54 protein-coding genes, 1 tRNA gene and 1 riboswitch (1 of these 56 cut by a window edge) are annotated in these 56,556 nt (G+C 63.4%); of the genes, 35 read left to right on the top strand and 20 right to left on the bottom strand.

Going from position 1 to position 56,556, the window contains the following annotated elements; translation table 11 throughout:
* Positions 1 to 732, bottom strand: partial view of a sensor histidine kinase gene (locus GGQ74_RS15055; RefSeq protein ID WP_167942412.1) — the 5' portion only. It extends 669 nt beyond the left edge of the window; the window shows 732 of its 1,401 coding nt (coding positions 1–732); the start codon lies at positions 730 to 732; its stop codon lies beyond the left edge, outside the window.
* 209 nt (positions 733 to 941) lie between these two features.
* Positions 942 to 1,018, top strand: a riboswitch (cyclic di-GMP riboswitch).
* Between the two features lie 152 nt (positions 1,019 to 1,170).
* Here GGQ74_RS15055 and GGQ74_RS15050 point away from each other — a divergent pair.
* Entirely contained in the window at positions 1,171 to 1,668 is a 498-nt protein-coding gene (locus GGQ74_RS15050; protein ID WP_209280222.1) for a chemotaxis protein CheX, read from the top strand.
* Between the two features lie 17 nt (positions 1,669 to 1,685).
* On the opposite strand, the gene GGQ74_RS15045 is transcribed toward GGQ74_RS15050, so the two are convergent.
* The 5 genes from GGQ74_RS15045 to GGQ74_RS15025 all read right to left on the bottom strand — a co-directional run bounded on the left by GGQ74_RS15045 (position 1,686) and on the right by GGQ74_RS15025 (position 4,585).
* The gene (locus GGQ74_RS15045; RefSeq protein WP_167942411.1) at positions 1,686 to 2,411 is read right to left on the bottom strand and encodes an MgtC/SapB family protein; all 726 of its coding nucleotides are present in this window, start codon (positions 2,409 to 2,411) and stop codon (positions 1,686 to 1,688) included.
* A 217-nt stretch (positions 2,412 to 2,628) separates the two neighbouring features.
* Positions 2,629 to 3,354 carry a M48 family metallopeptidase gene (locus tag GGQ74_RS15040; RefSeq protein ID WP_167942410.1) on the bottom strand — a complete coding sequence of 242 codons (726 nt, stop codon included), beginning with the start codon at positions 3,352 to 3,354 and terminating at the stop codon, positions 2,629 to 2,631.
* A gap of 9 nt (positions 3,355 to 3,363) precedes the next feature.
* The gene (locus GGQ74_RS15035; RefSeq protein WP_209280221.1) at positions 3,364 to 3,858 is read right to left on the bottom strand and encodes a YchJ family protein; all 495 of its coding nucleotides are present in this window, start codon (positions 3,856 to 3,858) and stop codon (positions 3,364 to 3,366) included.
* Complete coding sequence (locus GGQ74_RS15030; RefSeq protein ID WP_167942409.1) at positions 3,855 to 4,142, bottom strand: hypothetical protein; 288 nt, start codon at positions 4,140 to 4,142, stop codon at positions 3,855 to 3,857. Before GGQ74_RS15030 ends, GGQ74_RS15035 begins: the two co-directional genes overlap by 4 nt.
* A 26-nt stretch (positions 4,143 to 4,168) precedes the next feature.
* A complete protein-coding gene (locus GGQ74_RS15025) occupies positions 4,169 to 4,585 on the bottom strand; it encodes a NifB/NifX family molybdenum-iron cluster-binding protein (RefSeq protein ID WP_167942408.1) in 417 nt (138 codons plus the stop codon).
* 65 nt (positions 4,586 to 4,650) lie between these two features.
* Here GGQ74_RS15025 and arfB point away from each other — a divergent pair, with 65 nt between their 5' ends.
* The gene (gene arfB, locus GGQ74_RS15020; RefSeq protein ID WP_167942407.1) at positions 4,651 to 5,073 is read left to right on the top strand and encodes an alternative ribosome rescue aminoacyl-tRNA hydrolase ArfB; all 423 of its coding nucleotides are present in this window, start codon (positions 4,651 to 4,653) and stop codon (positions 5,071 to 5,073) included.
* Between the two features lie 182 nt (positions 5,074 to 5,255).
* On the opposite strand, the gene pheS is transcribed toward arfB, so the two are convergent.
* The 6 genes from pheS to GGQ74_RS14990 form a co-directional block, all read right to left on the bottom strand.
* Complete coding sequence (gene pheS, locus GGQ74_RS15015; RefSeq protein WP_167942406.1) at positions 5,256 to 6,308, bottom strand: phenylalanine--tRNA ligase subunit alpha; 1,053 nt, start codon at positions 6,306 to 6,308, stop codon at positions 5,256 to 5,258.
* Positions 6,309 to 6,310: 2 nt separating this feature from the next.
* A complete protein-coding gene (gene rplT, locus GGQ74_RS15010; protein ID WP_167942405.1) occupies positions 6,311 to 6,664 on the bottom strand; it encodes a 50S ribosomal protein L20 in 354 nt (117 codons plus the stop codon).
* Positions 6,665 to 6,754: 90 nt separating this feature from the next.
* A complete protein-coding gene (gene rpmI, locus GGQ74_RS15005) occupies positions 6,755 to 6,958 on the bottom strand; it encodes a 50S ribosomal protein L35 (protein ID WP_167942404.1) in 204 nt (67 codons plus the stop codon).
* Positions 6,959 to 7,087: 129 nt separating this feature from the next.
* Positions 7,088 to 7,615 carry a translation initiation factor IF-3 gene (infC, locus tag GGQ74_RS15000; protein WP_342448632.1) on the bottom strand — a complete coding sequence of 176 codons (528 nt, stop codon included), beginning with the start codon at positions 7,613 to 7,615 and terminating at the stop codon, positions 7,088 to 7,090.
* Positions 7,584 to 9,512, bottom strand: a complete 1,929-nt coding sequence (thrS, locus tag GGQ74_RS14995) for a threonine--tRNA ligase (protein WP_167942434.1) — start codon at positions 9,510 to 9,512, stop codon at positions 7,584 to 7,586. Before thrS ends, infC begins: the two co-directional genes overlap by 32 nt.
* A gap of 127 nt (positions 9,513 to 9,639) precedes the next feature.
* Positions 9,640 to 9,714, bottom strand: a tRNA-Val gene (locus tag GGQ74_RS14990).
* 361 nt (positions 9,715 to 10,075) lie between these two features.
* Between GGQ74_RS14990 and GGQ74_RS14985 the strand changes: the two genes are divergently transcribed.
* Complete coding sequence (locus tag GGQ74_RS14985) at positions 10,076 to 10,759, top strand: glycosyltransferase family 2 protein (RefSeq protein ID WP_167942403.1); 684 nt, start codon at positions 10,076 to 10,078, stop codon at positions 10,757 to 10,759.
* Here GGQ74_RS14985 and GGQ74_RS14980 read toward each other — a convergent pair.
* Positions 10,756 to 12,150 carry a two-component system sensor histidine kinase NtrB gene (locus GGQ74_RS14980; protein WP_167942402.1) on the bottom strand — a complete coding sequence of 465 codons (1,395 nt, stop codon included), beginning with the start codon at positions 12,148 to 12,150 and terminating at the stop codon, positions 10,756 to 10,758. The genes GGQ74_RS14985 and GGQ74_RS14980 overlap by 4 nt on opposite strands.
* A gap of 182 nt (positions 12,151 to 12,332) precedes the next feature.
* Between GGQ74_RS14980 and GGQ74_RS14975 the strand changes: the two genes are divergently transcribed.
* The 11 genes from GGQ74_RS14975 to GGQ74_RS14925 all read left to right on the top strand — a co-directional run bounded on the left by GGQ74_RS14975 (position 12,333) and on the right by GGQ74_RS14925 (position 28,842).
* Complete coding sequence (locus tag GGQ74_RS14975; RefSeq protein WP_209280220.1) at positions 12,333 to 12,605, top strand: hypothetical protein; 273 nt, start codon at positions 12,333 to 12,335, stop codon at positions 12,603 to 12,605.
* Positions 12,606 to 12,682: 77 nt separating this feature from the next.
* A complete protein-coding gene (locus GGQ74_RS14970; RefSeq protein WP_167942401.1) occupies positions 12,683 to 16,303 on the top strand; it encodes a sensor domain-containing protein in 3,621 nt (1,206 codons plus the stop codon).
* 182 nt (positions 16,304 to 16,485) lie between these two features.
* Positions 16,486 to 20,082, top strand: a complete 3,597-nt coding sequence (locus GGQ74_RS14965) for a bifunctional diguanylate cyclase/phosphodiesterase (protein WP_167942400.1) — start codon at positions 16,486 to 16,488, stop codon at positions 20,080 to 20,082.
* Between the two features lie 376 nt (positions 20,083 to 20,458).
* Complete coding sequence (locus GGQ74_RS14960; RefSeq protein ID WP_167942399.1) at positions 20,459 to 22,015, top strand: ABC transporter substrate-binding protein; 1,557 nt, start codon at positions 20,459 to 20,461, stop codon at positions 22,013 to 22,015.
* Between the two features lie 196 nt (positions 22,016 to 22,211).
* Positions 22,212 to 23,189, top strand: coding sequence for an ABC transporter permease (locus GGQ74_RS14955; protein WP_167942398.1), 978 nt, complete (start codon positions 22,212 to 22,214; stop codon positions 23,187 to 23,189).
* Between the two features lies 1 nt (position 23,190).
* The gene (locus tag GGQ74_RS14950) at positions 23,191 to 24,108 is read left to right on the top strand and encodes an ABC transporter permease (protein ID WP_167942397.1); all 918 of its coding nucleotides are present in this window, start codon (positions 23,191 to 23,193) and stop codon (positions 24,106 to 24,108) included.
* Positions 24,109 to 24,190: 82 nt separating this feature from the next.
* Complete coding sequence (locus GGQ74_RS14945) at positions 24,191 to 25,108, top strand: ABC transporter ATP-binding protein (RefSeq protein ID WP_167942431.1); 918 nt, start codon at positions 24,191 to 24,193, stop codon at positions 25,106 to 25,108.
* A 97-nt stretch (positions 25,109 to 25,205) separates the two neighbouring features.
* A complete protein-coding gene (locus GGQ74_RS14940; RefSeq protein ID WP_167942430.1) occupies positions 25,206 to 26,156 on the top strand; it encodes an ABC transporter ATP-binding protein in 951 nt (316 codons plus the stop codon).
* Positions 26,157 to 26,250: 94 nt separating this feature from the next.
* Positions 26,251 to 26,565 (top strand): GIY-YIG nuclease family protein, encoded by a 315-nt coding sequence (locus GGQ74_RS14935; protein ID WP_167942396.1) that lies wholly within the window; start codon positions 26,251 to 26,253, stop codon positions 26,563 to 26,565.
* 3 nt (positions 26,566 to 26,568) lie between these two features.
* Positions 26,569 to 28,170, top strand: a complete 1,602-nt coding sequence (locus GGQ74_RS14930; protein ID WP_167942395.1) for a peptide chain release factor 3 — start codon at positions 26,569 to 26,571, stop codon at positions 28,168 to 28,170.
* Positions 28,171 to 28,233: 63 nt separating this feature from the next.
* Positions 28,234 to 28,842: a 3'-5' exonuclease gene (locus tag GGQ74_RS14925; protein ID WP_167942394.1), complete on the top strand. Its 609-nt coding sequence runs from the start codon at positions 28,234 to 28,236 to the stop codon at positions 28,840 to 28,842.
* A gap of 385 nt (positions 28,843 to 29,227) precedes the next feature.
* Here GGQ74_RS14925 and hemC read toward each other — a convergent pair whose 3' ends face one another.
* From hemC to GGQ74_RS14910, 3 genes are all read right to left on the bottom strand, one after another.
* Positions 29,228 to 30,151 carry a hydroxymethylbilane synthase gene (gene hemC, locus GGQ74_RS14920; RefSeq protein ID WP_167942393.1) on the bottom strand — a complete coding sequence of 308 codons (924 nt, stop codon included), beginning with the start codon at positions 30,149 to 30,151 and terminating at the stop codon, positions 29,228 to 29,230.
* Positions 30,152 to 30,238: 87 nt separating this feature from the next.
* Positions 30,239 to 30,469: an FmdB family zinc ribbon protein gene (locus GGQ74_RS14915; RefSeq protein ID WP_167942392.1), complete on the bottom strand. Its 231-nt coding sequence runs from the start codon at positions 30,467 to 30,469 to the stop codon at positions 30,239 to 30,241.
* Between the two features lie 33 nt (positions 30,470 to 30,502).
* Positions 30,503 to 31,120 carry a D-sedoheptulose 7-phosphate isomerase gene (locus GGQ74_RS14910; protein ID WP_167942391.1) on the bottom strand — a complete coding sequence of 206 codons (618 nt, stop codon included), beginning with the start codon at positions 31,118 to 31,120 and terminating at the stop codon, positions 30,503 to 30,505.
* A 360-nt stretch (positions 31,121 to 31,480) separates the two neighbouring features.
* On the opposite strand from GGQ74_RS14910, the gene GGQ74_RS14905 reads away from it, so the two are divergent.
* The 5 genes from GGQ74_RS14905 (at position 31,481) to GGQ74_RS14885 (ending at position 36,331) form a co-directional block, all read left to right on the top strand.
* Entirely contained in the window at positions 31,481 to 32,644 is a 1,164-nt protein-coding gene (locus GGQ74_RS14905) for an ABC transporter substrate-binding protein (protein ID WP_167942390.1), read from the top strand.
* A gap of 151 nt (positions 32,645 to 32,795) precedes the next feature.
* The gene (locus tag GGQ74_RS14900; protein ID WP_167942389.1) at positions 32,796 to 33,722 is read left to right on the top strand and encodes an ABC transporter permease subunit; all 927 of its coding nucleotides are present in this window, start codon (positions 32,796 to 32,798) and stop codon (positions 33,720 to 33,722) included.
* Between the two features lie 24 nt (positions 33,723 to 33,746).
* Positions 33,747 to 34,823 (top strand): branched-chain amino acid ABC transporter permease, encoded by a 1,077-nt coding sequence (locus tag GGQ74_RS14895; protein ID WP_167942388.1) that lies wholly within the window; start codon positions 33,747 to 33,749, stop codon positions 34,821 to 34,823.
* A 15-nt stretch (positions 34,824 to 34,838) separates the two neighbouring features.
* Positions 34,839 to 35,606 carry an ABC transporter ATP-binding protein gene (locus GGQ74_RS14890; protein WP_167942387.1) on the top strand — a complete coding sequence of 256 codons (768 nt, stop codon included), beginning with the start codon at positions 34,839 to 34,841 and terminating at the stop codon, positions 35,604 to 35,606.
* Positions 35,606 to 36,331, top strand: coding sequence for an ABC transporter ATP-binding protein (locus tag GGQ74_RS14885; protein ID WP_167942386.1), 726 nt, complete (start codon positions 35,606 to 35,608; stop codon positions 36,329 to 36,331). The genes GGQ74_RS14890 and GGQ74_RS14885 overlap by 1 nt, the downstream gene beginning before the upstream one ends.
* A 91-nt stretch (positions 36,332 to 36,422) precedes the next feature.
* Here the strand turns inward: GGQ74_RS14885 and GGQ74_RS14880 are convergent, their stop codons facing one another.
* Both GGQ74_RS14880 and GGQ74_RS14875 read right to left on the bottom strand, forming a co-directional pair.
* Positions 36,423 to 36,941, bottom strand: a complete 519-nt coding sequence (locus tag GGQ74_RS14880; protein WP_167942385.1) for a hypothetical protein — start codon at positions 36,939 to 36,941, stop codon at positions 36,423 to 36,425.
* A gap of 219 nt (positions 36,942 to 37,160) precedes the next feature.
* Positions 37,161 to 37,622 (bottom strand): hypothetical protein, encoded by a 462-nt coding sequence (locus GGQ74_RS14875; protein WP_167942384.1) that lies wholly within the window; start codon positions 37,620 to 37,622, stop codon positions 37,161 to 37,163.
* Positions 37,623 to 37,784: 162 nt separating this feature from the next.
* On the opposite strand from GGQ74_RS14875, the gene GGQ74_RS14870 reads away from it, so the two are divergent.
* On the top strand, positions 37,785 to 40,406 hold the full coding sequence (locus GGQ74_RS14870; protein WP_167942383.1) for a bacteriohemerythrin: 2,622 nt from the start codon (positions 37,785 to 37,787) through the stop codon (positions 40,404 to 40,406).
* A 6-nt stretch (positions 40,407 to 40,412) separates the two neighbouring features.
* Here GGQ74_RS14870 and GGQ74_RS14865 read toward each other — a convergent pair whose 3' ends face one another.
* Positions 40,413 to 41,258, bottom strand: coding sequence for a class I SAM-dependent methyltransferase (locus GGQ74_RS14865; protein WP_167942382.1), 846 nt, complete (start codon positions 41,256 to 41,258; stop codon positions 40,413 to 40,415).
* A 151-nt stretch (positions 41,259 to 41,409) separates the two neighbouring features.
* Positions 41,410 to 42,477 carry a nicotinate-nucleotide--dimethylbenzimidazole phosphoribosyltransferase gene (cobT, locus tag GGQ74_RS14860; protein ID WP_167942381.1) on the bottom strand — a complete coding sequence of 356 codons (1,068 nt, stop codon included), beginning with the start codon at positions 42,475 to 42,477 and terminating at the stop codon, positions 41,410 to 41,412.
* Positions 42,478 to 42,779: 302 nt separating this feature from the next.
* On the opposite strand from cobT, the gene htpX reads away from it, so the two are divergent.
* The 15 genes from htpX to GGQ74_RS14785 all read left to right on the top strand — a co-directional run bounded on the left by htpX (position 42,780) and on the right by GGQ74_RS14785 (position 56,554).
* Positions 42,780 to 43,637: a zinc metalloprotease HtpX gene (gene htpX, locus GGQ74_RS14855; RefSeq protein ID WP_167942380.1), complete on the top strand. Its 858-nt coding sequence runs from the start codon at positions 42,780 to 42,782 to the stop codon at positions 43,635 to 43,637.
* Between the two features lie 4 nt (positions 43,638 to 43,641).
* Positions 43,642 to 45,021, top strand: a complete 1,380-nt coding sequence (locus GGQ74_RS14850; RefSeq protein WP_167942379.1) for a trypsin-like peptidase domain-containing protein — start codon at positions 43,642 to 43,644, stop codon at positions 45,019 to 45,021.
* A gap of 219 nt (positions 45,022 to 45,240) precedes the next feature.
* A complete protein-coding gene (locus tag GGQ74_RS14845) occupies positions 45,241 to 45,429 on the top strand; it encodes a ferredoxin (RefSeq protein ID WP_167942378.1) in 189 nt (62 codons plus the stop codon).
* A 227-nt stretch (positions 45,430 to 45,656) separates the two neighbouring features.
* Positions 45,657 to 46,493: a YkgJ family cysteine cluster protein gene (locus GGQ74_RS14840; RefSeq protein ID WP_167942377.1), complete on the top strand. Its 837-nt coding sequence runs from the start codon at positions 45,657 to 45,659 to the stop codon at positions 46,491 to 46,493.
* On the top strand, positions 46,494 to 46,862 hold the full coding sequence (locus tag GGQ74_RS14835; RefSeq protein WP_167942376.1) for a hypothetical protein: 369 nt from the start codon (positions 46,494 to 46,496) through the stop codon (positions 46,860 to 46,862).
* Between the two features lie 39 nt (positions 46,863 to 46,901).
* Positions 46,902 to 47,528: a tetratricopeptide repeat protein gene (locus GGQ74_RS14830; RefSeq protein WP_167942375.1), complete on the top strand. Its 627-nt coding sequence runs from the start codon at positions 46,902 to 46,904 to the stop codon at positions 47,526 to 47,528.
* An 11-nt stretch (positions 47,529 to 47,539) separates the two neighbouring features.
* Positions 47,540 to 48,253 carry a DVU0298 family protein gene (locus tag GGQ74_RS14825; RefSeq protein ID WP_167942374.1) on the top strand — a complete coding sequence of 238 codons (714 nt, stop codon included), beginning with the start codon at positions 47,540 to 47,542 and terminating at the stop codon, positions 48,251 to 48,253.
* A 19-nt stretch (positions 48,254 to 48,272) separates the two neighbouring features.
* A complete protein-coding gene (locus GGQ74_RS14820; protein WP_167942373.1) occupies positions 48,273 to 48,542 on the top strand; it encodes a hypothetical protein in 270 nt (89 codons plus the stop codon).
* Positions 48,543 to 49,091: 549 nt separating this feature from the next.
* Positions 49,092 to 49,439 (top strand): DVU0772 family protein, encoded by a 348-nt coding sequence (locus GGQ74_RS14815; protein ID WP_167942372.1) that lies wholly within the window; start codon positions 49,092 to 49,094, stop codon positions 49,437 to 49,439.
* Positions 49,440 to 50,087: 648 nt separating this feature from the next.
* Entirely contained in the window at positions 50,088 to 51,401 is a 1,314-nt protein-coding gene (gene dsrA / locus GGQ74_RS14810; protein ID WP_167942371.1) for a dissimilatory-type sulfite reductase subunit alpha, read from the top strand.
* 12 nt (positions 51,402 to 51,413) lie between these two features.
* The gene (dsrB, locus tag GGQ74_RS14805; RefSeq protein ID WP_167942370.1) at positions 51,414 to 52,559 is read left to right on the top strand and encodes a dissimilatory-type sulfite reductase subunit beta; all 1,146 of its coding nucleotides are present in this window, start codon (positions 51,414 to 51,416) and stop codon (positions 52,557 to 52,559) included.
* A 76-nt stretch (positions 52,560 to 52,635) separates the two neighbouring features.
* Positions 52,636 to 52,866 carry a dissimilatory sulfite reductase D family protein gene (locus GGQ74_RS14800; RefSeq protein ID WP_167942429.1) on the top strand — a complete coding sequence of 77 codons (231 nt, stop codon included), beginning with the start codon at positions 52,636 to 52,638 and terminating at the stop codon, positions 52,864 to 52,866.
* A 161-nt stretch (positions 52,867 to 53,027) separates the two neighbouring features.
* Complete coding sequence (locus tag GGQ74_RS14795; protein ID WP_245168327.1) at positions 53,028 to 54,413, top strand: cobyrinic acid a,c-diamide synthase CobB; 1,386 nt, start codon at positions 53,028 to 53,030, stop codon at positions 54,411 to 54,413.
* A gap of 30 nt (positions 54,414 to 54,443) precedes the next feature.
* Positions 54,444 to 55,175, top strand: a complete 732-nt coding sequence (locus GGQ74_RS14790) for a metallophosphoesterase family protein (protein WP_167942368.1) — start codon at positions 54,444 to 54,446, stop codon at positions 55,173 to 55,175.
* A 2-nt stretch (positions 55,176 to 55,177) separates the two neighbouring features.
* The gene (locus GGQ74_RS14785; protein ID WP_167942367.1) at positions 55,178 to 56,554 is read left to right on the top strand and encodes a protein kinase domain-containing protein; all 1,377 of its coding nucleotides are present in this window, start codon (positions 55,178 to 55,180) and stop codon (positions 56,552 to 56,554) included.
* Positions 56,555 to 56,556: the final 2 nt, after the last annotated feature.

The following is a 56,556-nucleotide window of genomic DNA, read 5'->3' as shown; positions in this document are numbered from 1 at the left end:
CTCGCCAAGGGGCCGCGTGAGCGCCTCGCCGCCCTCGTCGCACAGCGCGCCGAGGGTGTCGATGCTGCGCTTGAGCCGCCCAAAAAAGAGCTTGAAATACATGTTGGGAACGATGACATTATGCCCGATGTCCTTGACCAAATTCCGAATGAAGGCCAAATGCCGCCTGTTCGCGCCGTGGATCATGCGCAGATGCTGCTGGAAGCCGATGCGGTTGGCGAACTTTTCCCAGAACAGGCGGTCCCGATCGGTGAACGTGCCGCCGTGGCGAATCTCGATGTATCCGATCACGTCGTCGCGGGGGACGAAGGGCAACTGGTCGATGAAGCGATGGTTGCCACGAATGGGGCAGCAAAACCGCCCGTTAACATCCACGGGCTCGGAAGGCAGGGCGTCCCCGTCAAAGGGCGGCGACGCCGAAGGCGCGGTGCTGTGCACGCAGCGCAGGACGGATTCGGGGGATAGGAGATACAGTGACGCGTCGAGACCGAAGATGACCTTGGGAACGCTGACGCAGACCGCGTGAAAATCGCTTTCGCGCTCGAATTCCTGCACGAGATCGAAAAAGATGTTCAGGGCGCTGCTTTTGGAGGCCTCGAACTCGTAGCGGCTGTAGTCGCAGACCTTGCGCAGGATGCGGGTACGAATGCGGCGCACGATCTCCGAGCCGGACTCCCCGGCGTCAGCCCAGTCCTCCGGCGCCGGACATGCGCGATTGCGATCTTTGGACATGACGCTCCCATGGCAATGCTTCGGTTGTCATGCAAAACGGAACACGGTCCACTATCGCACATTGTCGCACATACCGACGAAAATTCAAGACCCTCCGAGCCACTCGCTACGTGTTCCGCTCGCCTTGGCGCACCCCGTGCAACAGGGCCAACCGGGTACGCCATACAAACGTGTTGACGACTGCATACCGAAATGCATAGGTTGCCCCTCGCAGACAACGCCAAACCCGCCGCGAGGCGGGGACGGAAAGCCACGGGCCTCCACAGGAGGCAGCCGGGTTGCCTTCGCGGAACGCACACGCCCAATGGGCAAAAGCGTCCCGCACCGCACGCCCACCCGAAACGGCCACCCGGCCGTTTTTTTCTTGCCCGCCGTCACGTCGCGTTGCTTCAGAAAAAATCTGCCCGATACCACGGGCATCGCGAAGGATTCATGAATATGCAGCGTATTGACGTGAACATCGTCAACCCGTTCCTTGCGAGCGTGATCGACGTCCTCGGGACCATGGCCAAGGTTCAGGCCCGGCCCGGAAAGCCCTTCATCAAGAAAGATAGCACCGCCAATGGAGACGTGACGGGACTCATTCCGCTTACCGGAGAGCGCCCCGGAACCGTCGCCGTGACCTTCGCCAGAAGGGCGGCGCTCGAAATCGCGGGAAGAATGCTGGGGGAAACGTTCGACGAGATATCGGAAGACGTGCGCGACGCGGTGGGCGAAATCACGAACATGATCTCCGGTCAGGCCAGACAGGGACTGGCCGCTCAGGGCAGTTCCTACCGCGCGGGCATCCCCACCGTGCTTTCCGGACCGGGACACCCCATCACGCATTGCGCGGACGGGCCCATCCTCGGGCTCAGCTTCGCCACCATGTTTGGCGACGTCACCGTCGAGGTCTGCTTCGGCGAGACAACGACGGACGCGAGACTGCGCGCCTGACGAACCGAGCTCCCGAATCAGGGAACGTCGGCCTCCTCCCACGACAGGGACTCCAGCCCCTCAAGGTGCAGCAGATCGCCCATGATCTGCGCACGCGGAATGTCATCCTTGGACAGCAGGCGCAGCCTGTAGGTCGCCAGCCCGTCCTTCACATCCTTATGGCAGTTCACGGTATGAATCTGCACGCCGTACATTTCGAGCACGTTGCGCAAATGCTTGAGCGTGGTCAGCGGGCAATGGCAAGTCACGGTGAGCAGCGAATAGAGATCCTGATGGATGGTACGCGTCAGCTTGTGCCCAAGGCCGGACAGCAAAACAAGACTGATCAGCGTGACCATCACCGAGGGCATGATGAACCCGGCACCCACGCACAGGCCGATGCCCGTGACCATCCACAGGCTGGCCGCCGTGGTCAGCCCACGCACGGTGCCCCGGCCCTTGATGATGGCACCAGCGCCAAGGAAGCCCATACTGGCGATGGCGTAGGACGCGATGCGCGAAGGGTCCAGCCGGACGACACTCATCTGGCTCAAATGCCGATACATGACCTCCATCTCCATGGAGAGCTGCATCATGAGGCATGCGCCAAGGGCGACGAGGATGTTCGTCCTAAAACCGGCGGCCTGACCGTGCGCCTCGCGCTCCCAGCCAATGGCCCCGCCAAGGGCGCCCGCCACGGCGATCTTCACCAGCGAATCGCCCCACGCGGGCAGATGAAGTATGATATCGTTCAGAATAACCATCGGACTCCACTCTCCGCCTCAACGCCACTGTCTTCGGCGCTGTTGATGTCGTTCCAGTAAGCCCATCACTATTCCAGGCACTTGCGCTTTGCAAGGGCCGCATATCCTTTTGCCCATTTTCGACGTGGCATTGCGTCGCACTTCCGACGAAGCGCCAGTGGCCATGCACTCCGTAAACGGATACGCGAGCGTCGACCAAGGCGACTTTTCCGTCGCTTCAGAGTCCGAGCCACACGGGAACACGCCGGCCGGAGCGCGACAATTCGGCGTCCAGTTCGGCCCAGCGCGGTTCGAACCGCGCGACCAAACGCCAGAAATTCTGCGAATGGTCCATGTGTCGGATGTGGCAAAGCTCGTGAACCAGCACATAGCGCGCCAGTTCCGGCGACAGGAAGAGGATGTTGAAATTGAGGCTTATGGTCCCGCGACCGGAGCAACTGCCCCAGCGGGTCTTCTGGCCGCGCACCTGCGCGCGCTCGAAGGGCAAGTCCAATTCGGCGGACAATTCGCGCAGCCAAGGAACCAGCACCGCGCGGGCCTGGTCCTGAAGCCATGCCCGCACGAGACGCGGACCGTCTTCCCCACTCCCGTTGACCAAAAGCAGGCGACGGGGCCCGGCCTGCGTCAGCCGGGCCGACGTGCCGGGGCGCGCCAGCGTCTCAAGGGACCAGCGCTCCCCGCACGCGGCGAGATCGAGGGATTGCGGAATCATCGGAGCTTCGCCGGGGACGATGCCCCGGCGTTCGAGACTCCGAAAGACCCGCTCGATCCACTCGGCCCGACCCTCGATGATAGCAGGAATGCGCGAATGGTCGAAGCCTTCCGGCACCACGATTTCAAGCCCGCGACGAGCCGTCACCCGCAAGGTGACCCGCCGTGCGCGACGGCTTTCGCGCACGCTATGGGCCGGTGGCCAGCCACCCGCGGGCGACGCGTCACTCATCGCCCACCGCTAGCGGCCGCAGCACTTCTTGTACTTACGCCCACTGCCGCAGGGGCAGGGATCGTTGCGGCCGATCTTCGGCTCCTCGCGGCGCACGGTGGGATTGCCGCGCACGCGGCCATCGGCATATACCCACAGGCCGTTCTCGCGGTGGAACTGGCTCAGTTCGGAATGCTGCTGACGCACACCCTTCTGCTCGAAGGTGGCGGTGAAATCGACCTCGCCGGTCTCGTCATTCTCGCCACCGCCCATCACGCCATGCACTTCGAGGCCCAGCCATGTGCTGGTCTCGGCCCACTGCTTCACAGCTTCGGGATCGTGCAGATGCCTCTTCTTCTCGGAAAGGGTGTCATGCAGATAATCCAACGCGCCGACGCTAAACGCGGTGTAGCGGGCACGCATGAGCGCCTCGGCCGTGGGCGCGGGTGTCGCTCCGGTGATGTGGGGTTCGCAGCACTCGGCGTAAGCGCGGCCCGAACCGCAGGGACAATTCTCAATGCTCATGTATCGTTTCCTTGCTCTGGGGAAGCCCCGGCTCCGGCATGGCAGCGCACGACCTCGGCGGCCAGCGTCTCCATGCCCGCCTTGTCTATGGGCTGTTTGTCTGTAAGAAAAACGACGATGAACGTTCCACCGTCGCTGGTCAAGGTCACCTTGGTCTCGGACGTGTACTCGGCCACGGCCCGCTCCAGCCGCTCCACGAGATGCACGAGTCCGGCGACGTTCGTCTCGTCGGACACCTCAAGCCGGAAAAAGGCCAGCTTCGCGTCCAGCGGATACCGCTTCACGCGGATCTCGGCTGCGCAAGGCATGATCAGGCGAGCGGTTCGAGGGACACGGGCTCATGGGAATGATGACAACCATGGCCATCTTCGTCATGATGGGCGCAGATTTCCGCGTTGTCCTCGACCTCTCCGGCCAGCCAGCGCAACAGAATGTCGTCGATGCCGCCGTCGCAACCACGGATGACCTGCACGCCCACACCGGCAAGCCGGTCCACGGCACCCTGGCCCATGTTGCCCGCGAGCATCACGCTCACGCCGTCCGCTGCCAGAAGCTCGGCCACATTGGACTTGCAGCCGCAGCCCTCGGGGGCGTCCATGCGCACCCGCGCGACTTCGCAGCGTGTTGCATCGTCGATGGTGACGACGGTGAAATATTCGCAATGACCGAAATGGCTGTCCACGACGGCTCCGCCGTTGACCGTTTTGGTGGGGAACGCGATCTTCATGTTCTCTCTCCTGAATTTCCCGAATTCGTGCGGGCAGCCCGCACGACGAACAAGGTAGATATGGCGTGCCCAAAGTCAACAACAATTGCGAGCTTCCCGATAGGGAACTGAACTTCGAGACCTCCCGCTCCGGCGGCCCCGGCGGCCAACATGTCAACAAGGTCGAGACGCGCGTCACCGTCGTCTTCGACGTGGCTGGCTCGCCAAGCCTCACCGACGCACAGAAGGCCCGCATCATGACCGCGCTGGCCTCACGCATCGACACCCGCGGCGTGTTGCGCGTCAGCGCGGACGACAGCCGCAGCCAATCGACCAACAAGGCGCTGGCCGTGGAGCGCCTTGTGGAACTCCTGCGGCAGGCGCTCATCGTGCACAAGAAGCGCCGCCCCACGCGCCCCACCCTCGCCTCGACCAAGCGCCGCGTTTCCGAAAAGAAACGTCGCGGCGACACCAAACGCCTGCGCGGCAAGGTCAGCGGCGACGACTAGAACCCCTGCCCGACGGCCACATCCCGACAACACCGCACGCCCGACCCGGCGCATCCCGCGCCGCGCCACACACTCCCAACCGGGATCTTTCCGGGATGCGACCCAGACCGCATAAAAAAGGCCCCGCGACGAATCGCGGGGCCTTCTGCCATTTTATGGATATGTCCGGTGTGGTGTCTTACCTAGCAGAACTGACGCAGGAAGCGCGTATCGTTCTCGAAGAACATGCGCAGGTCGCCAATGCCGTACTTGAGCATGGCGACTCGCTCGATGCCGAGTCCGAAAGCGAAACCGGTGTAGACTTCGGGGTCGTATCCCACGGCCTTGAAGACCTGCGGATCGACCATGCCGCACCCGAGGATCTCAACCCAGCCGGTCTGCTTGCAGACACGGCAGGGCTCGCCGTTCACCTCGCCCTTTCCACCGCACATCACGCAGCTGATATCAACCTCTGCGCTGGGCTCGGTGAAGGGGAAGAAGCTCGGGCGGAAGCGGACCCGGGTATCGGTTCCGAACACCTGGCGCACGAACGACGTCAGCGTGCCGCGAAGATCGGCCATGCTCACGTTGTGATCCACCAGAAGTCCTTCGATCTGATGGAACATGGGCGTGTGCGTAAGGTCGGAATCGCGGCGGTAGACCTTGCCCGGAGCAATGACCGCGACAGGCGGCTTGCGACCGAGCATGGTTCTGACCTGCAGCGGCGAGGTATGCGTGCGCAGCAGCACCTGATCCGTGATGTACAGGGTATCCTGCATATCGCGGGCGGGGTGCTCGGGCGGCAGGTTCAGAGCCTCGAAGTTGTAGAAGTCGGTTTCGACTTCGGGACCGGTGACCACCTCGAATCCCAGGCTGCCGAACACGGAGCAAATTTCCTCCATGACCAGCGTGATGGGATGCAGGGACCCTACTTCGGGCGTACGCCCCGGCATGGAGGGATCGAACAGCGACAGGGCCGCGTCTTCCTTCTCCTGTGCCAGTGAGGCCTCGCGGGCGGCGAAGAGTTCGGTCAGCTCGTTCTTGACGAGATTGCCGACCTTGCCAACCTCGGGGCGGTCTTCCTCGGACAGGTCGCGCAGGCCTGAAAGCAGGGTGGCCAACTGGCCCTTGCGGCCGAGGAACTTCACACGAAGTTCCTCCAGAGCATCAACGGAACCGGCCTGTCCCAGCTCCTCGCGGAAGGCGGGGACGATGGCACCCAGTTCGTCTATGAGCTTCTTTCCTGCGTCAGACATGGCTAGTCGAGCTTGCTTTTGGCGATCTCGGCGACCTTTGCGAAGGCAGCCTTCTCACGGACGGCCATATCGGCCAGCACCTTGCGGTTCAGCTCGACGCCGGCCAGCTTCAGGCCGTGCATGAACTTGCTGTAGGACATGCCGTGCTCGCGCGCGGCAGCGTTGATACGCATGATCCACAGCTTGCGGAACTCGCGCTTGCGGACCTTACGGTCACGGAAGGCGTAGACGAGCGCGCGCTCAACGGTCTCGCGGGCTGTGGTGTACAGCAGGCTGCGGGCACCACGGTAGCCCTTCGCCATCTTCAAATATTTCTTGTGACGCCTTTTGGCGGTGACGCCTCTCTTAACTCTCATCGTTCGTTTCCTCCTTTACCCCGCCCCCAAGGTTGCCCCGGTTTGGCAGGGAGAACGACATTCTATGGATGGTTGGGAACTCGCGTCTGCTTACTTGCAGAGCGCGGGGATCATGCGCTTCACTGCGCGCTCGTTGGTCTTGTCGACCAGAGCGCCCTGACCGAGGCGGCGCTTACGATTGGCGCTCTTCTTGGTCAGGATGTGGCGCAGGCCCTGCTTGCGACGACGGATCTTGCCGGAGCCGGTCGCACGAAAGCGCTTGGCGGCGCTGCGGTTCGTCTTGATCTTGGGCATTGCTGTCTCCTTGCTGTGGAATGCGCAAACAGCGGCCCCCCATGGCAAGGGGGCCGCCGACGCTGTTTCCGTTCCGGACATATCGCTTGACCGCAACTGGTGCGGCCATGGCGTCTTGCTCGCGGAGGATTACTGCTTCTTGGCAACCGGTGCAAGCAAAAGGCTCATGGTTCTGCCCTCGGCCCGGGCCTGCTGCTCGACTTTGGCAATGTCGGCAACGGCTTCGACCACTCGGTCCAGAACAATCATGCCACGATCCTTGTGCACGATCTCGCGCCCACGGAAGAAAATGGTCACCTTGCAGCGGTCACCATCCTCCAGAAAGCGGCGAACATGCTTGAGCTTGGTGTTGAAATCGTGATCGTCCGTCTTGGGGCGCATCTTGATTTCCTTGATCTGGACAACGGCCTGCTTCTTACGGGCAGCCTGAAGTTTCTTCTGCTGCTCGTACTTGTACTTGCCGAAGTCCATGATCTTGCAGACCGGGGGTTTGGCGTTGGGCGCCACTTCCACCAGATCCAGCCCAAGCTCGTGGGCCATCCGCAGGGCCTCGTCAGTAGAAACGACGCCGACCTGCTCTCCTTCCGCTCCGATCACAAGCACTTCGCGTGCGCGAATCTGCCTATTACACCGGGCACGAATAGCTGCTGAAGCTATAGCTCATTCCTCCGCGTTTGAACGGTTCCCGGCAATCTTCGAGAACCATGTTTACAGTCTCCTCCAGGGTCTTCAGCCCCAGATTCTCGCCCCTCAGGCGCACGTTGACGCCTTGGGCCTCGACCTCCTTGTCTCCCACGACAAGCAGGTACGGAACTTTCTCAAGCTGCGCTTCGCGCACCTTGTAGCCGAGCTTCTCGTTGCGCAGGTCGGCTTCGACCCGAATGCCATGCTCCCGCAGGAACAGGCGCGCCTTCTCGGCAAATTCGTGCTGGGCATCGGTAACGGTCAGGATTCGGGCCTGTACGGGTGCCAGCCACGTGGGGAACGCACCGGCGAAGTGCTCGGTGAGCACGCCGATGAAACGCTCCACGGAACCCATGATGGCTCTGTGGACCATCACCGGGCGGTGACGCTCACCATCTTCGCCGATGTAAACCATGTCAAAACGTTCTGGCAAGGTGAAATCGACCTGGATGGTGGAGCACTGCCACTCGCGACCGAGGCAATCATGCAGTTTCACGTCGATTTTCGGGCCGTAGAACGCACCATCGCCTTCGTTGACCTCATAGGGCAGACCCATGCTTTCCATGGCATCCACCAGAGCGACGGTCGCGCGCTCCCAGTCCTCGTCGGAGCCGATGGACTTCTCAGGACGGGTGGACAGCTCCATGGTGTACTCGAAGCCGAACAGGCCCATGAGGTCCTGAATCCAGCGCATGACGCCCTTGATCTCGTCCTGGAGCTGGTCCGGACGGCAGATGATGTGAGCATCGTCCTGCGTGAACTGGCGGACGCGAAGCAGGCCGTGCAGCACGCCCGACTTCTCGTGGCGGTGCACCACGCCGAACTCGAAATAGCGCTTGGGCAGATCGCGATAACTGCGCAGATGCGAATTGTAGATAAGCATGTGCGCTACGCAGTTCATGGGCTTCACGCCATAGGGCTGCTCGTCGATCTCCGTGAAGTACATGTTCTCGCGGTAGTTGTCGTAGTGGCCGGAGGCCTCCCACAGCTCGCGCTTGAGAATCTGCGGGGTACGCACGATGTCGTAGTCTCGCCGCAGCATCTCGCGGTTCACGAAGTCTTCGAGGATGGTGCGCAGCAGGGCACCCTTGGGATGCCAGTAGGCCATGCCCGCGCCGCCGCGCTCCTGGAAGCTGAACAGGTCCAGCTGGGGGCCGAGCTTGCGATGGTCACGCTTCTTGGCCTCCTCGATGCGGTCGAGGTGCTCCTTGAGCTCCTTGGCAGTGGCGAACGCCGTGCCGTAGATGCGCTGGAGCATCTTGTTCTTCTCGTCGCCGCGCCAGTAGGCGCCAGCCACGCTGGTCAGCTTGAAGGCCTTGAGGAATCCGGTGGACGGAACGTGGGGACCGCGGCACAGGTCGACAAAGCCGCCCTGCGTGTACACGGAGAACTCGTCTCCGCCCAGATCGTCCATGATTTCGCCCTTGTAGGTCTCGCCCATGGAATCAAAGAGCGCACGGGCCTCGGCCTTGCTCATCTCCTTGCGGACGAAGGGAGCGTCGGCGGCGACGATCTTTTCGATCTCGGCCTCGATGGCCGTAAGATCCTCGGGGGTGAAGGGACGTTCGAAATCGAAATCGTAGTAGAAGCCATTCTCGATGGCCGGGCCAATGGTGACCTTGGCGGAAGGAAAGAGACGCTTCACGGCCTCGGCCATGATGTGCGCCGCGCTGTGCCTGATGACGGCGAGTCCCTCGGGGGTGTCGTCATAAACGGGAGTGAGCTCGGTGCAAGTCTCGCTAATAGTTCGGCTCAGATCCAGAAGAGTTTCGCCGCATCTGCATGCCACAACCTTCTTGAACTTCTTGCCGGAAAGCGCCTTCTTGAGGATCTCGCCGCAAGCCATACCTGCCTGTGCGTCCACAGCCATGTCGGCAACCGCAACCTGCACGTCGTTACTCCTTTGTTTCGGGGTTCCCGCCTACAATGCGAACCACCCCATGTGCATAGACCTTTAATAAAAAAGGGAGGCCATAGGCCTCCCTGTAGATTCGAAGTGGTAGGCCCGAGCAGATTTGAACTGCTGACCCCTTGCGCGTCAAGCAAGTGCTCTCCCCCTGAGCTACGGGCCTACTTCGTCGCGGACGCCGATGACGTCGTCGCGAAAACGGTGTCTACAGATTTCACCCCTCACCGTCAAGCGGTTTCTAAAATTTCGTTCACATTTTTTTCGCGGACAGCGGGAATATCCGGGCTTTTCAATCTCAACATACCGAATTCAATGACTTTACCTGTTCAAGCCTTCGCAAGACACTTCTTGAGGTAGCCATCACGTCACCGCCCTCCCCATCGAATCCGTCATTGAAATGCCCGGCATCCGCCAGTATTCACCCTTGCGCCGCGCATCCCTCGTCCGACACGTCACACCCCATCCCGTCTTGACTCTCGGACGCACGATGGCACACTAACGATAGACAATTCTGAGGACCAGCCATGCAGCAGCCCATCACATTCTCCATCATCACCCCAAGCGGCGGACGCCGTCCGCAGGCGCTGCGCCTCGCCATGGGCAGCGTGGCCGAAGCCCTCACCCGGCTACGCGAAGCGATCGGCCCGTCCATTCATATCGAAATGCTCGTCGGCTTCGACGGCATGCGCGGCCCGCGCCTCGGGCCCGACGGCGGCCCGCCCCCGGACTTCGTGCGCTTCTTCGACCTGCCTCGCGACGGCGACTACGGCAACGCCGTGCGCAATACGCTGCTTCGGGCCGCGCGCGGGGGCCACGTCCTGTTTCTCGACGACGACAACGCCCTGACGCCGGAAGCGCTCTGCATCTACCACGCCCACCTCGACCACGAGATGATCGTCGCGCGCATCGACACCTCCCGCGCCTTCGCGGATGTCCCGCTGCTGCCGCGTGTGGGCGACGACCGCGAGCTCGTGCGCCCCACGAACATCGACCCGCTGTGCGTGTGCGTATCGCGCGAGTTGGCGGTGGTGCGTTGCGGCGGCTGGACCAGCAGGGGCGGCTACGAGGCTGACTACACGAACATTTTCCACTATTGGCGCAGGGCGAAATCCCGCCGCGTCCTCGACGCCGTGGTTGGCGTGTACGACGCGGGGCGCGGGCTGGACACGGAAGGCGTCAACTGGCGGCAGGCGGCTTCGCCCGACTAGAGATGACACTCGTCGGGTTCGAGAATGGGCAGAAGCACCGTGAAGCGCGCTCCTTGCCCTGGCCGCGTCTCAACCTGAAACTGTCCGCCGTGATTGCGCACAATGATAAAATAGGCGACCGACAGCCCCATCCCGGTCCCCTCTCCGGGCGGCTTGGTCGTGTAGAACGGCTCGAAAACGCGCCGCTGCACCTCCGGGGGCATGCCCGGACCGTTGTCCTCAACCTCCAGAAAGCCCCATTCGCCGCGCCGTCCCGTACGCAGGACGATGCGCGGATTCGCGGTCCCCGCGTCCGTCATGGCCTGTGCCGCGTTCTTGAGCAGGCCGAACACCACCTGTTCGAGTTCCGAACGATGGCAACACACGGGCGGCGGAGGGTCGGCGAACTCCCTGACGATCTCAATGGCCAGAAAGTCGTAGCCGCGCCGCAAGCTGTAATCGCCCGAAGCCAATTCCACAGCTCCCGCAACCACGGCATTGAGATCACACGGCACGGGGGACGAATCGCTACGCCGGGCGAAATCGAGCATATTGGACACGATGCGCGCGGCACGCAGGGCCGATTCGCGAATGCCGTCGAGCATGCGCAGCACGCCGCGCTCTTCGAGATACCCCCGCACGCTCTCCACCGGGACACCCAGCCGCTCGGCGACCTCGGCATTGGTGCCCATGAGCGGATCGAGCCGCCGCATGATATTCTGGGCACCCTGCACAATGCCACTCAAGGGGTTGTTGATCTCGTGGGCCATGCCCGATGCCAGCCCGCCCACGGAAATCATCTTTTCGGTCTGCGCCATCATGGACTCCAGCCGCACCTGCTCCGTCACATCGTCCACGCGCAGGACGGCCCCGCCCTCACCACCGGCCAGCGGGAAGCTCTCAGCCACCAGATGGCGCGGTGCCACGCCTCCCGAGGATTCCAGCCGCACGGACGGCGGACGACGCCCCGACAGGGCCAAGGCGAGTTGCTCGCGGCATGGTTCCAGCACCGCGAAGGCCTCGAACACATCCGCCCCGAGCGCCTCCTCGTCCCGCTCGGCCATGGCGAGGGCCACCGTGTTGACGGCAACCACTCGCCCATCCGCGTCGATGGCGATGACAGCGCAGGCCATGGAATCCATGACACTGCGCAGGCGCGCCCCAAGAATCCACGCCTGTCGCTCACTCGTCCTGAGGGCCGCGAAGTTTCGCCGTATCATGCCATAGAGCAAAAGCGCCGTGACCAGCACGAACAGCCAGCCCTTCCACGTCTGGATGACCAGCGCGATCCGAGGATCAGGCACCAGCATTTCCAGCGCCCAGTCCGAGAACAATATCCATGCGAAGCCGAACACGGCGTACACCAGCACCGTGACCAGCGCTCGGTCCACCCGTATGCGCTTCACCGGCATGCGACCTCCCCGCGTCTTCGCCATTTTCATACACATACCATGCGGCATTGATCCGAACAGATCAAGGCCGCACCAACTCCCGCCCCGCACGGTTTTTTGCGGGGGCCTCTGGACAACGTACGCCCAAGGCATTAGGTCTACGTGAAATCAGTCACAAATCCTCACACACAAGGAGTTCCGATATGGAAGACGAAATCCGCACAGACCGGAAGTGCCCGCACTGCGGACAGCTGCTTGAGCCGTGGATGGGGCCGCCGGAAACGGGCTGGGGCATCCTGCTCGTCTGCAACAACAACCAGTGCCCGCTCTTTCTCGACTCCAACAATACCGTGGCCGAATTCAATCCCGAGTCAAAGCTCGGATTCCGCTACGCCGAGGACCCGGCGAACAACTACACGTCATTCAATCTCGCCACCTATTGCGGATCATCCTACATGGATATGTGCAAAAAGTAGCCCCGATCTTGTCTTCACCAAAAAGCCCCGCCTGCCGGGGCTTTTTTTTTGCCTCCGCCTGTACTATGTTTCGCGCGATGCGCCACCGCGACTCCACCCTCCGCCAGATTCTTCTCGGCAGGGGCTTCAGACGGCGCATTGCATACGCAGCAATCATCGCCATCCTCTGCGCTGGTCTGGCCTGCGCCCTCGTCTACGCAAACATCCTCGCAACCCGTAGCCAGCGGGCGGCCTACACCACCCAGCTCAGCCAGCAGGCGGCCACCATCCGCGAAACCATCGCCTCGCGCCTCGGCACCATCGCCACGGCCACACAGGTCTTCGCGAGCGACCTACTCCCCCGATTCGAGAAGGGACGCATGCCGGAGACCGGAGCCCGCGCCAATCTCGCCCGACTGTCCATGATCTTTCCGGCCATTCGGGCCGTTTCCTATACGCGGCTGCACGACGGCGCGCTGCTCCTGCATGCGGCCGAAGGCTTCGACACACCCGCCCTGCGAAGCCTCGTGGGCGCGGAGGCAGCCCACCTCCCGGCCGACACACGGCTCTCCCCGGGCACACGCCTTGGGGACACGATGGTCATGGCGCTGACCGTTCCGGTCCGCGCGGACAGTGAACTGACCGGCATCCTGTGCTGCGTCATCGACTGCTCGCGCCTGGCCTTCGAGACCTCACCACTCAACGACCCCAAGCAGCACCGGTTCTGCACCGTCATCGACGGGCAGGGAACCATCATCGACTGCTTCATCGACGCCCTGTGCGGCACGAATCTCATGGAACCCACCAGCGCCATGCCGCCGCACATCCGCGAACTGACCCGACGCGTCGTAAAAATCCCGAACGGCAGCGACGTCTTCGATCTGCCGAAAGGTGTCTCGCACCACTCACCGGCCCGGCTGCTGGCGTGGGACTCCCTCGCCCTTGGCGGGCAGCGCATCGTCGTCGCCTGCACTGCTCCCGAAAGCATCGCCGCCATTCCGCTCACGCGCCAGCGCGTCCTCTACGCGGGCATCGGCGCCATGCTACTGACCGCGCTGGCCATTCTGGTCATCATCGGAACCGCGCGCAGGACGCGCCACTTCAGACGCGCCGCCTACCGCCGCATGCTCGAAGTCATCGACGTGGTCCCAGACCCCACCTTCGCGGTGGATACGCGAGGCACGGTCATCGCATGGAACCCGGCCATGGCCGCGCTGACCGGCATCCCGAGCGAAGAGATACTGGGCAGGGGCGAAGGGGAACACGCGCGCCTCTTCCACGGCGAGCGACGCCCCATGCTCGTGGACCTCATCGGCCACGGCCCGCGCGAGGTGGAGCGCCTCTACGACACGGTGGAACGCGTGGGCGACGTGGTGCAGGTGGAGACGTTCGTCCCAAGCCTGCGCAACGGACGCGGCGCACATGTTGCCGGAACAGCCTCCCTGCTGCGCGACGACGATGGCGCGGTCATCGGTGCCATCGAAACCGTCCGCGACGTCACACGCCTCAAGCGTGCGGAACGGCGACTGCGCGCCAGCGAAGAACGCTACGCGCTGGCAGTCGCTGGCGCCAACGACTGCATCTGGGATCTGAACCTGCGCACGGACAGCCTCTACGTCTCCACGCGCTGGGCCGACATCCTCGGCATCCCCCCCTCACAGGCCCCTACGGGCCTGGACGACTGGCACGCACGCCTGCATCCGGCGGACAGCCCCGCCGTGACCGAGGCGTTCGAATCAGTCATCCGTGGGGAAATGACGCATTTCGACATCGAATACCGCATGCGCCATCAGGACGGCAGCTACCGCTGGGTGCTCACCCGCGGTGCAGGGCTAAAGGACATCGACGGCACGGTCTGCCGGATAACCGGCGCGCTGACCGACATCACCGAACGCAAGCACGAGGAGGCCATCTCCTCCATCCTGCTCGCCATTTCCGGCGCGGTGCATGCCTCGCGCGACCTGAACGAACTCTATGCCACGGTGCACTCCATCCTGCTGCGACACATCGACGCCACAAATTTCTACATCGCCACCGTCGATCGCCACCGCGCATGCCTGGACTTTCCCTATTTTCGCGACGAGCGCGAAGGCACCAGCGCCGAGAGCATCCCTCTCGACGAAGCGGATTCCCCCGGTCTGACCATGGAGATCATCCGCAATGGCTGCCCGCGTTTCCTCGACCGCGCAGGCATCGACGCCATCGGCGGCATCGGCCCGCAGGCCCAGCAATGGCTCGGCACGCCGCTCGTCATCGCAGACACCGTCATGGGAGCCATGGCCGTCCAGCACTACGCGGACCCACACCACTACACCCGGCGCGACCTCGATCTGCTCGTCTCGGTCTCGGCACAGGTGGCCATGGCCATTGAGCGCAAGATGAACGAGGAGGAGCTGTCCCATCAGGCGCGCCACGACGCCCTCACCGGGCTGGCCAACCGCGCGCTGTTCACCGAACGGCTGGAGCAGGCCATCGCGCGCGCCCGCCGCAGGGAGAACTACCGCTTCGCCGTGCTCATGCTGGACCTCGATGACTTCAAGCTCGTCAACGACTGCCACGGCCACCAGACCGGAGACGCGCTGCTTCTGCACCTCGCAGGCACGCTCCCCCGCATGCTGCGCGCCACGGACACCATGGCCCGCCTCGGCGGCGACGAATTCGCCGTGCTCATCGAGGAGTTCAACCAACCCCGCGAGGTGGTGCGCATCATCAGACGCTTGCAGGAAGCCACAGGCGAACCCGTGGCGCTCTCCGGCGAGGAGGTCCTGCCCTCCACCAGCATCGGCGTGGTGATCAACGGCAGGGACTACGCGGACACGCAATCTATCATGCGCGACGCCGACATTGCCATGTATCAGGCCAAGCAGCGCGGCAAGGGCCGCTTCCGCGTCTTCAGCAGCTCCATGCGCGCACAGGCGACGCAGCAGCTTGATCTGCGAAACAGCCTGAGCCGGGCCGTGCGCAACGGCGAATTCACCCTCGTCTATCAGCCCATATTCCGCGCGTGGGATCAGGCCCTCGTCGGCTTCGAGGCGCTCCTGCGCTGGCGGCATCCGCTACGCGGCTTCGTCAGCCCGGCAGAATTCATTCCCGTGGCAGAGGAAACGGCCCTCATCCTCCCCATCGGGCGCTTTGCGCTGGAAGAGGCCTGCGCGGCCATGGCCCGCTGGCGCGCGGCACATCCCTGCTGCCGCGACCTGACCATGGGCGTGAACCTGTCGGCCAGACAGACGGTACAGACCAATCTGACGAACATCGTCCGGCGCACCCTCGGCAAAACCGCGCTGCCGCCGTCCTGCCTGAAGCTCGAAATCACGGAAACCGCAGTCATGGAGGCTCCCACGGTCTCACAGGCCAACCTGCGCAAACTGCGCGGACTCGGCGTGAGTCTGGCCATCGACGACTTCGGCATCGGCCACTCGTCGCTGGCCTACATCTCGAACCTGCCCGTACAGACAGTGAAGATCGACCACACCTTCACCTCGCGCCTCGGGCGGGACGTCGAGACCCGCGAGGTCATCCGCGCCATCATCACGCTGGCCCACTCGGTGGGCCTGAACGTGGTGGCCGAAGGCGTGGAGGACGAAAGCCAGCTTGCCATGCTCAGGGGCCTCGGCTGCGAATACATCCAGGGCTTCCTCCTCGGCCGCCCCATGCCCGAGGACGACATCACCGCCCTGCTGCGTTCGCTGGACGACGCAATCGCGCACGACGCCTGAACGCACCGATTCCAGAAATTCGTCTTCCACCGGGCACATCGGCGCGCAACCCACCATCGCCTCGTTGCATCCTCCAAGGAAAACAGGACCATCCATATTGTTTTCCCCGTACATTTTCCGTACGGTACTCGCCACCAATGCAACACTTGCGACATCACGGCACGATGGCGTCCCGCTGGCCAATGCATCCCGCCCTCGCGGCGGTGGGAGTGCTTGTCGTCGTCCTTGTTTTCACCATCGCCACATCATTCATCGAACGCTGCGCATTCAACAGACACGAAAAGTCCTTCAACAGCCAGCAACGCACCCAGACCACGCTTGCCCGCCACGGCCTTACCGAACGCATCGAATCGCTTCGACGTGGTTTCGCGTCGCTCGTCCCACCGGGCCATGCGCACTCGGACGCCACACCAGCCCTGCGGGATCATCTCCGCCAGTTCCTTGTTGCCACCCCCTTCGTGCACAGCGTGGGCTTCTTCGCCTCGCAGGCCGGGCCGACCATCGAGGAAACGGCCAATACGCCAGAGGGTACATCCGCCAGCGCCCTCGCCCGGGACTGGGCACACAAGTACTGGGCCAACACGCTCGAAGCGACAACACAGCCTTTCGTCCCGCCGTTCGTTCTCTGCGAATCGCGCCAGCTCTTCGGACTGCTCCAGCCCGTTGGCCCACAGGCCCATCCCGAGGGCATCGTCGTCATGGTCTGCGACCTCGCCGCCTTCACCGAGCCCTTCATCGCCCCCCTGCGTTCGGGACAGTACGGTGCAGGCTTCCTGCTCGACGACAACGGCAACGTGGTCTTCGACCACGAAACGGCGATCATCGGCAGCAACATCTTCGACGGCATGCACGCCTCCTTCCCGGACCTGCAACGCGTGGACAGACGCCTCGTCAGCGAGCCTTCGGGGACCGACGCCTACACCTTCACACTCGAACGCGGCGGCAAAACGGCGCGCAAGCTCATCGCGTGGGATTCGCTGCCCTTCGGCCAACGCAGGCTCGTCATCGCGCTCTCCGCACCGGATCAGGAAATCGCGACCATCCTCGCGGACCTGCACAACCAGCAGGCCCTCGCATGGGGATCGCTGATTGCGGGACTCGTGGCCGTCGCCCTGCTCATGGCGCACAAAAACGCCGACCGCCAGAACCGCAAGGCCAGAAAGCGCCTCGCCAGCATCATCGAGAACCTGCCCGACGCGACCTTCGTCGTGGACGCAACGGGCCGCGTCCTCGCCTGGAACAGGGCCATCGAGGACATGACCGGCGTACTCAAGGAGGACATGCTCGGCAGGGGAGACCACGCCTACGCCGTGCCCTTCTACGGCAAGCGCCGCCCCATCCTGCTCGATTACCTGCACAGCGATGTGCCCATCGACGCGCAAGACTACGCACACATCGAGCGCGACGGAAACGTCCTGCGCTGCGAGCTGCACGTGCCGCAACTCGGCGGCGAGCGCGGCGCACACCTGTGGATAACGGCCTCCCCGCTGGTCGATGACAACGGCGACATCATCGGCGCCATCGAATCCATCCGTGACATCACCGACCGCCGCGAAGCGGAACTGCGCCTTGAGCGTAGCGAGGAACGCTACGCGCTGGCCGTGGCAGGGGCCAACGACGGCATCTGGGACTGGGACGTCGATACCGACACCGTCTATTTCTCGCCGCGCTGGAAGGCCATCATCGGCTACGAGGACCACGAGATCGGCAACGACGTCGCAGAATGGCACCGGCGCATCCACCCGGACGACAAGGGCCGCGTCCTCGCCGCGAACGAACGCGTCATCCACGGCGAGCCGAACTGCTTCGAAGTCGAATACCGCCTGCGCCACAAAGACGGCAGCTACCGCTGGGTGCTCGGCCGCGGCACCGGCGCTCGCGACGCCAGCGGACGCATACGGCGGCTGGCCGGGGCACATACGGACATTACGGTCCGCAAGCACAACGAGAACGTCAATTCCGTGCTCTTCCGCATCTCCAACGCCGTGAGCACCACGCGCGACCTCGACGACCTGTTCGCCTCCATCCACGCCACGCTTCGCGAATACATCTACGCCGACAACCTCATCATCGCCCTCATCGACGAGGAGCGGGACCGCCTGCACTTCCGCTACCTGCACGACGAGGTGGAAAAGCACCTCGACGCGCTGGAAGGCATTTCCCACGACGACATCGGCGGCATGAACATGGCCGTTCTGCGCGAGGGCAGGCCGCTCTTGCTGCACCGTGAAGACCAGCTCGCGGTGGACGTCATCGGCACGCCCTCCGCGGTCTGGCTCGGCGTGCCCCTGCGCGTGGACGGCAAAGTCATCGGCGTCATGTCCACGCAGGACTACGCAGACCCGCACCGCTTCTCGCAGCTCGACATCGACCTCATGGTCTCCGTGTCCGAGCAGGCGGCCATGGCCATCGAGCGCAAACGCAACGAGGAGGCGCTGGCACGGCTGGCCCTGCACGATCCGCTGACCGGCCTGCCAAACCGCAACCTCTTCAACGACCGGCTCGACCGGGCATACCAACGCGCCCGCCGCAGCGACGCGCACCAGTTCGCCGTCCTGCTCTTCGACCTCGACCGCTTCAAGAACGTCAACGACAGCCACGGGCATCAAACCGGCGACAAACTCCTCGAGGCTGTGGCGGAACGGCTGAAGCCCGTGTTGCGCACCACGGACACCATGGCCCGCCTCGGCGGAGACGAATTCGCCGTGCTACTTGAGGAATTCAACTCCCCGCGCGAGGTCATCCGCATCGTTACCCGCATCCAGCGAGAACTGGAGCGCCCCCTGCGCGTCGACGCGACGGAGCTCGCCATCTCCGCCAGCATCGGCATCGTCCTGCGGGGCAAGGACTACTCCTGCCCGCGCGACATCCTGCGCGACGCGGACATCGCCATGTACGAGGCCAAGGCCGCCGGAAAGGGCACCTTCAGCGTCTTCAACGAGGAGATGCACGCACGCACCGTGGAAATTCTCTCCATCGAGACAGACCTGCGCCGCGCCCTGCGCGAAAGGGAACTGACCGTTCACTACCAGCCGCTGTACCGCGCCAGTAATCTTGAACTCGTCGGCTTCGAAGCGCTGGCCCGCTGGCGCCACCCGCAGCGGGGCATGCTGCTGCCGGGGCGGTTCATCGAAATCGCCGAGGACTGCGGACTGGTGGGGCAAGTGGACCGCTTCGTCATGCAGCGCGCCTGCGCCGACATGGCCCGGCTCATCAGTGCGGGCCTCATCGCCGGCGACGTCAGCGTCAGCGTGAACATCTCGGCCAGCCAACTGCGCAGTTCCGATCTCGCGCGGCACGTGGGGGACACGCTGACCGGCTCCGGCCTGCCCGGACACCGTCTCAACCTCGAGCTCACCGAAACCACAGCCATGAAAGACCCTGCCGCATCGCTGGCCATGTTCCGCCGCATCAAGGCCCTCGGCGTGGGCCTCATGCTCGACGACTTCGGCACCGGACACTCGTCGATGTCGTACCTCCAGCGCTTGCCCATCGACGTCATCAAGATCGACCGCACCTTCACCACCAACATCTGCTCCAACTGCGAGAACAAGGGCATCGTGCGCGCCATGACCGCACTCGCCGCCACCATGGGCATCCGCGTCATCGCCGAAGGCGTGGAGACCGAGCCGCAGCTCGAAACGTTGCGCTCGCTCGGCTGCGACGTGGTGCAGGGCTATCTCATCGCCCATCCCATGGAAATCGACGACCTACTAGCCATGCTCGCCAAATCCGCCATGCGCGGCAGCTCCGTCGAGAGCACCGTTATTCGCAACTGACCTCCCTCCTGCCGTCCCCTCGTCTCTGCGACAACGAATCCTCACATCGCGACAACTGTGATTCTCAACGTCTGCACACGCAACGTCCCGATTACACTTTCACATTGTCAATTCGCAAATCTGAATGTAAGAGTTTCAAACGCCATTATTCCGCGCGGTTCCGCCTCCGGAACCACGCGAAGGGACACAGACGGAGCCGACGTCGGGGAGCGTCGGCATGTCTTCCGTCTCCATCACACTCGGTTTTTCGCGCCGCACGTACGGCTTTGCAGCGAAAAAACGCATCCCATCGGATGCGCCAGAGGTCGCCGGGCGGATGTCCGCCATGCGGCCCACAACGGTTTGTGTTACCCAACAATCCACTCGGAGGTGCTTGATGAAACGCTTTCTTGTCTCCTTCATGTGCGCCGTCATGCTTCTGGGCTTCGGCTCCATGGCATCGGCGAAAACGCTGAAGGTCGCCTTCAACGCGGACCCCGTGTCCCTGGACCCGCACGTCCAGCTGTCCGGCGGCATGCTCCAGTACTCCCACATCGTCTACGATCCGCTCATCCGCTGGACCAAGGACATGACCTTCGAGCCTAGGCTCGCTCTCAAGTGGGAACGCATCGATCCGCTGACCATGCGCTTCTACCTGCGCAAGGGCGTGAAGTTCCACTCCGGCAATCCCTTCACCGCCAAGGACGTGAAGTGGACCTTCCATCGCCTGCAGAAGAGCCAGGACTTCAAGGGCCTCTTCGAGCCCTTCGCCGATGTGGTCGTTGTTGACGACTTCACCGTCGATATCAAGACCAAGAAGCCCTACCCCCTGCTGCTGAACATGGCCACCTACATCTTCCCGATGGACAGCGTGTTCTACACCGGCATGGATGAGGCCACCGGCCAGCCCAAGGACGCCATCATCAAGGTTGGCCCCTCCTTCGCCCTGACCCACGAGTCCGGCACCGGCAAGTACATGGTGACCTACCGCGAGCACGGCGTGCGCATGGAGTTCACCGCGTTCCCCGAGTACTGGGACAAGAATTCCGGCAACGTCGACAAGATCGTCCTGACCCCCATCAAGGAAGACGCCACCCGCGTGGCCGCCCTGCTCTCCGGCGACGTCGATTTCATCAATCCCGTTCCTCCGCAGGACTTCGACCGTATTGATGCCGATCCCAAGGTCAACCTGATCACCATGCCCGGCTCGCGCATCATCACCCTGCAGCTGAACCAGCAGCGCCGCGCCGAGTTCGCCGACAAGCGTGTGCGTCAGGCCATTGTCTACGCCACCAACAACGAAGGCATCGCCAAGAAGATCATGAAGGGTCGCGCCGTGGCCGCTGGCCAGCAGGCCCCCCACGGCTACGTGAGCTTCCAGGAAGACCTCACCCCCCGCTTCGACCTCGAAAAGGCCAAGCAGCTCATGAAGGAAGCCGGCTTCGAGAAGGGCTTCACCTGCACCATGATCGCCCCCAACAACCGCTACGTGAACGACGAGAAGGTTGCCCAGGCGTTCGTGGCCATGATGTCCAAGATCAACATCCGCGTTGAGCTCAAGACCATGCCCAAGGCCCAGTACTGGGATCAGTTCGACGCCAAGGTTGCCGACATTCAGATGGTTGGCTGGCACCCCGACACCGAGGACTCCAGCAACTACACCGAGTACCTGCTGATGTGCCCCAATGTCGAGTCCGGCATGGGCCAGTACAACAGCGGCAACTACTGCAACAAGGAAGTCGACCAGCTGATCACCGATGCCATGAGCGAGACCAATCCCGCCAAGCGCACCGAAATGATCCAGAAGGCCGAGCGCATCATCTACGAGGATGCCGCCTATGTGCCTCTGCACTGGGAGAGCCTCTCCTGGGCCGCTTCCCCCAAGTGCAAGAACGTGGACGAGATCGTCAACGTGATGGACTTCCCCTACTTCGGCGACCTCGTCATGGAGTAGGTTTTCCCCAGGCCTGAGCGGGAGGGCTTGCATTATTATCCACAAGAGGGTAATTCCCTCCCGCTTTGGCGAAAGCTTTCGCAGGTGCGAAAACGGAAGCGTTTTCGCACCAATCAAAGGCTTTCGCCTTTCCATCCGGAGGGTTGCGCCCCCGTCGCGCATACCGTGTTCCAGTAACTCACAACAAGCATAGGCCATGTTCGCATTCACAGTCCGCCGCATTGCGCAGGCACTCATCGTGATGCTGGTCATCAGCGTCATCGGTTTTGGCATCAAGCAGGCCATCGGCGACCCGGTCCGCGATCTCGTGGGCATCTCCGTATCCGTCGCTGAACGGGCACGCATCGCCCAGGAGCTGGGGCTCAACGACCCCATCCCGGTCCAGTGGTTGCGCTTCGTGACCGACGCCATGCATGGCGATCTGGGTCAGTCCTTCTTCTTCAAGCAGCCCGCCATGGAAGTCATTCTCCACAAGGCACCGGCTACGCTCGAACTCGTCTTCGTGGCCTCCATCATCATCCTCGTGCTGTCCATCCCGACGGGCATCTACTCCGCCTGCAAGCCCAACGCGGCGCTCTCGCGCTTCTTCATGGGCGGATCCATCGTCGGCGTGTCCATACCCGTCTTCCTGACAGCCATCATGCTTATCTACGTCTTCTCGGTGCAGCTCCAGTGGCTGCCCTCATACGGACGCGGCGAAACCGTCAAGCTCTGGGGATTTTGGGATACCGGCCTTCTCACCAAGGATGGTCTCGTCCACCTCATACTTCCGGGCATCTCGCTGTCCTCGGTCATGCTGCCCCTGTTCATCCGCCTCATCCGAGCCGAGATGAAGGAGGTGCTGGAGGCCGAATACATGAAATTCGCCCGCGCCAAGGGCCTCAAGCCGTGGCGCATCCTTCTCGTGCACGGGTTCAAGAACACCCTGCTTCCGGTCATCACCGTGGGCGGCGTGCAGCTCGGCACCATGATCGCCTTCACCGTTCTCACGGAGACGGTCTTCCAGTGGCAGGGCATGGGCTTCATCTTCCTCGAAGCCGTCGAGCGCGCGGATTCCTCGCTGCTTGTGGCCTATCTCGTGTTCGTGGGCGCGGTCTTCGTGTGCGTGAACACCATCGTGGACATCATCTACGGCCTGGTGAACCCCATGGTCCGGGTGACAGGCAGGAAATAGCATGAGCATCTGGAAACGATTCAAGAAATCCTACTTCCTCTACAGCTTCCTGCGCGATCCGCTCGCCATGGGGAGCTTCGTCCTGTTGGCATTCTTCGTCATCGCTGGCTTCTCCGCCCCGCTGACCGCGCCGGTGAACCCCTACGACGCCTCACAGATCGACGTCATGGACTCCGAGCTGCCCCCCGTCTGGATGGGCGGAGCGGATTCCCACTTCATACTCGGCACCGACGCGCAGGGACGTGATCTGCTGTCCACCATCCTCTACGGCACCCGCGTGTCCGTCATCATCGGCCTCGGCGCTGTGGCGCTCCAGGCCATGATCGGCATCCTCGTGGGCCTCGTGTCCGGATACCGCGGCGGCAAGATCGACTCGCTGCTCATGCGCATCGCCGACGTGCAGCTGTCCTTCTCCACCTACATGGTGGCCATCTTCCTCGGCGCCATCTGTCAGGCGGCCTTCGGCCTTGCCAAGTACGAGCAGATCGCCGTTCCCTTCCTGATCATCGTCATCGGCCTCGCCGAATGGCCGCAGTACGCCCGTACCGTGCGCGCCTCCGTGCTGGCCGAAAAGAAGAAGGAATACGTGGAGGCGGCCCGAGTCATCGGCCTGCCCGCGTCGCGCATCATGTGGCGGCACATCCTGCCCAACACCCTCACCCCGGTGCTGGTCATCTCCACCGTGCAGGTCGCCAACGCCATCATGAGCGAAGCCGCCCTGTCCTTCATCGGTCTGGGCATGCCGCCGACCAAGCCGTCCCTCGGGTCGCTCATCAAGTCCGGCTTCGAGTACTTCTTCAGCGGCTCGTGGTGGATCACCGTGTTCCCGGGCGTCGTGCTGGTGGGACTTATCCTGTCCATCAACCTGCTCGGCGACTGGATGCGCGACTTCCTCAACCCCAAACTCTACAAGAACTAGAGCCGTGAAGATTCAACCGCAAGACAACACCGGCGGCAACGGCAAGCTGCTCGAAGTGCAGGACCTCACCGTCAAGTTCGCCATGCGCAAGGGAACCCTCCCTGCGGTGAACGGCGTGAGCTTCTCCCTCGGCAGGGGTGAGCGCATGGGGCTGGTCGGCGAATCCGGAGCGGGCAAGTCCGTCACGGGTTTCGCCATCCTGAACCTCATCAGCAAGCCCGGATACATAGAGTCCGGACGCGTCGTCTTCGAGGGACAGGATATCTCCGCCCTCAGCTACGACGAAATGCGCCACATCCGCGGCAACCGCATCAGCATGATCTTTCAGGATCCCATGATGACCCTGAATCCGGTCCTGACCATCGGTACCCAGATGGTCGAGACCCTGCAGGCGCACCGCAACATCTCGCGCAAGGAAGCTGAAGAGATCGCCATCGAGAAGCTCCGCAAGGTCTACATTCCCTCGCCCGAGAAGCGCCTCCAGCAGTACCCGCACGAGTTCTCCGGCGGCATGCGCCAGCGCATCGTCATCGCCATCGCGCTTCTGACCTCGCCGAGTCTCATCGTCGCCGACGAGCCGACCACGGCCCTCGACGTGACCATCCAGGCCGAGATCATGGCCCTGCTCGAAGAGCTGTGCGAAACCGAAAACATGGGCCTCATCCTCATCACGCACGACCTCGCCGTCGTGTCGCAGGTGACGCAGAAGATCGCGGTCATGTACGCAGGCCGCGTCATCGAAATGGGCCTGACCGAAGACATCATCGGCCATCCCCTGCATCCCTACACCAAGGGCCTGATCAATGCGCTGCCCCAGGCCGGAACCAACAAGGGCTCCCGTCTGGCGCAGATTCCCGGAGTGATGCCCAGCCTTTACAGCATTCCCAAGGGCTGTGCATTCCACCCGCGCTGCACCATGTGCTCCTCCCTGTGCACCACGGAGCTGCCCACGCTCTCCTCGCGCGAATCCGGAAACCTCGTGGCCTGCCACTGCGTGTAGGGCAAGGACGGTTCAGACAGTGACCAATACACAGAATCAGAAGCAGCCGCTCCTGTCCGTCAGGAATGTCGTCAAGCACTTCGACATCTCCGGCGGAATGCTGGAGCAGCTCAAGTTCGTCAATGGCCGCATCCGCCGCGTGCAGACGCTGGTCAAGGCCGTCAACAACGTTACCCTCGACATCTTCCCCGGCGAGACGCTGTCCGTCGTGGGCGAGTCCGGTTGCGGCAAGTCCACCCTTGCCCGCACCGTCATGGGTCTGTACACGCCCACCTCGGGCGAGCTGTACTACGACGGCAAGCGCTACGACAATCTCAACGCCGATCAGCTCATGCCCTTTCGGGCACGCATGCAGATGGTGTTTCAGGACCCCTACGCGTCCCTCAATCCGCGCATGACCGTCCGCCAGATCCTCGAAGAGCCGCTGCGCTTCCACCACCCCCGCCTCACCGAGGCCGAGGTGCAGGAAAAGGTAGCCGAGGTCATGGCCCAGGTGGGCGTGCGGCAGGGCTGGGGCGGCAACTACCCCCACGAGTTCTCCGGCGGCCAGCGCCAGCGCATCTCCATCGCCCGCGCGCTCATGGTCGATCCCGAGTTCATCGTGGCCGACGAGCCGATCTCCGCGCTCGACGTGTCCATTCAGGCGCAGATTCTCAACCTGCTCATGGACGCACAGGAACAGCGCGGACTGACCTACATGTTCATCAGCCACGACCTCTCCGTGGTCGAGCACATCTCCACCCGCGTGGCGGTGATGTACCTCGGCTCCCTGTGCGAGCTGACCAAAACCGCGCCGCTGTTCGAGACGCCCCTGCACCCCTACACGCAGGCGCTCCTGTCGGCCATCCCCAAATTCGGACAGAAGGAAAAGGCCCACGTCAAGCTTTCGGGCGACGTGCCGACGCCTATCAATCTGCCCACGGGATGCGTGTTCCACGGCCGCTGTCCGCACGCCAACGAGCGCTGCCGCAGGGAGATTCCCAAGCCCATCGAGCCCGCGTCCGGCCATTTCGTGGCCTGCCACGGCGTAGAAGAGGGCAGACTGTAGAAAGTCAGTCATTGCAGCCGTCAAGGTGATACTTCCCCGCCCGGGTTTCCTCGGGCGGGGATTCTGTTTATAACAGGAAGCCCCGCGAGGCCCGATGTCCGAAGCCACACCCCGCTCCCCATGGTTCGTCTACCTGCTCCGCTGCGCGGACGGGACGCTCTACTGCGGGGTCACCACGGACGTCAGCCGCCGCCTCGGCGAGCACAACGCGGGCACAGGCGCACGCTACACGCGCGGCAGAGGCCCCATCACCCTCGAAGCCTGCGCCCCGTTTCCCGACAGGGCGACCGCCTGCCGCGTGGAATACGCGATAAAGCAGCGCCCGGCGACCGACAAGGTCGCCTCCCTCGAACAAATGCATCACGCCCTCGGTTGCGGCTTATCCGCGCCCAGCGGCATTTCGGAGTGACACGTGTCCAATCCAGCTCTTGCCAAGGAAATTCAGCGCGAGGTCGCCAAGCGGCGCACCTTCGGCATCATCAGCCACCCGGACGCGGGTAAGACGACCCTCACCGAAAAGCTTCTGCTCTTCGGCGGCGCCATCTCCATGGCCGGAACCGTCAAGTCCCGCAAGGCCTCCCGCTACGCCGTCTCCGACTGGATGGCCATGGAGCGCGAGCGCGGCATCTCCGTGACCTCCTCGGTCATGAAGTTCGAATACGAGGGCTTCGAGATCAACCTCCTCGACACCCCCGGCCACGCCGACTTCTCGGAAGACACCTACCGCGTGCTCACCGCCGTGGACTCGGCCCTCATGGTCATCGACTCCGCCAAGGGCGTCGAGACGCAGACCAAGAAGCTCATGGACGTCTGCCGCCTGCGCGACACGCCCATCATCAGCTTCATCAACAAGATGGACCGCGACGGCCTCGAACCCTTCGATCTGCTGGCCGACATTGAGCAGAACCTGAAGATCGAATGCACGCCGCTCACGTGGCCCATCGGCATGGGCAAGGAATTCCGCGGCACCTACAGCCTCGTCGACAACAAGCTGCACCTGTTCAGCGCCGACCACGGCGGGCGCATCCAGCAGGGCATCGTCTTCGACGGCGCGGACGATCCGCGCCTCGACGAGTACCTCGGCCGTCAGGCCCAGCAGTTGCGCGACGACATCGAACTCATCTCCGGCGCGGCCAACCCCTTCGACAAGGAACGCTACCTGCGCGGCGAGCAGACGCCCGTGTTCTTCGGCAGCGCCATCAACAACTTCGGCGTGCAGGAACTGCTGGACAACTTCATCCGCCTCGCCCCCGGCCCCGGTCCGCGCCCCACCACCACCCGCGAGGTGGAGCCGACCGAAACCGACTTCAGCGGCGTGGTCTTCAAGATTCAGGCGAACATGGACCCCCGCCACCGCGACCGCATCGCCTTCATGCGCATCAACTCGGGCAAGTTCGTCCGAGGCATGAAGGTCATGCACCACCGCATCGGCAAAGAAATCCAGATCAAGGACGCCACCATCTTCATGGCGCAGGACCGTTCCGGCGTGGACGTGGCCTACCCCGGCGACATCATCGGCATCCACAACCACGGAACCATCAAGATCGGCGACACCTTCACCGATCGCGAGTCGCTCAAGTTCACGGGCATCCCCAACTTCGCACCCGAGCACTTCCGCCGCGTGCGCCTCAAGGACCCCATGAAGGCCAAGCAGCTCCAGAAGGGCCTCCTGCAGTTGGCCGAGGAAGGCGCTGTGCAGCTCTTCCGCCCGCTCACCAACTCCGACTACATCATGGGCGCGGTGGGCGTGCTCCAGTTCGAGGTCATCGTCGCCCGCCTCAAGGACGAGTACAACGTCGACGCGGCCTACGAGCCGGTCAACCTGCACACCGCCCGCTGGGTCAGCGCCAAGGACACCAAGACGCTCGACACCTTCCGCAAGAACTACATGGGCGATCTCGCCGAGGACGCGCAGGGCGAACTCGTCTTCCTGCCCAACAGCATGTGGCGGCTTGAATCCACCACCGAGCGCTGCCCCGAGATAACCTTTGCCAAGACCCGCGAGCACAACTAGGCTTGAGGCACCAAAGCCCAGCCCCAGCGTGAAAACCGGGCAGGAACCACAAAGAAAAGTACAATGATGGATATAACCAAGTATCAGTGCAAGATCGGCAAGGACGAGATCATGGCCCTGCCCCTTCGGGCATGGGACGGTGATACCGTCCTCGTCAACAGACCGGAACAGGTCGCCGAGGCCATTGCGGCCCTCTCGGCCGACCCAACCCTCGGCTTCGACACGGAGTCCCGCCCCGCGTTCCGCAAGGGCAAGTACTATCCGCCGTCGCTCGTGCAGTTGGCCACGGCCTCCTGCGTCTACATCTTCCAGCTCTCGCGCATGGAGTTCCCGCAGGAACTGTGCGACCTGCTCGCCAACCCCGGCATCGTCAAGACCGGCGTGGCCGTGCGCGACGACATCAAGGACCTCCAGCGCATCCGCGACTTCAGCGAGGCCGGTTTCATCGACCTCGGCGTCGTCGCGCAGGACCTGAAGCTCGAAACCCACGGCCTGCGAAACCTCGCCGCAAAGTTCCTCGGCTTCCGCATCTCCAAAAGCGCCCGCTGCACCAACTGGGCAAACCTGCGCCTCACCCGCCAGCAGATCGCCTACGCCGCAACCGACGCATGGGTCTCGCGCGAAATCTACGTCTCCATGCACCAGAAGGGCCTCCTCAACCACCTGCAATAGTCCACCTTCCCTCTCCTCCGACGGGCTCACGCCCACACAAGCGAACCCCCCGCAGCCGCATGGCTCGGGGGGTTCGCTTGTGTAATGCCTCCGGCGGCCGGGCTCTGCCCGGACCCGGTCAAGGGGGTGACCCCCTTGACAATCCTCACTAGGGCTTCGTCGCGCAAAGCCGTACGGCTCGCCAAGGGCACCCACGTCCATCGCATATCGGGGGTCCAGGGGGCCAGCGGCCCCTTGGCCGGCGGAGCCTACGTCTTGCACCCGTCATCGAACGATACGGTCGGGCTACTGCGCCATGAGCGATACGGTCGGCCACACCAACAACAAAAAGGGCCGCCCTGCATATGCGGGGCGGCCCTTGAACATCGATGAGAAAACGAAAGACCTAGGCCTCGTCGTAGAGCTTCTGGAGAATCTCACGGGCACCTGCGTCGAGGACGCGGCGGGCGAGGTCGAGGCCGAGGTCGAAGGCCTCGGCTGCGGGACCGGAGACCTCCATGCGAATGGGGGCGGTGCCGTCCACGTCGCACACGAAGCCGGTGAGGGTGACGGTGCCGCCATCGAGGGTGGCGTGGGCCGCGATGGGCACCTGACAGCCGCCGTCGAGTCCGGTGAGGAATCCGCGCTCGGCCTGCACGGTGATGCGCGATTCGCCGTCGTTGAGGAAGGCGAGGAGTTCGGCCATGGGGCCATCCTGCGCATACTCGATGCCAAGCGCGCCCTGCGCCACGGCCGGAATGAAGGCGGGCGGAGCGAGGCGAGACATCTTCGGCGCGGACAGACCGAGTCTGCGGATGCCAGCGGTGGCCATGACAATGGCGTCGTACTGGCCTTCGATGAGCTTGCGCAGGCGGGTATCGACATTGCCGCGCAGATCGAGGACTTCGAGGTCCGGACGCAGCGCGAGGAGCTGTGCGCGGCGGCGCAGGGAGCTGGTGCCGACCTTCGCGCCTTTGGGGAGTTCGTCGAGGCTGCCGTAGTGAACGGACAGCAGGGTGTCGGTATTGTCCTCGCGCTTGGGATTGACGCCGACGACGAGGGATTCGGGAAGCTCGACGGGAACGTCCTTCATGCTGTGCACGGCGAGGTCGGCGCGACCGTCGAGAAGCGCCTCCTCGATTTCCTTCACGAAGAGTCCCTTTCCGCCAACCTTGGCGAGGGGGACGTCGAGAATCTTATCTCCGGTGGTCTTGATTTCGAGCAGATCGACGGAGATTCCGGGATACTGGGCAAGCAGGCAATCGCGGATGTGATTGGCCTGCCAAAGGGCGAGCTTGCTGCCACGGGTGGCGATGGTGATGTTCTTCATGGTGCTGCGGTGGGGTTGAGGTACGAAAGAGCCGGAGGCGTCCGTCGGGACGCCCCCGGCCCGGTGGAAATCATGTCGCCGCGCGGACTAGTGTCCGCAGGTGGAACAGCTTCCGCCAGAGCAACCGGCACAGCCGCCGCCGGAGGACGAGGACGCGGAGCCGACGCTACCGCCGCCGGGGGTCTTGAACCGGCAGCAGCTCATGAGTTGTTCGGTCCTGTCGGAGCCGCAGGAAGGACATTTCACCTTCGCGGAGCCGATGACAAGCTCCTCGAACTCCTGTCCGCACTTTTCGCATCTGAATTCATGAATGGGCATGGTTCCTCCCGTGTATCACGGACTCGTGACGGTCTAGTCCTCGTCCAGATAGGATGTCAGTTCGACAACGGCCTCGAAGAGATAGTGGTCCACCAACTGGCAGAGCAGATGCTCCACGGCGAGGTGCACCTCCTGAATGAGGGGCGTGTGCTCGTGCGGGACCAGAATGAGATGGTCGCACAGGCTGGCCATTTCTCCGCCGCTACGGCCGGAAAGGCCGATGGTGACGACGCCCTTCTCGCGGGCGGCCTTGAGCGCGCGGATGAGGTTGGCGCTGTTGCCGGAGGTGGAGATGGCCAGCAGCATGTCGCCCGCAAGCCCGAGGGCCTGCACCTGCTTTTCGAAGACCTGGTCGAATCCGTAGTCGTTTCCGATAGCGGTAAGCACGGAGGTGTCCGTGGTCAAGGCTATTGCGGGCAATGGCGGGCGTTCCATCAGGAAGCGGTTGACGAATTCCCCGGCGACATGCTGCGCGTCGGCTGCAGAGCCGCCGTTTCCGGCGATGAGCAGCTTGCCGCCGCGCGCCATGCATACGGCGATGCGGCGGGCCACGTCGACGATCCTGTCGGCGTTGTCGCGAAAGAATTCCTCGCGCAGGCGTGCGCCGTCCGCGGCGTGTTCCAGAACGATGGAGCGAGCGTCTTCGGCCATGAGATGGTTCCTTTTTGCGTGTCTGCGCCGCGAGTGCGACGCTGCGTCCTGTCAGCTATCCCATTTGGGGGCTCATGACAATAACCACCGCAGCCCGAAAAGCAAGCATGCGAAATGCTCCGGAACGTCTTTTTGCAAAAATGCATGCACGGGATGCAATGGATGATGTTTGCCCGCCGCAGGCTGCATTTTGGGCATCGATATGCTGTGTGTTCAATCAATCAACATGCGGAACACCAGTTTTGCAGCCATGATTTCCATTTTTGAACATTATGTCTGCTTTTGTTTTTAGACAAATTCAGGTAAAGACTCTGCACGCTTTAGTGGATGTATCCCTTTTTCCAATGCAGGAGGTTTTCAATGAGAAGATGCGTGCTTTTGGCATTGGCAGCCGTCTTTCTCCTGTCCGGAGCAGCGTTCGCTGGTGACACGCTGAAGATCGGCTTCAACATTCCCCTGACAGGCGATATCCCGAAAGTCGGCGAATCGTCGCGCAACGCCGCCGAGATGCTCAAGGAGGACATCAACTCCGCGGGCGGTCTCGAAGTGGGCGGAAAGAAGTACAAGCTGGAGTTCATCTACGAGGACAACGAGTCCAAGGCCGAATCCGCGGTCAACGTTGCGCTCAAGCTCATCGAGCGCGACGAGGTTCTGGCCATCGTCGGCCCGAACTCCTCCAAGCAGGCCGTGCCCGCCGGTGGCACCTGCGACGACAACCGCACGCCCATGATCTCGCCGTGGTCCACCAATCCGGACACCACGTACGAGCGTCCGTGGGTGTTCCGCGCCGCGTTCCTCGATCCCTTCCAGGGACCGGTGGCCGTGAACTTCGCCGCCAAGCAGTTCGGCGCGAAGACCGCTGCGGTCATCTTCGACATTTCCAACGACTACTCCAAGGGCCTCGCCGAAATCTTCCGCGACGTGTGGGAGAAGAAGATGGGCGCAGGCACCGTGGTGGCCTTCGAGTCCCACGGCACCAAGGATCAGGACTTCTCGGCCCAGCTGACCAAGATGCTGGCCGCCAAGCCCGACTTCATCTTCATCCCGGACAACTACAATCAGGTCGCGCTCATCATCAAGCAGGCGCATGACCTCGGTTGGACCGGTCCCTTCATGGGCTCCGACGCGTGGGGTTCGGCAGAGCTGATCGACCTGTGCGGCAAGGACTGCGTGGGCCAGTACTTCTCCACCCACTACGCCGCCGCTGGCGCCAAGGGCGCAACCAAGGAATTCATCGACCGCTTCGCCGCCAAGTACGGCTACATCCCGGACGACGTGGCTGCCCTGACGTGGGATTCCACCCGTCTGGTGCTGCAGGGCATTCAGGAAGCCGGCGAGGTGAAGTCCTCCGTGACCAAGATGCGCAAGGCCATCCGCGACGCGCTGGCCAGCATCACCCAGTTCGACGGCATCACCGGTTCCATGAAGTTCGACGAGCAGGGCGACCCGATCAAGTGCGCCGTGGTCGTGCGGATCAACGAGAACGGCGAGTTCGTATTTACCGAGCAGGTCTGCCCCGAGTAGGCCGCGCGGTTCGTGATGTGAGAGAAAACGGCGGCGGGGGCGCGCTCCCGCCGCCACGACGAAAGAACATCGTGCGTGCCGCCGAAGGGCGGCGTCCCGCTTGCGGACGGCTGGGGGGCCGGATGCCTGCGGGAAGGAGGAACCTCAGGCCGTGGAATTTCTCATCCAGAACATATTCAATGCATTGCAATGGGGCAGCTTCTACGCGCTCATCGCGCTGGGCTACACGCTGGTCTACGGCGTGCTGCTGCTCATCAACTTCGCGCACGGCGACATCTTCATGGTCGGCGCGTACATCGCCTTCTTCGTGACGGCGTTCCTCTTGGGCGACTTCGGCGGCATGGCCAGCGGTGCACTGCCGGGCTGGGCCATACTGGCCCTTGCCGTGCCGCTCACCATGGCGCTCACGTCCTGCGTGGGCGTAACGCTGGAGCGCATCGCCTACCGCCCGCTGCGGCGCAAGGGCGCACACCGTCTCTATGTGGTCATCACCGCGCTCATGTGCGGTCTGGTCCTCGAAAACGGCAACCTCGCCCTGCTCGGCGCAAGCCGCAAGAAATTTCCCGAGCTGGTGGACAAGGCCATATGGACCTTCGGTGAGGTGTCCGTGACCAACCTGAAGGTCGCGGTCATCGTGGCGGCTGTGGCGGTCTTTCTCATTCTCCAGACCATCGTCACCCGCACGAAGATCGGCATGGCCATGCGCGGCATCTCCTACGACAAGTTCGCCATCCCGCTGATGGGCATCCCCGTGGACTCCATCATCGTGTTCACCTTCGTGCTGGGGTCCGGATTCGCCGGACTGGCAGGCCTGCTGTTCGCCATGAGCTATCCCATCCTCGAACCCTACATGGGGGCGCTCATCGGCTGGAAGGCCTTCATCGCCGCCGTCGTTGGCGGCATCGGCGACATCCGTGGCGCGTTCCTGGGCGGATTCCTGCTCGGGTTCATCGAGATCGGCGTGGCCGCCGTCTTCCCCTCCACTCTGCGCGACCTGCTGGCGTTCTCCATCCTGCTGGTCATCCTGTGGTGGAAGCCGACCGGATTGTTCGGCGTGGCCAAGACGACCAAGATCTAACCCCAAGCAGGCGGTACGCTTCCAATGCAGAAATACACGTTCAACGCGGTGCTGGCCATGGGGGCCATCGTCATCGTGGCCCTGTCGTACTACGAGGTGCTCGACCTCTACGTGCAGACCGTGCTCATGCTCATGGGCATCAACATCATCCTCTCGGCAAGCCTCAACCTCGTGAACGGCTACATGGGCGAGTTCTCCTGCGGCCACGCGGGCTTCATGTGCGTGGGCGCCTACGTGTCCTCGCTGGTGACGGTCATCCTGTTCACCAAGGACAAGGTCTTCGGCGCTCCCGTGCTCGACCCCGAACTCGCGGTGTGGTTCTTCCCCGTGGCCATCGGCATCGGCGCGGCCGTCGCCGCGCTGACAGGGCTCATCGTGGCTCTGCCCTCGTTCAAGACCCGTGGCGACTATCTGGCCATCATCACCATCGCGGCCAACTACATGGTCATCTCCGCCATCGAGAACATGGATTTCATCGGCGGCCCGCGCGGCTTTCAGGGCATGAAGCGTGTGGTCAACTCCATGACCGACGTCATTGACATCCCGTGGATGATGATCTGGATCATCGTCGGCACGGTCTTCTCGGTGTGGCTGCTGCGGCGCTTCGTCTCTTCCACCTACGGCAAGGGCATCATCGCCATCTGTCAGGACGAGGTTGCGGCGGAGATCATGAGCGTCGACACCAACAGGATGAAGCTTGCGGCGTTCATGCTGTCGTCGGGCCTCGCCGGTCTGGCGGGCGGTCTGTTCGCCCACGTCTACGGCTACATCAATCCGCAGTCGTTCAACATCCTGAAGTCCACCGAGTGTCTGGTCATGGTCTACCTCGGCGGCATGGGATCGCTTTCCGGCTCCGTGCTTTCGGCGGTGCTGTTCACGCTGCTCATCGAGGCCCTGCGGTTCTTCATCCCGGAACTCAACGCCATGATGCACGGCATCGGCATCCTGCCCGACTCCTACGAGATCGGACAGGTGTGGAAGTGGGTCATCATCCCGATGGTCCTCATCCTGCTCATGCAGTTCAGGCCCGAAGGCATTCTGGGCAACAAGGAACTTGCCGACGTGTTCCCGCGGCTGCGCAAGTTCTACTCCTTCAAGTAACGGAGACCGCACGCCATGGCGCTACTCGAAATATCCAATCTCACCCAGAAGTTCGGCGGACTGCAAGCCGTCTCGGACTTCAACGTGTCCATCGAGGAAGGTTCGCTGGTGGGACTCATCGGTCCCAACGGCGCGGGCAAGACGACCATCTTCAACCTCACCTCCGGCTTCTACCAGCCCACCGAGGGGCACATCGTCTTCAACGGCCGCGACACCCGGGGCCTTCGGCCCCATCAGATCACCGGCCTCGGCATCGCCCGGACCTTCCAGAACATCCGCCTGTGGCACGACATGAGCGTGCTCGACAACATCCGCGTGTCGCAGCACTACCGCATGGGCTACAACGTGTGGGACGCCTTCCTGCGCACCCGCCGCTACGTCGAGGCCGAGCGCGGCATCGACTCCATCGCATGGGACCTGCTCGATGCCATGGACCTGCGCGACTACGCCAACGAGCTGCCAAAGAACCTCCCCTACGGTCTCCAGCGCCGGGTGGAGATCGCCCGGGCCATGTCCATCCGCCCGAAGCTTCTGCTGCTGGACGAGCCCGCCGCAGGCCTGAACTCCGCCGACGTGGAGGACCTCATCCGCCTCGTGGGCTGGATTCATCGCGAATTCAACATCACCATCTGGATGATCGAACACCAGATGAAGGTGGTCATGTCCCTGTGCTCCGAAATCAAGGTCATCGACTTCGGAGCGACCATCGCCGAGGGCACCCCGGACCATATCCAGTCCGACCCCACGGTCATCAAAGCCTATCTGGGAGACGAGAATATCTGATGCTGCTCTCCGTCAAAGATCTCTACGTCAAATACGGCAATATCGAGGCCCTGCACGGCATCTCCTTCCACGTGGACGAAGGGGAGATCGTCACGCTCATCGGCTCCAACGGCGCGGGAAAGTCCACCACGCTGCACTCCATCATGCGCCTGCCCCCGCCGGAGGCCCCCCGCGTGACCTCGGGCGACATCGCCTTTCGCGGCGAATCCATCCTCGGCATGGCCCCGCACACCGTCGTCTCGACGCTGCACATGGCGCTGGTGCCCGAGGGACGCCACATCTTCGGCAACCTCACCGTCATGGAGAACCTGACGCTGGCCACCTACGCCCGCAAGGACGCCCACGGCGCACAGCGCGACCTCGAACGCGTGTTCGAGCTGTTCCCCAGGCTGGCCGAACGCCGCAGGCAGCGTTCCGAATCGCTGTCCGGCGGCGAGCAGCAGATGCTGGCCGTGGGCCGCGCGCTCATGTCCGGGTGCAACTTCATCCTGCTCGACGAGCCGTCCATGGGCCTTGCGCCGCTACTCATGTACGACATGTTCCGCACGCTCAAGCGCCTCAATCAGGACGGCATGACCATCCTGCTCGTGGAGCAGAACGCGCGCCTCGCCCTCCAGTTCGCGCATCGCGGCTATGTCATCGACACGGGCGAGATCGTGGCCGAGGGCACGGGGCTGGAGCTGCTGGACAATCCAGAGGTCAAGAAGGCCTACCTCGGCGGCTGATCGCCACACTTCGCACTCATGCGCAAAAAGGCGCTCCGATCCTTGCGGGTCGGAGCGCCTTTCGCATTTCATAAAGATGATGGCAGCTCGATCAGCTCACGGAACCGCTGCTCATGAACGACGCCCCCTTCGCGGGGATGCCGGGATGGCCAGGGGAGCCGGACTTCTTCTGCATGGCCTTGTTCAACTGCTCCTGAAGCACGGCCAGCTCCGCCCGCTTGGCGGCAATGGCCTTTTCCTTGAGTTCTGAATCCATATCGCTCTTTTCGAGCTTCTGGATTTCCTGCTTCACGCGCTCGATCTGCTTCTTGATGGACTCGATGAGCTCCTCCACGGCGTCCTGCGACTCCGCCTCCTTGGAACCGGCGGGACCAGCCACGGCCGCGCCAGCCCCCTTGGCCCCGGAATCCTTGCCCTCGGCATCGCCCCCCTGGGGTTCCTTCTGCGCGGAGGACTGCTCGGCGAGCCTGCGGCCCTCCGGAGAGATGACGACGGAGTCGCCCTGCGCCGCGTCGGGCACGGCGGAATCTGGCTCCACACGGTCCGTCTCAAGGCGGGGCGTGGTGCCCATCTGAAAGGCCGGTTCCAATGTGCCGGGAATGATGCTCATATCATCCTCCTCGGGAATAATTCTTTGCCAATACATTTTACTTTATCGGCACCGCACCGCAAATGTTTAGTGCGCGGCCAAAAGGTCCCCCCGGAGCCAACGGACCGCGACGACACGTCGCGCCGAAGCGACACCGCCATGCGCATGAACGAAAAAGGCGCTTTGCCCCATGTAGGGACAAAGCGCCTGTCACAATTCGAAAATGTAGACGCGCGCCGATCAGGTCAGCGAACCGCGCTTCATGAAGGATGCCCCAGCGGACGAACCGCCGGAGGTCTCAGTCTTCTCCTGCATGACCTTGTTCAGCTGTTCCTGCAACGAGGCTAGCTCCGAGCGCTTTGCCGCGAGCATCTTCTGCTTCTGTTCGGGATCCATGTCGCCCTCCTCAAGCTGCTGGATCTCCTGCTTCACGCGTTCGATCTGCTGCTTGAGGGACTTAATGAGCTGTTCCACGGCATCCTGCGAAGACGCTTCATCCTTACCCGCCGCCTGCGCCATATTCACACTGGCGCCCTTGCCCTGCCCGGCCTCCTCGGCGAGCTTGCGCGCCTCTGGAGAAATATCCACGGTATCGCCATGGTCTTCGGAACCGGCACCCTCGGCGCGGTTCCGCCCGGTTTCAAGACGGGGCGTCGCCCCCATGCGCAGTGCGGTATCCAGCGTTCCGTTAGAAATATTCATGAATATCCCCCTAGAAAAATCTTCGAGGTGCCTTTTCGGCCTTTTCACCACAAAGATTAGGTGCCGTCCGCTTTTTTTTGCGCACTCGCCTTGGACAGCATCCCCGTATGTGTGGAATAGTCGAAATGGAAAAGCGCGATCCATCGTCCGCATGGAGGGGGCATGCCCGGCATCGAGAAGATACAGGTCATCCGAGGCGTCCACTGGGTGGAGGTTCCGGCCGCGAACCTGCGCATCCTATGCGGCTGTCCGGCCGACAGCGTGAAGCACCTCATGAAGCGCGGCATCATCCAGCCGCGCAGAAAGGATGGCGTGGCCTACGAAACCGGTCCCAACGCCATTCTGCTCTCGGACGTCATGGTCCAGAGCGGCTCCTTCTCCAATCTCGCCGAATTCCCAGTGCTCCAGATGCTCTACCGGCAGGGCATGCTCCTGCCGGGGCATCCCAACAACACGGGCGAAAAACCGCTCATCATCGGCTCGGACTCACAGGTCCGCGCGCAGATGAACTATATCCATCGCGGCAACTACGGCCTCGTCAGCGAGGAGGAACTAGTGGCCGCAGGCGTACCGCGCAGCCGGGCTCGCGAACTCATGCGCATGAAACTGCGCTTCGCCTTCGGACAGATCCGCCACCCAAGCGAACTGCTGGACAAATGCGTCATCGGGGCCGACCCCGTAGAGATTCGTCCCGGCGTCACCATCCGCAGGCTGCGGCTCAACGTCTTCGAAATCGCCGCGGACAGCGAATCCGTCACCGTGGACCTCAACATGCCCCACAACGCCGCCTACGAAGCCCCCTATCCCCTCGGATTCCACGACATCGACCGTCAGTACTTCGCCGTGGTCCACTCCGGCTGCGGCGACGGCTGGGACATCAACCGCCCGGCCATGGCGTCCATCATCATGTTTCAGGGGCGCATCTACCTCATCGATGCCGGGGCGAACATCCTGCACAGCCTCACGGCGCTCGGCATCGGCATCAACGAGATCGAAGGCGTCTTCCACACCCACGCCCACGACGACCACTTCTGCGGACTGGCCACCCTCATGCGCAGCGACCACCGCATCCGCTACTACGCAGTGCCCCACGTGCGCGACTCGGTTGCCCGCAAGCTGGCCGCGCTGGTGGACCGCGACGTGGACGACTTCGCGCTCTACTTCGAGCCGCACGACCTCGTGGAAGGCGTGTGGAACGACATCGAAGGCCTCGAAGTGCGCCCGGCGTTCTCCCCGCATCCGGTGGAGACGACCATCATGTACTTCCGCGCGCTGGCGGGGGACGGCTACCGCTCCTACGCCCACCTCGCGGACATCGCCAGCCTGTCCGTCCTGAAGGGAATGATCGTGGACGACGAATCGCCGGGCATATCGCCCACCATGTACGGACGCGTGCTGGAGGACTACATCACCCCGGCGGACCTCAAGAAGATCGACATCGGCGGCGGGCTCATCCACGGCAACGCCGAGGACTTCGCCGAGGACAGCTCGGGCAAGCTAGTGCTCGCCCACGTGGCCCGCGACCTGACCGGCCGCGAGAAGGAAGTCGGCTCCGGCGCGCCCTTCGGCATGACGGACGTGCTCATCCCAGGGCATCAGGACTACGTGAAGATGTTCGCCTTCTACGCCCTACAGACCTACTTCCCCTCCGTGCCACGCCATCAATTGAAGATGCTCATGAACAACGACGTGGTCACCTTCAATCCGGAGTCCATCCTACTGCGCAAGGGCACCGTCCCCTCGGCCATCTTCCTCATCCTGACCGGTGCCGTGGAAATGCTCGACACCACGAGCGAGGTGCACAACATTCTCTCCGCAGGCGGGCTGGTCGGCGAAATCGCCGGCATGGTCCGCGCGCCCGTGCAGGAGACCTTCCGCGCCATGAACTTCGTGCGCGCCCTGCGCATCCCAAGCACGCTGTATTTGGAATTCGTGCGCAGGGGCGGGCTGTACCACGACATCGAGCGCCTTCAGGATCGCCGGGACTTCCTCCAGAAGAGTTGGCTCTTCGGCGAGTCGCTGTCGTACCCGGTTCAAAACATCGTCGCCAACGCCATGACGCCGGAGTCCCTCACGTCGGGGACGGACATCCTGCGTGGACGCACTGACAGGCGCGAGCTGTTTCTCGTGCGGGAAGGGGAGGTCGAGGTTCTCATCGGCGGCAATGTTCTGGAAACGCTCGGCTTCGGCGATTTCTTCGGCGAGGGCAGCGTACTGTTCAACACCCCCTGCGTGCACCGGGTCCGCTCGGTGAACGCCGTGCAGCTCTTCCGCATCACGCACGACGTCATCCTCGACATCCCCATTGTGCGCTGGAAGCTCTTCGAGACCTACGAGCGGCGCATGAAGCTCATGCTCAACCCGGAGCTGGTGGGGGGGTCCATCTTCCAGTGGCGCGACGAATACGCAACGGGCGTGCCCGCCATGGACGCCCAGCACAAGGAACTGCTGCTCGCCGCGGACAGGGTCTACCACGCCTTGATTCAAGGCCGCTCCCGCGCGGACCTCGAAGAATTCGTCAATTTCCTCGTCGCGTACGCCAAGGCCCACTTCGACGACGAGGAACAACTCATGCGCGAGCACGACTACCCGGACCTCGAAACCCACCACCGCCACCACATGCGGCTCATGGAGGAGGTCGAGGCGCACCTCGCGGCCTTCCGCTCCGGAGAGCTTCAACTCGACGCGGAATTCATGGAATTCGTCAAGGACTGGCTCATCAACCACATCCTGCTCGATGACCGTCAGTACGGCAACGCCTTCGGCACGCCCCGCACGGACTGACCGCCGTCACCCCGCAACCGATGCGGCATTCTCCCGGCGCAGGCGGACCATGAAACCCGCAATGCGCAGGGCTTCGTCCGGCAGACCCGCGAACTGCCCGTGCAGATGCCTGCGGGCGATGGCTGGCGCGTCGAAGTGCGAGGTGGACAGCACCTCGGCGCGCAGGCCATCCTGCGCGAGCATCGAGAGCACCTCGTCCATGCGCAGGCGGTTGGTGTAGAACCCAGCCTCGGCCACACCCGGCCGCTCCCAGAATCCGTCGCCAAAGCGCAGGTTGTTCAACCCACCGCCCAGATGATCGCGCAGATCCACCTGATGCGTCGCCGTTCCGCCCGGACGCAGGATGCGCGACAGCTCCCGCGAGATGTCCGCGAACTGCGCCCGACGCACATGCTCCAGCACCGCATTGGAAAAGAGAAAGTCCACGCAGGCGTCGGGCAGTTCCCGCAGGCTTGCGAGCCCGTGCGTGAGGTAAATGGCGTTGGCGCGGCGCAGATAATCATTGCGGTCCGCATAACACTCCTCAAGGCCGAGGGCCGTGGCGAGGCGGTCGTAGACCAACGGATCGCCATCCGCGAAATCTCCGACGTCGACGAGAATGGTCCGCGCCGAACCACGGGTGCGTGCAATGAGCGCGCTGGACAGGGCGTCGCCGCAGCCCAGTTCGAGGCAGACGAATCCCGGCCCGCCGTTGTAGTGGGCGAAATGCCTGTCGAACACGGCTATGGCATGGTTCGGGTCGTCCATGGCCCCGTGCCGGAACAGCCCCACCCTGCGCCACAGGCCGTAGTCTATCCCAAGGGGCCGCAGGGCCAGCTTCGCACCCATCCTCGCCCACCATGGAATGCCCATGTCCACCTCCGTGTCCAACGTGTCGCGGTCAATGGTTCCAATGTATTGCAGGTTGCACCCGGCCCGTCAACGCGGAACGCCCCCGGCGCACAACGCAAGCGGCCCGCCATCCGGAGATGACGGGCCGCGAAATGCCTATGCCGAGCGATGCCTAGTGGACGACGCTCACGCCAGCCTGCTCGAAGCTGGCCATTTCGTTGTAGATATTGACCGCGCCGCGCAAAACGCCCATGGCCACGGCGGCACCTGTGCCCTCGCCGAGGCGCAGCCCCAGATGGAGCAGGGGCGTCGCGCCCATGGCCTGCATGGCGCGCCCATGCCCCGGTTCCGCCGAGGCGTGGCTGAACACGCAGTAGTCCTCGGCGGCAGGACACATCTTCCACGCGGCTGCGTAGGCCGCCGTGGAGATGAAGCCGTCCACCACCACGAGGCAGCGATTCTTCGCCGCACCGAGGATGAGCCCCGCCAGCGTAGCGATCTCGTAACCGCCAAGCGCCGCGAGGATGCGCAAAGGATCGCCGCTGTCCACGGCGGCGGCATTGACGGACAGCGCCCTGCGGATGACGGCGGCCTTGCGCTCCACAGCCTGCGGGGACAGTCCCGTTCCGGGACCGGCCAGTTCCTCGGGTTCGAGGCCGAAGTACGCGCAGTACATGGCCGTGGACGGCGTGGTGTTGCCGATGCCCATCTCGCCGGTGCCGATGACGCGCACGCCCTCGGCATGTGCCGCATCGGCGAGGTCCAGACCGAGCAGTAGCGCAGAAAGGCACTGCTCCTCGCTCATGGCCGGGCCAACGGCGAGGTTGGCCGTTCCGGGCGCGACCTTGCGCTGGATGAGCTGCGGATGCTCCGGAAAGGTTCCGCCCGCGCACCCGGCGTCCACCACGCGCAGATCGATGCCATAGGTGCGGGTGAGCACGTTGATGCCCGCGCCGCCGTTCAGGAAATTCAGCACCATCTGACGGGTGACCTCCTGCGGCGACGCGCTCACGCCCTCGGCAGTCACGCCATGATCCCCGGCCACGGTGTAGATGCGGGCCGGATCGACAACGGGGGTCCCGCCGCCCTGAATGCAGAAAACCTTCGCCGCCAGATTCTCCAGCACCCCGAGGCTGCCGCGCGGCTTGGTCAGATTGTCCAGATGATGGCGGGCAAGCGGCTCAAGGGCCGGGTCCACCGGGCAAATGGCCGCGATGGCGGCCGAAAGGCGTTCCTTCATGTACATGCTCCTCGGTTGCGCACGGGACAGGACGGGATTCCCCGGCTCTGCGCATGCTGGAAATGGAATACATGCGCCCGTGTGAAATTGCAAAATTCATTGCCGCCATCAGGCATTGACAGTGGAAAACGAGTGTATATCGTGTCTCGTGCATACGGGTGGGACGCCCCGGCCTGCATCGTCATCCGGGCACTAGGACGCTGCGTATGCAACCGGACGCGCTCATGGTCCATCCATCCGCAACCGGACGCAGAAATAACGCAAAAACACCGGCGAATGCCGGTCGAAAGGAGTTCCCCATCATGACGAGCCAGCTGAAGACGGCTCTGCTGCTTGGGCTGCTGACAGCCCTCATCCTTCTGCTTGGCGGCGCCATGGGCGGCCGCGGCGGACTCTATGTCGCCTTCGTCCTCGCACTGGTGATGAACGTCGGCAGCTACTGGTATTCGGACCGCATGGTACTGGCCATGTACGGCGCGCGCGAGCTCTCGCCCGCAGACGCCCCGGCCCTGCACGCCATGGTCGAGGAACTCGCCCACAACGCGGGCGTGCCCAAGCCCCGCGTGGCCCTCATCCCGCAGGACGCCCCCAACGCCTTCGCCACCGGACGCGACCCCCAGCACGCTGTGGTGGCCGTGACGCAGGGCATCATGCGCCTGCTCTCCCCCGAGGAGCTGCGCGGCGTGCTGGCCCACGAGATGGCCCACGTCGCCAATCGCGACATCCTCATCCAGAGCATCGCAGCCACCCTCGGCGGCGTCATCATGTACGTGGCCAGCATGATCAAGTGGGCCGCCCTGTTCGGCTTCGGCGGGCGCGACGAGGAAGGCGAGGGGTCCAACCCCATCGTCGCCATCGCGCTGGCCATCGTGGCCCCCATCGCGGCCATGCTCATCCAGATGGCCATTTCCCGCTCCCGCGAGTACCTCGCCGACGAAACCGGCGCGCGCATCTCCGGCACCCCGCTGTATCTGGCCTCCGCGCTGGAGAAACTCACCACGTGGAGCCAGCAGGTGCCCATGCACGACGGTAGCCCGGCCACGGCGCACATGTTCATCGTCAATCCCTTCACCGGACAGCAGCTCGCCAACCTGTTCAGCACCCATCCTCCGGTCGAGGAACGCGTGAGCAGACTTCGGGCCATGGCGGGCGGACGGTAACTCCATGCGTCATCTCCTGCGAGCCGTTCTCGTGGCGGTGGCCTGCGTCCTCGCGGCGCACCCCGCCACCGCCGAAGACGTGGCGGTGGCGACCACCGCTCCCGTCGCCGACGACCTGCGCATGACGCCCATCGTGCGAGCGGTGCAGACCGTGGCCCCGGCCGTGGTCAACATCACCTCCGCCCGCGTGGTCGAGCGTGACGCCAACCCCTTCGGCGGGCTCATCGACGAACGGCTCATGAACCCGCTCCTGCGCGATTTCCTCGCCCCGCGCGGAACACGCCGCTACACTTACCAGAGCCTCGGCTCCGGCGTCATCATCGACGGCCACAAGGGCCTCGTACTTACCAACGCCCATGTCATAATGGGAGCCACCGCCATCAGCGTGCGCCTGCTCGACGGACGCAGCTTTCCGGCGGAGCTGGTCGGCTCCGACCCGGACTTCGACCTCGCGGTGTTGCACCTCGAAAACGCCGGAGACCTTCCGCAGGTAGCGCTTGGGCATTCCAACGACCTGCTCATCGGCGAGACGGTCATCGCCATCGGCAATCCCTTCGGCTTCTCCAACACCGTGACCACGGGCGTCATCTCCGCCCTCGGCCGCACCGTGCGCACCGAGCACGGCGCATACACGGACTTCATCCAGACCGACGCGGCCATCAACCCCGGCAACTCGGGCGGCCCGCTCCTCAACATCCACGGGGAGCTCATCGGCGTGAACACGGCCATTCAGGCCGACGCCGAGGGCATCGGCTTCGCCATTCCCATCGACAAGGCCCAGCGCGTGGTGGACGAACTCGTCAACGAAGGCGCGGTCCAGCCGGTATGGCTTGGCGTGTCCGGCCAGAGCGTGGACCAGCCCACGGCCAGCTATTTCGGGCTGGACGCCGTGCGCGGGCTGCTGGTCACCGAGATATTCCCCGACACGCCCGCCGCCGATGCCGGTCTGCGCCCGGGAGACCTCATCCTGTCCGTGGACGGCAACGCCGTCGAGGACAAGGAGCACTATCTCCAGCTCCTGCGCAACTACACCCGCGGCGAGACCATGCGCCTCAAGGTGCTGCGCGGCGGCGAAACGTTGAGCGTGACGGCCGAGCTTCGCCCCTTCCCCATGGACCGCGCGCTCAAGCTGGCGTGGGACCGCTGGGGCGTCGAAGTGCGGGAGGTTCCGGGCGGCGGTCTCGGTGTGGAGCGCATCCGCCACGGCAGCCCCGCGCAGACCCTCGGCCTTCGCGCCGGGGACACCCTGTTGAAGATGGGCGGCATGCGCCTCGTCCGGATGCAGGATTTCGTTCATTCCTTCATGCGCTACCGCATGCAGAATTCCCTGCTGCTTCTAGTGCAGCGGGGCGAGCGTGGCTACTACGTACGGCTTCGGATATAGCGCCCACGCGCCGTTACGGTCAGCCATGGCCGGAAAGACGCGGCGCAGCGTGTCTTGCTGTTTCCTAAGCCTTGACACGTGGGTAGGCAGGCGATATTCGGTTGTGCCTGGATGACGCGCCGTTTGCACATCCAGGCTTTCCTCGCCCCCATTCGGGGCGGGTAGGGAGAAAGCATTACCTTTCGGCGACGGAAGGGAAAATCCAATTGGAGGTATACGATGGGTTACAAAGTTACTGTTGACGTGGACAAGTGTGTCGGCGACGGCGAATGCGTGGACGTGTGCCCCGTTGAGGTGTACGAGCTCCAGGATGGCAAGGCTACGCCCGTGAACATGGAAGAGTGCCTGGGCTGCGAGTCCTGCGTGGAAGTCTGCGAGCAGGACGCCATCACCGTCGAGGAAGAGTAGTCTTACTCTTTCGCGATTCGCGACAGATGTTTTTTCAGAGGGAGCGGTGCCGGCACGTACCGCTCCCTTTGTCGTATCAAGGGACCGGCAAGGCCCCATCCCGCCGGACTTTGCTCTTTTTTTCGCGTTCGGGACTCGACAATCCGCAATCTGAACTTACCCTTCAGACCGTTGGACCAAACGCAAGCGTTCGGGCATAGCGGCCCGGATTCAGGGTGGAGTAGACCATGGAACTTGATTTCTCCGATATTTTCGAAAAGTACGAAGCCCTTGTCGCCGACGTGGACAAGGTTTTCGCCCACGTGCAGGCCGAGCACGGCGACTGCGTGAAGTGTAGCGTGGGCTGCAGCGACTGCTGCCATGCCCTCTTCGACTTGAGCCTCGTCGAAGCCCTCTACCTCAACACGAAGTTCAACGAACGCTTCGCCGGACAGGAGCGCAGCGACATCCTCGACCGCGCCGACGAGGCAGACCGCCAGACCTACAAGATCAAGCGCGAAGCCTTCAAGGCCTCCCGCGAGGGTGCCCTCGCCTCGGAAATCATGGATATGATCGCCAAGGCGCGCGTCCGCTGCTCCCTGCTCAACGACGAAGGCAAGTGCGACCTCTACGACTCCCGCCCGGTGACCTGCCGTCTCTACGGCGTGCCCACCGCCATCGGCGGCCGCGCGCACACCTGCGCCAAGGCAGGCTTCGAGCCCGGCAAGCAGTACCCCACCGTGCGCATCGAAAAGATTCAGGACCGGCTCATGGAGCTGTCCCGTGAAATCGCCGATGCCGTCGAATCCTCCTACGACCAGCTTTCCGAAATGCTCGTCCCGCTGTCCATGTCCCTCATGAACACCTACGACGCCGAATTCCTCGGCGCGGGCAGCAAGAAGAACGACGCACCCGCGGCCGCAGCGCCCGCGCAGCCGACCGCACCCGCTCCGGGAGCCGTCGCCGCCGAGGCCCTCTCCGGCAAGTCGTGCAGCACCTGCGGCGAAAAGCCCGGCTCCAGCGCCTGCGACACCTGCGGCGGCGGAACCGTCTGGGAAATCGGCGCATCCCCGGAGAGAAAGTAGATGCCAGCGCTCACGCCCGAACAGGAAGAACAAAAACGCCTGATGTACGACAAGATGTCGCCGCGCAGGCGGAAGTTCATCGACAAGATCGGCTACGACAACTGGGATCCCTTCCAGATCCCCTTCGAGCCCATGGACATCCGCCGCGACGAGACCAACCGTACCATCGAGGGACTCGTGAAGCAGTTCCTGCGTGAGCGGGGACAGCAGATCAAGGTCGGCGCCAGCTACAGCCGGGGCGCTCTCGAAGTGGCAATGGGTATCGTCAACAAGGACGAACGCTACCGGGCCATGTACGATTTCTGCGTGTGGTATTCTGAACTCCTGCGCCGCGAGGGCAAAGGGGAGATGAACTGGGAGTGGAAGTAATTCCCGGCGTTATGCGACCGGATAACCAAGGATACGAACATGACGACGCAAGCCAAGAACGTTGACGAGTATATTGCCGAACTCAGGTCCCAGATCGAGACCAACCCCCAGTGTGCGAGCCACCACTACAATCTCGGCGTCGCCTACCTGCACAAGCGCATGTGGCAGGAAGCCGAAAAGGCCTTCCGCGAGGCAGTGGACAACTCGCCCCGCATGGCCGAAGCCTATGTCCAGCTCGGCGGCATCTGCCTCCAGCGCGGCGACATCGACGGCTGCCTCAACATGAACAAGATCGCCAAGGACTGCCGCCCGCAGTTCGCCGTCCCCTTCGCCAACCTCGGCTTCTGCTACCTCCAGAAGGGCGACGTGGACCGCGCCATCGTCTACCTCAAGAAGGCCGTCAACCGCGATCCCGACTACGTGCAGGCCCTGTCCACCCTCGGCAGCGCCTACATCATGGACAAGCAGTTCGACGAGGCCGAGGCCCAGCTGCGCAAGGCCCTCGATCTCGCCCCCTCCTTCGGACCGGCATGGAACAACCTCTGCCTGCTCGAACTGGAGCGCGGCGACAAGGCCAAGGCGCGCGAACACGCCGACAAGGCCCGCGAGAATGGCTTTGCCGTGGCCGATGAGATCATGAAGGAACTCGGAGCCGAACAAGCCTAGAGGAGGCCGACATGGGCGGCTTTCGAAAGCTGAAGGAACAGGTGCGCCTCGTCCTCTCCGCCGACGACTGGAGGGACAGGGCAAAGGAACTCGACGCGCAGCCCACGGCCGCGCTCGTGGGCCCGCTGTTCTCGCTGCTTCTGGCCCCGCGGGAGGACGTGCGCTGGCGCGCCGTGACGCTCCTCGGGGCCACCGTGGCCCGCATGGCCACGCAAGACATGGAAGCCGCCCGCGTCGTCATGCGCCGCTTCATGTGGCACATGAACGAGGAATCCGGAAACGTGGGCTGGGGCATTCCCGAGTCCATGGCCGAAACCATGGCCCGCCACGAAGGCCTCGCCCGCGAGTTCCACCGCAAGCTCGCGTCCTACGTCCAGTGCCTCGACTGCCTGGGCGACGACAACTACATGGACCACCCGCCACTGCGACGGGCGGTCTACTGGGGACTGGGACGCCTCGCGCAGGTGCGGCCGGAACTCGTTCGTCACGCGCTACCGGACCTCCTGAAGGCCCTCATCAGCGAGAACGACCCCGCGTCGCGAGGATTCATCTGCTGGACCATCGGGCTGGTCGGGGAACCCGAGCACGCCGCCGCACTGGAGTCGCTTCTGCGTGACGCCTCCCCTGTGGACCTGTTCCGCGACGGCGAACTGGAACACACCACCCTCGGCGCTCTGGCCGCCGAGGCGCACACGGCACTGACCCGGCAAAGCCCCCTTCAGTGAATGATACAAGGAGATTTCCATGAAGGACGATAGGGGCCTCTACTACTATCCGAGCATGCAGACCCACGACGTGCGCATGTACGTCCGCGAAACGCCCGACGGAGACATCGAATTCCGCATGTGGCACAAGGACATGCCCCACGTCTGGGAAACCCACGAGTGGATTCCCATCGACGTGGTCAAGGCCGCGGCCGTGCAGTACGGCCACCCGGACCGCAATCCCATGGGACTCTATGACCTCGAAGTCGCCAAGCGCCTCATCCGTGAGGACCGCGTGCACCTCTGCTAGACTCCCCCGCTTCCGCCGACCACAAAGCCCCCGCCGCCCAGCGCCGGGGGCTTTTTCATGCCGCATGGCGCGCAGCGTGCCACCGTCGCCGCAGGCGCAACCGCTGCGCGGGGCAAGGCCTTCGGCGACCGGGGCGCTGCCCCGGACCCGCTCAAGGCCCGTGGGCCCTTGAGAATCCCAACATGGGTTTCGTCGCGCAAAGCCACACGGCGCGCCACAGGCAAACGGCCCATCGCATGTCGGGGGTCCAGGGGGCCAGCGGCCCCGTGGCCAGCGGAGCTAGCGGCTTGCATGCGTCAATGAACGAAACGGCTAGCCACTGCGCCAACCGCTGCGCGGCAAAACGCACGTTGGCGAAAATTCCCTGTTGACTTCTTATTGATAACGGTTACTATTAATCACAAGGACAACATCCCGCGTCGCCGCATTCGAAAATGGCAAGGTATTCACACGCTGCGGGCGGCCACGAGGCCGCCCGGCGGGAGCGGGAGCAAAGTCCTCGAAGGCGGCCGGGCAACCGCCGCCAACCAAAGCCACAAGGAGGACACCATGGGAATGCTCAAGAAGTTCAAGAATATAGAGATAGACTGGGACATGGAACCCGCCGACGCCGTTGCCTACTACCTTGAGTGGGGCAACACCGGATACGGGGGAAGCTACGAGAACCGAGTCCGCAGCAAGAGCGACGTCTCGAACTATTTCATCGTGTACAATTGGGAAGAAAAGCCCAAGGTCTGTCTCGTGAGACGCAATTCCGAGGGCGCGGAAGATTTGGCATGTCTCGTGGTGCCGGACGAGATCGGCCGCCGTTTCCAGCGCGAGGTAGGCCACAACAAGGGCGTCTACCCCATCAACAAGGAAATTCGCGGGTGGCTTGAGCGCGAGATATACGCCTAGCCGCGTGCAACACTGAATCGCCATGGGGGCCGGGATCATCCCGGCCCCCTTTTTTTGCATTGCCCACTGCGTTCGGACAGTTTTTTTGCACAGGACACTGGACGCACACGCACTCATTGGCCGGACGCATGGCATATCCGCCAGCTTCATCCCGGAAAGCGGAGCATGAACGGAATTTCACGCCAGACGCACGAGATGGGAACATTCCGAGCGACGAAAGGGCAGGATGTGCGCATTTGGACAATGTGCACAAGACGCAAAAGGGACGCTCAAACAAGTTCAAAAAAGCGCACATGCTTCATTCCAGACATGGAATGCGTTGCATGTCGCCCAAATAAGCGGCCAACAAACGCAAATGGAACCTGTTTCGCTACGGAGCATGCATCGGAATGCATGCAAGGTGCGCAAAGTATGTTGTTTGTCCAATCTGTTCGGGCATTTTGGGTTGACAAAGATTGGGAATCTTCCTAGCGTCTGGCAGGATTATTGATGAGAATGTGAATACGTTCACGACGTGTGAATGCCGCCGCCGATTTCGGCATAAGCGTGGACGGCAGGGAAAGGTGCGTCGTGGTGCGCGCCTTTTGGTTCGCGGGCGGCTCGTGTTGATGAGGCTGAACCACATTCAAAGATAATGGAGGTAAAAGAATGGCGAAACACGCAACCCCATTGTTGGACCAACTGGAGACTGGGCCTTGGCCTAGCTTCGTGTCCGACATCAAGCAGGAAGCCGAGCGGCGCAAAGCCAATCCGGACAATATCGAGTACCAGATTCCTGTGGACGTCTGTGACGACCTGCTGGGAATCCTCGAAATGTCCTACGAGGATGGCGAAACGCACTGGAAGCACGGCGGCATCGTGGGCGTCTTCGGCTACGGCGGTGGCGTCATCGGCCGTTACGCCGACCAGCCCGAGCGTTTCCCCGGCGTTGCCCATTTCCACACTGTCCGTGTGAACCAGCCCTCTGGCAAGTACTACAAGACCGACTACCTGCGTAAGCTCATGGATCTGTGGGACTTCCGCGGTTCCGGTCTGACCAACATGCACGGCTCCACCGGCGACCTCGTGTGGCTCGGCACCACCACTCCCCAGCTTGAGGAGATCTTCTGGACGCTGACCCACGAGCTCAACACCGACCTCGGTGGTTCCGGCTCCAACCTGCGTACTCCCGCTGCCTGCCTGGGCCAGTCCCGCTGCGAATTCGCATGCTACGACACCCAGGACCTCAGCTACCACATGACCAATGAGTACCAGGACGAGCTGCATCGTCCCGCCTTCCCCTACAAGTTCAAGTTCAAGTTCGACGGCTGCCCGAACGGCTGCGTGGCTTCCATCGCCCGTTCCGACTTCTCCGTCATCGGCACCTGGAAGGACGACATCAAGGTCGACCAGGAAGCCGTCAAGGCCTACGTCGCCGGCGAGTTCCGCCCCAACGCGGGTGCGCACTCCACTCGCGACTGGGGCAAGTTCGACATCCAGAAGGAAGTCGTTGACCTGTGCCCCACCGGTTGCATGAGCTGGGATGGTTCCAAGCTGACCATCGACAACAAAGAATGCTACCGCTGCATGCACTGCATCAACACCATGCCTCGCGCTCTGCACATCGGTGACGAGCGTGGCGCTTCCATCTTCGTCGGTGCCAAGGCCCCGATTCTGGATGGCGCGCAGATGGGCTCCCTCCTCGTGCCTTTCGTGCCCGTCGAAGAGCCCTACGACGAGGTCAAGGAAGTCGTCGAGAACCTGTGGGATTGGTGGATGGAAGAAGGCAAGAACCGTGAGCGCATTGGTGAGACCATCAAGCGCCAGGGCTTCCAGAAGCTTCTGGAAGTCACCGGTATCAAGGCCGATCCCCGCCACGTGCAGGAACCCCGCTCCAACCCCTACATCTTCTGGAAAGAAGAGGATGTTGAGGGTGGCTGGGACCGCGACATCAACGAATTCCGCAAGAGACATCAGAGATAGGGGGATTAGACAATGGCATTCATTTCCGCTGGCTACAATCCCGCAAAACCGATGGAAGGCCGTATCACCGACATCGGCCCCAGAAAATACGACGAGTTCTATCCGCCGGTTATCGCGAAGAACAAGGGTAAGTGGCTGTACCACGAGATCATCGAGCCTGGCATGCTCATGCACAAGGCCGAGAGCGGCGACGAAGTCTACACCGTGCGTGTGGGCGCTGCCCGTCTGTGCTCCGTGGGCTACGTCCGCGAGATCTGTGACGTCGCCGAGAAGTTCTGCGGCGGCTACGTCCGCTGGACCACTCGTAACAACGTCGAGTTCATGGTCGAGGACCTCGAGACCGCCAAGGCTCTCAAGGCCGATCTGAACTCCCGCAAGTTCCCCGCTGGTTCCCACAAGTTCCCCGTGGGCGGCACCGGCGCCGGCATCACCAACATCGTCCACACTCAGGGCTGGGTGCACTGTCACACCCCCGCCACTGACGCTTCCGGCACCGTCAAGGTTGTCATGGACGAGCTGTTCGAGGAGTTCGGCGCTCACAACATGCCCGCTCCCCTGCGCATCGCCATGGCTTGCTGCCTGAACATGTGCGGCGCGGTGCACTGCTCTGACATCGCCATCCTCGGCTACCACCGCAAGCCCCCCATCATCGACCACGAGTACCTCGACAACCTGTGCGAGATCCCGCTGGCCGTTGCCGCTTGCCCGATGGGCGCCATCCGTCCGTCCAAGACCGAGATCAACGGCAAGACCGTCAACTCCGTCGCCATCAAGAACGAGCGCTGCATGTTCTGTGGCAACTGCTACACCATGTGCCCCTCGCTGCCCCTGTCCGACAGGGACGGTGACGGCCTGGTCATCATGGCTGGCGGCAAGATCTCCAACCGCATCAGCAATCCGAAGTTCTCCAAGGTCGTCGTGGCCTTCATCCCGAACGAGCCGCCCCGCTGGCCCACACTGGCCAAGGTTATCCGCCAGATCGTGGAAGCCTACCGCACCGACGCCCGCAAGTACGAGCGCCTGGGCGTCTGGGCTGAGCGCATCGGTTGGGAGCGCTTCTTCGAGAAGTGCGGCCTGGAGTTCTCCGAGCACCTGATCGACGACTTCCGCGATCCCGCCTACTACACCTGGCGTCAGACCACTAACTTTAAGTGGTAGGATAAGCCTTCAACAGAGGCGCGGGCTTCGGCCCGCGCCTCGATTACCTAGGAGAGGTGCTACTATGGCTCTCGATATGGCTGAAGCCAAACAGCAGATCATTGATTTCTGCCAGTCCAAGTCCAAGAGCAAGTTTTACTTCAATGACTTCACGAAGCTCTTCCCTGACGAGAAGGCCCGTGACGTCAAGAAGATCCTCACCGCTCTGGTGAACGAAGAAGTCATGGAGTTCTGGTCCTCCGGCTCCACCACCATGTACGGCCTCAAGGGCGCTGGCAAGCAGGCCGGTGCCGAGGGCGAGGATTAAGCACCTAGCCCGTCGCCGTTTCGCCATCCAACAGGGGGCGAATGGTGGCTTGCACCCCTCCGGGATGCAACGATCCAGAATCAAAGCCGATTCTCCGGGCCGCCCTTGCGGCGGTCCCGAAGGATCGGCTTCGTCGTAGGAGAATCTCCCCCTTGAATCCGCTGCGCCTTCCGCGTCTCGTCGTCACCGGCCTGTCCGGTGGGGCGGGAAAGACCATCAATTCCCTGGGGCTCACCCGCGCATGGGTCGAGGACGGCCGCACCGTCGCGCCCTTCAAGAAGGGCCCCGACTACATCGACGCCATGTGGCTCGGCCTTGCCGCGCGGCGTCCCGCCTCCAACATCGACCCCTTCTTCATGAGCGACGACACGATGCGCGCCGTGCTCCATGACCGAGCGCTCGGCTGCGACGTGGCCGTCATTGAGGGCAACCGTGGTCTCTTCGACGGCATGGACGTGGAAGGCTCGTGCTCCACGGCCAGCGTGGCCCGCGCCCTCGAAGCGCCGGTGCTCCTGTCGCTGGACTGCACGAAGATGACGCGTACCGCCGCCGCCGTGGTGGCAGGTGTGGCGAATTTCGAACAGGGCGTGCGCATCGGCGGGGTGATCCTCAACCGCACGGCGGGTGAGCGCCACCGCGCCATCTTGCGCTCCGCCATCGAACAGTACACGGACGTCCCCGTTCTCGGCGCGCTCCCCAAGATTTCCCCGGACCCCATCCCAGAGCGCCATATGGGGCTGGTGTCCAACCGCGAATACGCCGGGCAGGAGGACATCCTCGCCAATCTCGCCCGCATCATGCGCGAGAACACGGACCTCGACCGCATCTGGTCCATGGCGTGCTCCGCGCCTACGCCCACGCTGCCCGTGCCCGCACTGTGGCCCGCTCCGGCCCCGGAACCGGACGTGATCATCGGCTACGTGCGCGACGACGCGCTGTGGTTCTACTACGAGGAAAATCTCGAAGCCCTGCGCCGCGCCGGGGCACGGCTGGTGAAACTCTCGCTGGTGGATGACGCGCCGTGGCCTACCATCCACGGCCTATATCTCGGCGGCGGCTTTCCCGAAACCCTCGCCGCCCGCCTGTCGGCCAACACCGCCGGGCGCGAACGCGTGCGCGCGCTGGCCGACGCGGGACTTCCCCTCTACGCCGAATGCGGAGGCTTCATGTACCTCGGCAAAAGCGTTACCTTCGAGGGCAAGGACCACCCCATGGCCGGGGTGCTCGACATACGCACGGTCTTCGAACCGCGCCCGCAGGGGCTGGGCTACAGCGAGGCCGTCGTGGATCGCGAAAACCCGTTCCATCCGCTGGGCGCTCGCCTCGTTGGGCACGAATTCCACTATTCGCGCTGCGTGGCCGACGGCGCGGAACAGCCGACCACGGTCCTCGACGTCGTGCGCGGCACCGGCACAATCGCCGGGCGCGACGGAATCGTGCGGGATAACGTCTTCGCGGGCTACATGCACATCCATGCCCTCGGCGCTCCATGGTGGGCACCACACTTCGTCGCTGCGGCACGACGCTTCCGCGACGAGGGAGCCTAACCGCTCACGAACGGACAAGGCGGTCAACAGATGAAGCTGGCGGTGCTTTCGGACATTCACGGCAATCTGAACGCCTTCGAGGCGGTGCTTGCGGACATGGACGCCGTCGGCGTCGACGAAATCGCAAGCCTTGGTGACATCATCGGCTACGGCCCGAATCCGGACGACTGCGTGGCCCTGCTGCGCTCGCGCACGTCCCTTTCCGTGCTCGGCAACCACGAGCACGGCGTCCTGCGCGAACGCCACCGCGTGTGGTTCGGCGAAAAGCCACGTATCGCCGTCGAGATCACCGCCGCCCTCATCTCCGCGGACACGCGCGCCTATATCGCCTCCCTGCCCCGTGCCATCGTCTTCCGGGGCATGCGCTTCGTACACGGCTATCCACCGGACAGCCCCTACTTCTACCTCTATGCCGCCGACGAGGAACGCCTTGCGCGAACCTTCGCCCGCCTCGCGGAGGACATCTGCTTCGTCGGGCACACGCACATGCTTGAACTCGTCGCCGACGACCACGGCACTCCCGTTCGCACGACGCTCACCCCCGGAGTGCACACGCTCCCGCGCGACCGCAAGCACATCGTCAACGTGGGCAGCGTCGGCCAGCCGCGCGACGACTTCGACCGCCGCGCGAAGTACGTCATATTCGACACGCAAACCCGAACCCTCGAAGTGCGGCTTGTGGCCTACGACGCCCGCCCCATGGCCGAGCGCATGCTCGCGCAGGGCGTTCCCGAGGTCTTCGCGCGCAGACTGTTCGAGTAGCCATGCGCAGCATCGCTCAGTACGAAATTCTCGGTCTGCTCGGGCGCGGCGGCATGGGCGCGGTGTACAAGGTCCGCAAGGCGGACGGTCCTATCGTGGCTCTCAAGATTCTTGCCCCCACGGAACTCCTCGAAGCGGTGGCCGGGCGTGACGAACTCGAACGGCGCTTTCTGGCCGAGGCCGAGGCCATGGCTGACATCCGCCACCACAACGTCGCCACAGTGCTCGACACCGGGCGCGACGCCGCCGGACGCCCCTTCTTCACCATGGAATACTGCTGCGACAACGTCGGCGCACTCATCGGCGAGACCTACCGCGTGGAAGCCCCCTCGCGCGTACTGCGTCTCGACCGCGCCACAGACATCGCCGCGCAGGCCCTCAACGCCCTCGCCTGCCTGCACGACTCGGGCATCGTCCACCGCGACATGAAGCCCTTCAACCTGCTCCTCGCGCCGGACGGCACGGTCAAGCTCATCGACTTCGGCCTGTCGCGCCTGCGCGGAGAACGCATGCGCCTGCACGGCTCGGAACGAGTTGGCTCGCCCTACTACGCCGCACCGGAGCAGGAAGCCGCGCCGGACGCCGCCGACGCCCGCGCCGACCTCTACGCCGTTGGCGTCATGCTCTTCCGCATGCTGACCGGGCATCTGCCCGAGGTCGCCAACCAGCCCGCCAGCCATTTCAATCCGGAACTCGACGCGACATGGGACGCCTTTCTCCGCCAGTCACTAGCCCGCGACCGCGAGGAACGCTTCCCCACCGCCCGCGCCATGCGCGACGCCCTCGCTGCACTCGTCGCAGCATGGCGCGAGCGCATCGACGCCACCTGCGCCCTGCCCAACATCTCGCCCGACATCGCACCGGACGTGGAGCACCTCGTGGAAACGTGGACCGCACCCCTGCGCGCCACGCCCCTGCGCACCGGTACCGTGGACGCGGACGCAGCCTTCGACGTGGACGACCTTGGCCGCCCCATCGCCTTCTGCGCCAACGACTTTCAGGACCGAGGCGACACCGTGTACGACGCGACCACCGGCCTTGTCTGGCAGACGGGCTGTTCTGCGCAGGCCATGGACTGGACCGAGGCCGAGGCCTACGCCCGCGCCCTTGGCTCCGCGCGCTTCGCCGGGTATGACGGATGGCGGCTGCCCACAGCGCCGGAACTGCTCTCCCTCGTCACGCCGGTTCGCAAGGGACGCGACTTCTGCGTGGAGTCGCTCTTTTCCACGGCCTGCAAGCGCCTGTGGACCGCGGACCACCGGACGCACACCGCCGCGTGGTACGCCGACATGGAACTCGGCTTCCTGTGGCGGCACGACCTGACCTGCCGCAACTGGGTTCGCGCCGTGTGCTCGACTCAGACGGTCCCAAGGAGATAATC

The sequence above is a fragment of the Desulfobaculum xiamenense genome (genome assembly GCF_011927665.1).
GTDB lineage: Bacteria > Desulfobacterota > Desulfovibrionia > Desulfovibrionales > Desulfovibrionaceae > Desulfobaculum > Desulfobaculum xiamenense.
Note: the sequence above shows the minus strand (reverse complement) of the source record. Positions and strands in the feature narration are given on the sequence as shown.

What these genes read in the sequence shown, in the direction of transcription:
- GGQ74_RS15050 (WP_209280222.1), top strand. Translation starts at nt 1,171, where the DNA reads ATGCAGCGTATTGACGTGAACATCGTCAACCCGTTCCTTGCGAGCGTG.
- GGQ74_RS15045 (WP_167942411.1), bottom strand. Translation starts at nt 2,411, where the DNA reads ATGGTTATTCTGAACGATATCATACTTCATCTGCCCGCGTGGGGCGAT.
- GGQ74_RS15040 (WP_167942410.1), bottom strand. Translation starts at nt 3,354, where the DNA reads ATGAGTGACGCGTCGCCCGCGGGTGGCTGGCCACCGGCCCATAGCGTG.
- GGQ74_RS15035 (WP_209280221.1), bottom strand. Translation starts at nt 3,858, where the DNA reads ATGAGCATTGAGAATTGTCCCTGCGGTTCGGGCCGCGCTTACGCCGAG.
- GGQ74_RS15025 (WP_167942408.1), bottom strand. Translation starts at nt 4,585, where the DNA reads ATGAAGATCGCGTTCCCCACCAAAACGGTCAACGGCGGAGCCGTCGTG.
- pheS (WP_167942406.1), bottom strand. Translation starts at nt 6,308, where the DNA reads ATGTCTGACGCAGGAAAGAAGCTCATAGACGAACTGGGTGCCATCGTC.
- rplT (WP_167942405.1), bottom strand. Translation starts at nt 6,664, where the DNA reads ATGAGAGTTAAGAGAGGCGTCACCGCCAAAAGGCGTCACAAGAAATAT.
- rpmI (WP_167942404.1), bottom strand. Translation starts at nt 6,958, where the DNA reads ATGCCCAAGATCAAGACGAACCGCAGCGCCGCCAAGCGCTTTCGTGCG.
- thrS (WP_167942434.1), bottom strand. Translation starts at nt 9,512, where the DNA reads ATGGCTGTGGACGCACAGGCAGGTATGGCTTGCGGCGAGATCCTCAAG.
- GGQ74_RS14985 (WP_167942403.1), top strand. Translation starts at nt 10,076, where the DNA reads ATGCAGCAGCCCATCACATTCTCCATCATCACCCCAAGCGGCGGACGC.
- GGQ74_RS14980 (WP_167942402.1), bottom strand. Translation starts at nt 12,150, where the DNA reads ATGCCGGTGAAGCGCATACGGGTGGACCGAGCGCTGGTCACGGTGCTG.
- GGQ74_RS14975 (WP_209280220.1), top strand. Translation starts at nt 12,333, where the DNA reads ATGGAAGACGAAATCCGCACAGACCGGAAGTGCCCGCACTGCGGACAG.
- GGQ74_RS14970 (WP_167942401.1), top strand. Translation starts at nt 12,683, where the DNA reads ATGCGCCACCGCGACTCCACCCTCCGCCAGATTCTTCTCGGCAGGGGC.
- GGQ74_RS14965 (WP_167942400.1), top strand. Translation starts at nt 16,486, where the DNA reads ATGCATCCCGCCCTCGCGGCGGTGGGAGTGCTTGTCGTCGTCCTTGTT.
- GGQ74_RS14960 (WP_167942399.1), top strand. Translation starts at nt 20,459, where the DNA reads ATGAAACGCTTTCTTGTCTCCTTCATGTGCGCCGTCATGCTTCTGGGC.
- GGQ74_RS14955 (WP_167942398.1), top strand. Translation starts at nt 22,212, where the DNA reads ATGTTCGCATTCACAGTCCGCCGCATTGCGCAGGCACTCATCGTGATG.
- GGQ74_RS14950 (WP_167942397.1), top strand. Translation starts at nt 23,191, where the DNA reads ATGAGCATCTGGAAACGATTCAAGAAATCCTACTTCCTCTACAGCTTC.
- GGQ74_RS14945 (WP_167942431.1), top strand. Translation starts at nt 24,191, where the DNA reads ATGCGCAAGGGAACCCTCCCTGCGGTGAACGGCGTGAGCTTCTCCCTC.
- GGQ74_RS14940 (WP_167942430.1), top strand. Translation starts at nt 25,206, where the DNA reads ATGCTGGAGCAGCTCAAGTTCGTCAATGGCCGCATCCGCCGCGTGCAG.
- GGQ74_RS14935 (WP_167942396.1), top strand. Translation starts at nt 26,251, where the DNA reads ATGTCCGAAGCCACACCCCGCTCCCCATGGTTCGTCTACCTGCTCCGC.
- GGQ74_RS14925 (WP_167942394.1), top strand. Translation starts at nt 28,234, where the DNA reads ATGATGGATATAACCAAGTATCAGTGCAAGATCGGCAAGGACGAGATC.
- hemC (WP_167942393.1), bottom strand. Translation starts at nt 30,151, where the DNA reads ATGAAGAACATCACCATCGCCACCCGTGGCAGCAAGCTCGCCCTTTGG.
- GGQ74_RS14915 (WP_167942392.1), bottom strand. Translation starts at nt 30,469, where the DNA reads ATGCCCATTCATGAATTCAGATGCGAAAAGTGCGGACAGGAGTTCGAG.
- GGQ74_RS14910 (WP_167942391.1), bottom strand. Translation starts at nt 31,120, where the DNA reads ATGGCCGAAGACGCTCGCTCCATCGTTCTGGAACACGCCGCGGACGGC.
- GGQ74_RS14905 (WP_167942390.1), top strand. Translation starts at nt 31,481, where the DNA reads ATGAGAAGATGCGTGCTTTTGGCATTGGCAGCCGTCTTTCTCCTGTCC.
- GGQ74_RS14895 (WP_167942388.1), top strand. Translation starts at nt 33,747, where the DNA reads ATGCAGAAATACACGTTCAACGCGGTGCTGGCCATGGGGGCCATCGTC.
- GGQ74_RS14890 (WP_167942387.1), top strand. Translation starts at nt 34,839, where the DNA reads ATGGCGCTACTCGAAATATCCAATCTCACCCAGAAGTTCGGCGGACTG.
- GGQ74_RS14885 (WP_167942386.1), top strand. Translation starts at nt 35,606, where the DNA reads ATGCTGCTCTCCGTCAAAGATCTCTACGTCAAATACGGCAATATCGAG.
- GGQ74_RS14880 (WP_167942385.1), bottom strand. Translation starts at nt 36,941, where the DNA reads ATGAGCATCATTCCCGGCACATTGGAACCGGCCTTTCAGATGGGCACC.
- GGQ74_RS14875 (WP_167942384.1), bottom strand. Translation starts at nt 37,622, where the DNA reads ATGAATATTTCTAACGGAACGCTGGATACCGCACTGCGCATGGGGGCG.
- GGQ74_RS14870 (WP_167942383.1), top strand. Translation starts at nt 37,785, where the DNA reads ATGCCCGGCATCGAGAAGATACAGGTCATCCGAGGCGTCCACTGGGTG.
- GGQ74_RS14865 (WP_167942382.1), bottom strand. Translation starts at nt 41,258, where the DNA reads ATGGGCATTCCATGGTGGGCGAGGATGGGTGCGAAGCTGGCCCTGCGG.
- cobT (WP_167942381.1), bottom strand. Translation starts at nt 42,477, where the DNA reads ATGAAGGAACGCCTTTCGGCCGCCATCGCGGCCATTTGCCCGGTGGAC.
- htpX (WP_167942380.1), top strand. Translation starts at nt 42,780, where the DNA reads ATGACGAGCCAGCTGAAGACGGCTCTGCTGCTTGGGCTGCTGACAGCC.
- GGQ74_RS14850 (WP_167942379.1), top strand. Translation starts at nt 43,642, where the DNA reads ATGCGTCATCTCCTGCGAGCCGTTCTCGTGGCGGTGGCCTGCGTCCTC.
- GGQ74_RS14845 (WP_167942378.1), top strand. Translation starts at nt 45,241, where the DNA reads ATGGGTTACAAAGTTACTGTTGACGTGGACAAGTGTGTCGGCGACGGC.
- GGQ74_RS14840 (WP_167942377.1), top strand. Translation starts at nt 45,657, where the DNA reads ATGGAACTTGATTTCTCCGATATTTTCGAAAAGTACGAAGCCCTTGTC.
- GGQ74_RS14835 (WP_167942376.1), top strand. Translation starts at nt 46,494, where the DNA reads ATGCCAGCGCTCACGCCCGAACAGGAAGAACAAAAACGCCTGATGTAC.
- GGQ74_RS14830 (WP_167942375.1), top strand. Translation starts at nt 46,902, where the DNA reads ATGACGACGCAAGCCAAGAACGTTGACGAGTATATTGCCGAACTCAGG.
- GGQ74_RS14825 (WP_167942374.1), top strand. Translation starts at nt 47,540, where the DNA reads ATGGGCGGCTTTCGAAAGCTGAAGGAACAGGTGCGCCTCGTCCTCTCC.
- GGQ74_RS14820 (WP_167942373.1), top strand. Translation starts at nt 48,273, where the DNA reads ATGAAGGACGATAGGGGCCTCTACTACTATCCGAGCATGCAGACCCAC.
- GGQ74_RS14815 (WP_167942372.1), top strand. Translation starts at nt 49,092, where the DNA reads ATGGGAATGCTCAAGAAGTTCAAGAATATAGAGATAGACTGGGACATG.
- dsrA (WP_167942371.1), top strand. Translation starts at nt 50,088, where the DNA reads ATGGCGAAACACGCAACCCCATTGTTGGACCAACTGGAGACTGGGCCT.
- dsrB (WP_167942370.1), top strand. Translation starts at nt 51,414, where the DNA reads ATGGCATTCATTTCCGCTGGCTACAATCCCGCAAAACCGATGGAAGGC.
- GGQ74_RS14800 (WP_167942429.1), top strand. Translation starts at nt 52,636, where the DNA reads ATGGCTGAAGCCAAACAGCAGATCATTGATTTCTGCCAGTCCAAGTCC.
- GGQ74_RS14790 (WP_167942368.1), top strand. Translation starts at nt 54,444, where the DNA reads ATGAAGCTGGCGGTGCTTTCGGACATTCACGGCAATCTGAACGCCTTC.
- GGQ74_RS14785 (WP_167942367.1), top strand. Translation starts at nt 55,178, where the DNA reads ATGCGCAGCATCGCTCAGTACGAAATTCTCGGTCTGCTCGGGCGCGGC.